Annotated in this window: 57 protein-coding genes (1 of these 57 running past the window's edge); 27 read left to right on the top strand and 30 right to left on the bottom strand. The window is 72.2% G+C overall.

What is annotated here, in order from left to right:
* Window positions 1–362 precede the first annotated feature (362 nt).
* Both JT362_RS00805 and JT362_RS00810 read right to left on the bottom strand, forming a co-directional pair.
* Window positions 363–1,469 (bottom strand): helix-turn-helix domain-containing protein, encoded by a 1,107-nt coding sequence (locus JT362_RS00805; protein WP_260189017.1) that lies wholly within the window; start codon window positions 1,467–1,469, stop codon window positions 363–365.
* A 98-nt stretch (window positions 1,470–1,567) separates the two neighbouring features.
* Entirely contained in the window at window positions 1,568–2,254 is a 687-nt protein-coding gene (locus tag JT362_RS00810) for a hypothetical protein (protein ID WP_260189018.1), read from the bottom strand.
* A 166-nt stretch (window positions 2,255–2,420) separates the two neighbouring features.
* Here JT362_RS00810 and JT362_RS00815 point away from each other — a divergent pair, with 166 nt between their 5' ends.
* The 3 genes from JT362_RS00815 to JT362_RS00825 are packed head-to-tail and all read left to right on the top strand — an operon-like array spanning window position 2,421 to window position 4,716.
* Window positions 2,421–3,155, top strand: coding sequence for a hypothetical protein (locus tag JT362_RS00815; RefSeq protein WP_260189019.1), 735 nt, complete (start codon window positions 2,421–2,423; stop codon window positions 3,153–3,155).
* 2 nt (window positions 3,156–3,157) lie between these two features.
* Window positions 3,158–3,898 carry a DUF6529 family protein gene (locus JT362_RS00820; protein ID WP_260189020.1) on the top strand — a complete coding sequence of 247 codons (741 nt, stop codon included), beginning with the start codon at window positions 3,158–3,160 and terminating at the stop codon, window positions 3,896–3,898.
* Between the two features lie 11 nt (window positions 3,899–3,909).
* Complete coding sequence (locus JT362_RS00825) at window positions 3,910–4,716, top strand: Rieske (2Fe-2S) protein (RefSeq protein WP_260189021.1); 807 nt, start codon at window positions 3,910–3,912, stop codon at window positions 4,714–4,716.
* A gap of 10 nt (window positions 4,717–4,726) precedes the next feature.
* On the opposite strand, the gene JT362_RS00830 is transcribed toward JT362_RS00825, so the two are convergent.
* Window positions 4,727–5,788, bottom strand: coding sequence for a GDSL-type esterase/lipase family protein (locus JT362_RS00830; protein ID WP_260189022.1), 1,062 nt, complete (start codon window positions 5,786–5,788; stop codon window positions 4,727–4,729).
* 62 nt (window positions 5,789–5,850) lie between these two features.
* Here JT362_RS00830 and JT362_RS00835 point away from each other — a divergent pair, with 62 nt between their 5' ends.
* Window positions 5,851–6,282 carry a DUF6463 family protein gene (locus JT362_RS00835; RefSeq protein WP_260189023.1) on the top strand — a complete coding sequence of 144 codons (432 nt, stop codon included), beginning with the start codon at window positions 5,851–5,853 and terminating at the stop codon, window positions 6,280–6,282.
* Between the two features lie 6 nt (window positions 6,283–6,288).
* On the opposite strand, the gene JT362_RS00840 is transcribed toward JT362_RS00835, so the two are convergent.
* On the bottom strand, window positions 6,289–7,692 hold the full coding sequence (locus JT362_RS00840) for a S28 family serine protease (protein ID WP_260189024.1): 1,404 nt from the start codon (window positions 7,690–7,692) through the stop codon (window positions 6,289–6,291).
* 170 nt (window positions 7,693–7,862) lie between these two features.
* On the opposite strand from JT362_RS00840, the gene JT362_RS00845 reads away from it, so the two are divergent.
* The gene (locus JT362_RS00845) at window positions 7,863–8,687 is read left to right on the top strand and encodes an aldo/keto reductase (protein WP_260189025.1); all 825 of its coding nucleotides are present in this window, start codon (window positions 7,863–7,865) and stop codon (window positions 8,685–8,687) included.
* 3 nt (window positions 8,688–8,690) lie between these two features.
* Here the strand turns inward: JT362_RS00845 and JT362_RS00850 are convergent, their stop codons facing one another.
* The gene (locus JT362_RS00850) at window positions 8,691–10,097 is read right to left on the bottom strand and encodes a KamA family radical SAM protein (protein ID WP_260189026.1); all 1,407 of its coding nucleotides are present in this window, start codon (window positions 10,095–10,097) and stop codon (window positions 8,691–8,693) included.
* A gap of 114 nt (window positions 10,098–10,211) precedes the next feature.
* On the opposite strand from JT362_RS00850, the gene kdd reads away from it, so the two are divergent.
* From kdd to JT362_RS00880, 6 genes are all read left to right on the top strand, one after another.
* A complete protein-coding gene (gene kdd, locus JT362_RS00855) occupies window positions 10,212–11,213 on the top strand; it encodes an L-erythro-3,5-diaminohexanoate dehydrogenase (RefSeq protein WP_260189027.1) in 1,002 nt (333 codons plus the stop codon).
* Window positions 11,210–12,646, top strand: a complete 1,437-nt coding sequence (locus JT362_RS00860; RefSeq protein WP_260189028.1) for an amidohydrolase — start codon at window positions 11,210–11,212, stop codon at window positions 12,644–12,646. The genes kdd and JT362_RS00860 overlap by 4 nt, the downstream gene beginning before the upstream one ends.
* Window positions 12,643–14,208 (top strand): lysine 5,6-aminomutase subunit alpha, encoded by a 1,566-nt coding sequence (kamD, locus tag JT362_RS00865; RefSeq protein ID WP_260189029.1) that lies wholly within the window; start codon window positions 12,643–12,645, stop codon window positions 14,206–14,208. Before JT362_RS00860 ends, kamD begins: the two co-directional genes overlap by 4 nt.
* Window positions 14,205–14,951, top strand: coding sequence for a lysine 5,6-aminomutase subunit beta (kamE, locus tag JT362_RS00870; protein ID WP_260189030.1), 747 nt, complete (start codon window positions 14,205–14,207; stop codon window positions 14,949–14,951). Before kamD ends, kamE begins: the two co-directional genes overlap by 4 nt.
* Window positions 14,948–15,343, top strand: a complete 396-nt coding sequence (kal, locus tag JT362_RS00875; RefSeq protein WP_260189031.1) for a 3-aminobutyryl-CoA ammonia lyase — start codon at window positions 14,948–14,950, stop codon at window positions 15,341–15,343. The genes kamE and kal overlap by 4 nt, the downstream gene beginning before the upstream one ends.
* Before the next feature lie 92 nt (window positions 15,344–15,435).
* Window positions 15,436–17,469 (top strand): AMP-binding protein, encoded by a 2,034-nt coding sequence (locus JT362_RS00880; RefSeq protein WP_260189032.1) that lies wholly within the window; start codon window positions 15,436–15,438, stop codon window positions 17,467–17,469.
* On the opposite strand, the gene JT362_RS00885 is transcribed toward JT362_RS00880, so the two are convergent.
* Window positions 17,466–17,801, bottom strand: coding sequence for a VOC family protein (locus JT362_RS00885; RefSeq protein WP_260189033.1), 336 nt, complete (start codon window positions 17,799–17,801; stop codon window positions 17,466–17,468). The genes JT362_RS00880 and JT362_RS00885 overlap by 4 nt on opposite strands.
* 118 nt (window positions 17,802–17,919) lie before the next feature.
* On the opposite strand from JT362_RS00885, the gene JT362_RS00890 reads away from it, so the two are divergent.
* The 4 genes from JT362_RS00890 to JT362_RS00905 all read left to right on the top strand — a co-directional run bounded on the left by JT362_RS00890 (window position 17,920) and on the right by JT362_RS00905 (window position 21,404).
* A complete protein-coding gene (locus tag JT362_RS00890) occupies window positions 17,920–18,243 on the top strand; it encodes a hypothetical protein (protein WP_260189034.1) in 324 nt (107 codons plus the stop codon).
* Complete coding sequence (locus JT362_RS00895; RefSeq protein WP_260189035.1) at window positions 18,240–19,784, top strand: histidine kinase; 1,545 nt, start codon at window positions 18,240–18,242, stop codon at window positions 19,782–19,784. The genes JT362_RS00890 and JT362_RS00895 overlap by 4 nt, the downstream gene beginning before the upstream one ends.
* Entirely contained in the window at window positions 19,781–20,458 is a 678-nt protein-coding gene (locus tag JT362_RS00900; RefSeq protein ID WP_260189036.1) for a response regulator, read from the top strand. The genes JT362_RS00895 and JT362_RS00900 overlap by 4 nt, the downstream gene beginning before the upstream one ends.
* Window positions 20,459–20,936: 478 nt before the next feature.
* Window positions 20,937–21,404, top strand: a complete 468-nt coding sequence (locus tag JT362_RS00905) for a hypothetical protein (RefSeq protein WP_260189037.1) — start codon at window positions 20,937–20,939, stop codon at window positions 21,402–21,404.
* A 111-nt stretch (window positions 21,405–21,515) separates the two neighbouring features.
* Here JT362_RS00905 and JT362_RS00910 read toward each other — a convergent pair whose 3' ends face one another.
* Window positions 21,516–21,983, bottom strand: a complete 468-nt coding sequence (locus JT362_RS00910; RefSeq protein ID WP_260189038.1) for a MarR family winged helix-turn-helix transcriptional regulator — start codon at window positions 21,981–21,983, stop codon at window positions 21,516–21,518.
* Window positions 21,984–22,031: 48 nt separating this feature from the next.
* Between JT362_RS00910 and JT362_RS00915 the strand changes: the two genes are divergently transcribed.
* The 3 genes from JT362_RS00915 to JT362_RS00925 all read left to right on the top strand — a co-directional run bounded on the left by JT362_RS00915 (window position 22,032) and on the right by JT362_RS00925 (window position 24,898).
* Window positions 22,032–22,424 (top strand): DUF5313 family protein, encoded by a 393-nt coding sequence (locus JT362_RS00915; protein WP_260189039.1) that lies wholly within the window; start codon window positions 22,032–22,034, stop codon window positions 22,422–22,424.
* Between the two features lie 82 nt (window positions 22,425–22,506).
* Window positions 22,507–24,093, top strand: a complete 1,587-nt coding sequence (gene lnt / locus JT362_RS00920; RefSeq protein WP_260189040.1) for an apolipoprotein N-acyltransferase — start codon at window positions 22,507–22,509, stop codon at window positions 24,091–24,093.
* 34 nt (window positions 24,094–24,127) lie between these two features.
* Entirely contained in the window at window positions 24,128–24,898 is a 771-nt protein-coding gene (locus tag JT362_RS00925; RefSeq protein WP_260189041.1) for a polyprenol monophosphomannose synthase, read from the top strand.
* Window positions 24,899–24,992: 94 nt separating this feature from the next.
* Here the strand turns inward: JT362_RS00925 and JT362_RS00930 are convergent, their stop codons facing one another.
* The 4 genes from JT362_RS00930 to JT362_RS00945 form a co-directional block, all read right to left on the bottom strand.
* Window positions 24,993–25,337 carry an RNA polymerase-binding protein RbpA gene (locus tag JT362_RS00930; RefSeq protein ID WP_260189042.1) on the bottom strand — a complete coding sequence of 115 codons (345 nt, stop codon included), beginning with the start codon at window positions 25,335–25,337 and terminating at the stop codon, window positions 24,993–24,995.
* 241 nt (window positions 25,338–25,578) lie between these two features.
* Window positions 25,579–26,322: a thymidine kinase gene (locus tag JT362_RS00935; protein WP_260189043.1), complete on the bottom strand. Its 744-nt coding sequence runs from the start codon at window positions 26,320–26,322 to the stop codon at window positions 25,579–25,581.
* A gap of 36 nt (window positions 26,323–26,358) precedes the next feature.
* Window positions 26,359–27,810 (bottom strand): MFS transporter, encoded by a 1,452-nt coding sequence (locus JT362_RS00940; RefSeq protein ID WP_260189044.1) that lies wholly within the window; start codon window positions 27,808–27,810, stop codon window positions 26,359–26,361.
* Between the two features lie 128 nt (window positions 27,811–27,938).
* Window positions 27,939–28,622, bottom strand: a complete 684-nt coding sequence (locus JT362_RS00945) for a hypothetical protein (protein WP_260189045.1) — start codon at window positions 28,620–28,622, stop codon at window positions 27,939–27,941.
* Between the two features lie 120 nt (window positions 28,623–28,742).
* Between JT362_RS00945 and JT362_RS00950 the strand changes: the two genes are divergently transcribed.
* Window positions 28,743–29,276 carry an RNA polymerase sigma factor gene (locus JT362_RS00950; protein ID WP_260189046.1) on the top strand — a complete coding sequence of 178 codons (534 nt, stop codon included), beginning with the start codon at window positions 28,743–28,745 and terminating at the stop codon, window positions 29,274–29,276.
* Window positions 29,269–29,991, top strand: a complete 723-nt coding sequence (locus JT362_RS00955; protein ID WP_260189047.1) for a hypothetical protein — start codon at window positions 29,269–29,271, stop codon at window positions 29,989–29,991. Before JT362_RS00950 ends, JT362_RS00955 begins: the two co-directional genes overlap by 8 nt.
* A 12-nt stretch (window positions 29,992–30,003) precedes the next feature.
* Here the strand turns inward: JT362_RS00955 and JT362_RS00960 are convergent, their stop codons facing one another.
* A complete protein-coding gene (locus JT362_RS00960; RefSeq protein WP_260189048.1) occupies window positions 30,004–30,786 on the bottom strand; it encodes a glycerophosphodiester phosphodiesterase family protein in 783 nt (260 codons plus the stop codon).
* Between the two features lie 79 nt (window positions 30,787–30,865).
* On the opposite strand from JT362_RS00960, the gene JT362_RS00965 reads away from it, so the two are divergent.
* From JT362_RS00965 to JT362_RS00975, 3 genes are all read left to right on the top strand, one after another.
* Entirely contained in the window at window positions 30,866–31,252 is a 387-nt protein-coding gene (locus JT362_RS00965) for a hypothetical protein (RefSeq protein WP_260189049.1), read from the top strand.
* A gap of 62 nt (window positions 31,253–31,314) precedes the next feature.
* On the top strand, window positions 31,315–33,036 hold the full coding sequence (locus tag JT362_RS00970) for a putative bifunctional diguanylate cyclase/phosphodiesterase (RefSeq protein WP_260189050.1): 1,722 nt from the start codon (window positions 31,315–31,317) through the stop codon (window positions 33,034–33,036).
* A gap of 77 nt (window positions 33,037–33,113) precedes the next feature.
* Window positions 33,114–33,311: a hypothetical protein gene (locus JT362_RS00975; protein WP_260189051.1), complete on the top strand. Its 198-nt coding sequence runs from the start codon at window positions 33,114–33,116 to the stop codon at window positions 33,309–33,311.
* 264 nt (window positions 33,312–33,575) lie between these two features.
* On the opposite strand, the gene JT362_RS00980 is transcribed toward JT362_RS00975, so the two are convergent.
* Entirely contained in the window at window positions 33,576–35,315 is a 1,740-nt protein-coding gene (locus JT362_RS00980; protein ID WP_260189052.1) for an ABC transporter ATP-binding protein, read from the bottom strand.
* Window positions 35,312–37,024: an ABC transporter ATP-binding protein gene (locus JT362_RS00985; RefSeq protein ID WP_260189053.1), complete on the bottom strand. Its 1,713-nt coding sequence runs from the start codon at window positions 37,022–37,024 to the stop codon at window positions 35,312–35,314. Before JT362_RS00985 ends, JT362_RS00980 begins: the two co-directional genes overlap by 4 nt.
* A gap of 116 nt (window positions 37,025–37,140) precedes the next feature.
* Between JT362_RS00985 and JT362_RS00990 the strand changes: the two genes are divergently transcribed.
* Window positions 37,141–38,052: a ferredoxin family protein gene (locus JT362_RS00990; RefSeq protein ID WP_260189054.1), complete on the top strand. Its 912-nt coding sequence runs from the start codon at window positions 37,141–37,143 to the stop codon at window positions 38,050–38,052.
* A 63-nt stretch (window positions 38,053–38,115) separates the two neighbouring features.
* On the opposite strand, the gene JT362_RS00995 is transcribed toward JT362_RS00990, so the two are convergent.
* The 6 genes from JT362_RS00995 to JT362_RS01020 form a co-directional block, all read right to left on the bottom strand.
* Window positions 38,116–39,552 (bottom strand): SPFH domain-containing protein, encoded by a 1,437-nt coding sequence (locus JT362_RS00995; protein ID WP_375546426.1) that lies wholly within the window; start codon window positions 39,550–39,552, stop codon window positions 38,116–38,118.
* Between the two features lie 68 nt (window positions 39,553–39,620).
* Window positions 39,621–40,046, bottom strand: coding sequence for an NfeD family protein (locus tag JT362_RS01000; protein WP_260189055.1), 426 nt, complete (start codon window positions 40,044–40,046; stop codon window positions 39,621–39,623).
* 35 nt (window positions 40,047–40,081) lie between these two features.
* On the bottom strand, window positions 40,082–40,891 hold the full coding sequence (locus tag JT362_RS01005; protein WP_260189056.1) for a DUF3097 domain-containing protein: 810 nt from the start codon (window positions 40,889–40,891) through the stop codon (window positions 40,082–40,084).
* 12 nt (window positions 40,892–40,903) lie between these two features.
* Window positions 40,904–41,494 (bottom strand): putative immunity protein, encoded by a 591-nt coding sequence (locus JT362_RS01010; protein WP_260189057.1) that lies wholly within the window; start codon window positions 41,492–41,494, stop codon window positions 40,904–40,906.
* Window positions 41,495–41,581: 87 nt separating this feature from the next.
* Complete coding sequence (locus tag JT362_RS01015; RefSeq protein WP_260189058.1) at window positions 41,582–42,376, bottom strand: Rv2133c family protein; 795 nt, start codon at window positions 42,374–42,376, stop codon at window positions 41,582–41,584.
* A 1-nt stretch (window position 42,377) separates the two neighbouring features.
* The gene (locus tag JT362_RS01020) at window positions 42,378–42,953 is read right to left on the bottom strand and encodes an Rv2134c family protein (RefSeq protein WP_260189059.1); all 576 of its coding nucleotides are present in this window, start codon (window positions 42,951–42,953) and stop codon (window positions 42,378–42,380) included.
* 131 nt (window positions 42,954–43,084) lie between these two features.
* Between JT362_RS01020 and JT362_RS01025 the strand changes: the two genes are divergently transcribed.
* Together JT362_RS01025 and JT362_RS01030 are read left to right on the top strand one after the other, a co-directional pair.
* The gene (locus JT362_RS01025; RefSeq protein WP_260189060.1) at window positions 43,085–45,019 is read left to right on the top strand and encodes a prolyl oligopeptidase family serine peptidase; all 1,935 of its coding nucleotides are present in this window, start codon (window positions 43,085–43,087) and stop codon (window positions 45,017–45,019) included.
* On the top strand, window positions 45,016–45,927 hold the full coding sequence (locus JT362_RS01030; RefSeq protein ID WP_260189061.1) for a S66 peptidase family protein: 912 nt from the start codon (window positions 45,016–45,018) through the stop codon (window positions 45,925–45,927). Before JT362_RS01025 ends, JT362_RS01030 begins: the two co-directional genes overlap by 4 nt.
* Window positions 45,928–45,953: 26 nt before the next feature.
* Here JT362_RS01030 and JT362_RS01035 read toward each other — a convergent pair whose 3' ends face one another.
* Both JT362_RS01035 and JT362_RS01040 read right to left on the bottom strand, forming a co-directional pair.
* On the bottom strand, window positions 45,954–46,751 hold the full coding sequence (locus tag JT362_RS01035; protein WP_260189062.1) for an ArsR/SmtB family transcription factor: 798 nt from the start codon (window positions 46,749–46,751) through the stop codon (window positions 45,954–45,956).
* Between the two features lie 61 nt (window positions 46,752–46,812).
* Window positions 46,813–47,934: a glycosyltransferase family 9 protein gene (locus JT362_RS01040; RefSeq protein ID WP_260189063.1), complete on the bottom strand. Its 1,122-nt coding sequence runs from the start codon at window positions 47,932–47,934 to the stop codon at window positions 46,813–46,815.
* A gap of 65 nt (window positions 47,935–47,999) precedes the next feature.
* On the opposite strand from JT362_RS01040, the gene JT362_RS01045 reads away from it, so the two are divergent.
* The gene (locus tag JT362_RS01045; protein ID WP_260189064.1) at window positions 48,000–48,881 is read left to right on the top strand and encodes a class I SAM-dependent methyltransferase; all 882 of its coding nucleotides are present in this window, start codon (window positions 48,000–48,002) and stop codon (window positions 48,879–48,881) included.
* On the opposite strand, the gene JT362_RS01050 is transcribed toward JT362_RS01045, so the two are convergent.
* The 8 genes from JT362_RS01050 to JT362_RS01080 form a co-directional block, all read right to left on the bottom strand.
* A complete protein-coding gene (locus JT362_RS01050) occupies window positions 48,847–49,479 on the bottom strand; it encodes an N-acetyltransferase (RefSeq protein WP_260189065.1) in 633 nt (210 codons plus the stop codon). The genes JT362_RS01045 and JT362_RS01050 overlap by 35 nt on opposite strands.
* Window positions 49,476–50,945 carry a polyprenol phosphomannose-dependent alpha 1,6 mannosyltransferase MptB gene (mptB, locus tag JT362_RS01055; protein WP_260189066.1) on the bottom strand — a complete coding sequence of 490 codons (1,470 nt, stop codon included), beginning with the start codon at window positions 50,943–50,945 and terminating at the stop codon, window positions 49,476–49,478. The genes JT362_RS01050 and mptB (JT362_RS01055) overlap by 4 nt, the downstream gene beginning before the upstream one ends.
* Complete coding sequence (mptB, locus tag JT362_RS01060; protein ID WP_375546427.1) at window positions 50,932–52,479, bottom strand: polyprenol phosphomannose-dependent alpha 1,6 mannosyltransferase MptB; 1,548 nt, start codon at window positions 52,477–52,479, stop codon at window positions 50,932–50,934. The genes mptB (JT362_RS01055) and mptB (JT362_RS01060) overlap by 14 nt, the downstream gene beginning before the upstream one ends.
* 97 nt (window positions 52,480–52,576) lie before the next feature.
* A complete protein-coding gene (locus JT362_RS01065; RefSeq protein ID WP_260189068.1) occupies window positions 52,577–53,194 on the bottom strand; it encodes a DUF6461 domain-containing protein in 618 nt (205 codons plus the stop codon).
* Window positions 53,195–53,206: 12 nt separating this feature from the next.
* Window positions 53,207–53,647 carry a Scr1 family TA system antitoxin-like transcriptional regulator gene (locus tag JT362_RS35525; protein WP_375546428.1) on the bottom strand — a complete coding sequence of 147 codons (441 nt, stop codon included), beginning with the start codon at window positions 53,645–53,647 and terminating at the stop codon, window positions 53,207–53,209.
* A complete protein-coding gene (locus tag JT362_RS01070) occupies window positions 53,544–55,175 on the bottom strand; it encodes a dipeptide ABC transporter ATP-binding protein (protein ID WP_260189069.1) in 1,632 nt (543 codons plus the stop codon). The genes JT362_RS35525 and JT362_RS01070 overlap by 104 nt, the downstream gene beginning before the upstream one ends.
* Window positions 55,176–55,180: 5 nt before the next feature.
* Window positions 55,181–56,092 carry an ABC transporter permease gene (locus JT362_RS01075; protein WP_260189070.1) on the bottom strand — a complete coding sequence of 304 codons (912 nt, stop codon included), beginning with the start codon at window positions 56,090–56,092 and terminating at the stop codon, window positions 55,181–55,183.
* Window positions 56,089–56,954, bottom strand: the 3' portion of a protein-coding gene (locus tag JT362_RS01080) for an ABC transporter permease (RefSeq protein WP_375546430.1). Its footprint extends 151 nt past the window's final position; only the last 866 of its 1,017 coding nucleotides appear in the window; its start codon lies beyond the right edge, outside the window — the gene reads right to left on this strand; it ends in the stop codon at window positions 56,089–56,091. The genes JT362_RS01075 and JT362_RS01080 overlap by 4 nt, the downstream gene beginning before the upstream one ends.

Here is a 56,954-nt window from a genome sequence, read left to right on the forward strand (position 1 = left end):
GGTAACGCGAGGGCGCCGCCCGGGGTCCCCGGTGTCTTTGGCCGACGGTTACCCCGGTGCCGCGAGTCGCCGAACTCGCGCACGGCGACTCGCGGCACCGGGAGCTCACCCACTCCTACCTCGCGTCGGCGACCCGCGAACTGGTCACCGGCCCAGCTGTTCGGTGGAGTTCCGGCGCTCGCCTTCGCGATGCGCGCAGCGGACCCCCCACGACTACGCAACCTGCCCGCCCGGCTGGAACACGTCCTCACCGAGGTGCACCGTCGAGACCAGAACGCGGAGCCGCCCGCGCCAGGTTCCTCGAAGGGGCCGGCGACCCGTGGGAACGCGCCCTGATGCTCCGGTGACCGCCGGAGGTCGCGCTAGTCCGGCGCGCCCCCGTGCACCAACCGCAACCTCGGCCGATGGTCCGGCACCCCGACCAATGCCCGCAACCGGGGCAGCCCGACATGCAGGTTCGCGGCCAGCCTGGCCATCGGCAGGCCGTGCGCCCCCGCCAGCTCCACCGCACGGGACAGCAACTCCGGTTCCTCCCCGGGATACTCGGACCGCACCGGCTCCCGCGTCCGCCACCCCAACCCGGTGAGCGCCGCCATCACCCGCCGCACCGTCGACTCGCCGTACACCCCCAGGTCCTTGCCCCGATACGCGAGCGCGGCCACCGACACCCCGTAGCCGTCCGCGACCTCCTTGAGCGCGGCCACGTTCACCGGCGTCGGCAACCGGTCCGCGATCTCCGCCGCCGGCATCAACAGCTCCGCGGCGAACGCGTTCGCCGCGCGCTCGTGGTGGCCCGAGCCCGGCGCCGGGTCGGGATGCAGCAGCAGGTGCCCCAGCTCGTGCGCGACCGAGAACCGGCGGCGCATGGGGTTCCCCTTCCGCGACAGCACGATCATCGGACGGCCGTGCAGCGCCGCGGAGAACGCGTCGATCGTCTCGGCGTCCACCGCCGGGATCCGGGCGACCACGATGCCGCGCGCCTCGAGATGACGCACGAGGTGCACCACCGGCCCGGTCGGCTGGTGCCACGCCTTGCGGGTCATCCGCGCCGTCGCGGCCGGGTCGCCGGGCGGGAGGTCCAGCGGCAGGCGGAGGTCCACCGGCGGCAGCTCCACCACCCGCTCCAGCTGGTCGGTCAGCTCCCACAGCAACTCGACGTGCGCGAGCGCCTGCTGCCGCTGCACCACCGTGGTCGCGCGCAGTGACCGGAAGTGCGCGCGCGCGGTGTCCAACCGCAGATGGGGTCGCCCGGTCGTGAAGAACGTGACCGGCACCCCGAGCGCCGACGCGCACCGCCGCAGGGTCTCCCCGCTCGGCCGGGACTGCCCCAGCTCGTACTGCGACACCGCCGCCGCGGTCCGCTCGATCGCGTCGGCCAGCTCGCGTTTACGCAAGCCGGCCAGCTCGCGGGCCTGGGTCAGCCGGGCAGGGTCGAACGCCAGCGCGACGGCGGCGGCATCCGGGGACACGACGGCACTCCTCGAGGTACGGCGAAACGGCTGGACCCATCGTGGTCCAGCACGGAGCGTGGCTCTACGCGGGTGACGGCTCTACGCGGGTGACGACGTCACGACGACGATCGTCGCTCACGGTCGAGCCGCGGCCGGATCGGCACCACCGGCTCCGGCACGTCGAAGATCGTCGGGTCCAGCGGCGCGGACCGGCGCGGTTCGGGCACCGGCCCGGCCCCGACGTCGTCGGCGATCGCGAGCAGGTCGAGCAGCCATTCCCACTCGACCCGGTTCTCGTACAGCTCGCCCTGCCCGACCCAGGCGCCGGTCAACCCGTCGTCCTCGTTGCCCGCCCAGCCGAGGAACAGCAGCTGCCGGTCGGCGAGCCAGACGTCCCGGCGGCTGAGCAACCCCGGGTCGCCGCTGGTGGTGAGCAGGTCCCGCCGCAGGTCGCTGGCGTCGCCGATCGAGCCGCGCGGGCCCGTCGGCAGCTGCATCTGGTACACGCCGAACCGCGCGAACTTGAGCAGCACGGACTGGAACGCCGAGTCCACGACCAGGCCGGGCAGCTCGGTGTCCAGCGAGTTCGCGGTGTTGAGCAGGTACTGGTAGCGGTCGGTGCCGAAGCTGGTGTTGTTGCTCCAGCCGCCGCGGTGGTTGGAGCGCCGCTGCGCCTGCACGTCGGCGGCGGCCTCGTGGGCGTCCCGCAGCCACCGGCACAGCGTGGTCGCGAAGTCGGCGAGCGGCACCGGCCGGACCAGCTCGCCGAGCCGGTCCAGGTGCGCCGGATCGTTCTCCGCCACCACAGCCTCCTTGATCCCCGCGAATCGATCTCGACCGTTCACTTGATTCTCGCACCCGAAACCGTCGCGCCGGTCCATTCGGGCACGGCGTGTCCGAAACCGGGTTGAACCGGACCGCCGGCCGGCTCGTGTACGAGGGCGAGCGAGCAAGAACAGGAAGGGTGTGATGGCAGTGCGCGGACCGGTGGTCTCCGCCGTGGTCGCCGTGGGCGGCCTGGTCGGGATGATGACGGTCAACTCGGTCGGCGGGCTGGTCGTGGACGACAGCGGCCAGCAGGCCACCAGCGAGGTCGCGGCGACCGCGTCGGAAACCCCGACCGAACCACCGACCCAGCCGCCCACCGAGACCCAGCCACCCCCGGAGACCACCGAGGTGCCGCCGACCACCGAGGTCGAGACCACCGAACCGGCCCCACCCGACGAGCCCGCGCCGTTCCCGGCCGAGGCCGTCTACGCCGGCGAGGTCGACGGCGGCCCGATGACGATCGCCGTCGCCGTCAAGGGCGAGCAGGCCGCCGCCTACCTCTGCGACGGCGCGAACGTCGAGTCCTGGCTGCAGGGCACCGCCCGCGACGGGCGGCTGGACGTGCGGTCCAAGGACGGCACCAACCGGGTCGTCGCCACCCTCGACGGCCGGGACCTGACCGGCACGGCCACCGTGGCGGGCCAGGAGCTCCCGTTCACCGCGGGCGAGGCGAAAGCACCCGCCGGGCTGTACCGGGGCGAGGGCGCCGAGGCCACCATCGGCTGGATCGTCCTGCCGGACGGCACCCAGGTCGGCATCGCGACCGGCCCCGGCGGGTCGGAGCCCGCGCCGAGGCTGAACCCCGAACGCGGCGCGGTCACCCTCGACGGGCGGCGCGTCGTGGCCGACGAGGTCGCCGGCGACACGACCTTCTGAGCGTGACCAGCGGGAGACAGGAGACCATCGTGATGAGCGCGCGAACCGGGCCGCCCGACTTCGGGCCGGCCGGACCCGAACCGGACGCCGACAGCACCCAACCGGTGCCAGAACACTGGACCAGACCGGCACTCGGCCCGACCCCGTGGAGCACCGACCAGTGGGGCCTGCCCGACGACGTCCTCGACGACGGCGAAGAACCCCGGCGCGGGAACTTCCGCGCCGTGATCACCGCGCTCGCGGTCGGGTCGCTGGTCGCGGTCGCCATCGGCGTGTACGGCAAGCTGCACGAGCCGACGAACCTGGCGTTCAGCCTCGCCGGGTTCTCCAGCGGCCTGCACGCGAAGGCGTGGCTCGGCACCGCCGCGTTCGCGCTCGCGGTCGTGCAGGTGCTCACCTCGCTGGCCATGTGGGGCAGGCTGCCCGGCGTGCGCGGCGACGGCCGGATCGCCGGGGTGCTGCACCGCTGGTCCGGGCGGCTGGCCGTGCTGGTGTCGCTGCCGGTCGCCGCGCACTGCCTGTACGCGCTGGGGTTCCAGGGTTTCGACACCCGCGTGCTGCTGCACTCGCTGCTCGGCTGCTTCTTCTACGGGATCTTCGTCTGCAAGATGATCGTGCTCACCAAGGACGACAAGCCCGGTTGGGTGCTCCCGGTCATGGGCGGCGTCGTGTTCACCGGGCTGACCGGCCTGTGGCTGACGTCGTCGGTCTGGTTCTTCACCGAGTTCGGTGTGACTTTCTAAGGCAGGGATCGATGAACGACAACAGTCCGGTGCTGCCCAGGCGTACCGCGGTGGCCGGCACCGTCGCGGTCTGCGGCCTGGCCTCCGCGTGCGCCCGCTACGGCGGCCCGAACACCCCGCAACCCGACACCATCGCCGGAGAGGACACGGGCGGTGGCGCGACCGGGGACGTCCTCGGCCTCGCCAGCGACGTCCCGGTCGGCGGCGGCACGGTGTTCCGCGACCGGGAGATCGTGGTGACCCAGCCGTCCGAGGGCGTGTTCCGCGGGTTCTCCGCGCTGTGCACCCACCAGGGCTGCGTGGTCACCGGCGTCGCCGACGGCACCATCAACTGCGACTGCCACAACAGCAAGTTCGGTGTCGGCGACGGCGCCGTCCTCGCCGGCCCGGCCCCCGAACCCCTTGCCGCGCAACAGGTCAGCGTCACCGCGGACGGGAAGCTGGTCACCGGCGGCGCCCCACCGGACACCACCGCGCAGACCACCGAACCTCCCGCCGAGACCACCGAACAGACCACCACCGAACCGGCGCCGCCCCCGTTGGCGTCCACATCGGACATCCCGGTCGGCGGCGGCACCGTGTTCGCCGACCAGGAGATCGTGATCACCCAACCCACCCGGGGCGACATCCGCTGCTTCTCGGCCGTGTGCACCCACCAGGGCTGCCTGGTGTCGACCGTCGCCGGCGGCACCATCAACTGCGACTGCCACGGCAGCAAGTTCGCCATCGCCGACGGCTCGGTCACCGCCGGCCCCGCGCCAGAACCGCTCGGCGAACGGGAGATCCTGGTCGAGGACGGCCGGATCTCGCTGCCCTGACCGGGCCGGGTCAGTCGCCGGCGCTGGTCGCCGCGTGCAGGTCGCCGTCCTCACCGGGCAGGCACGCGGCCGCCCGGTCGTCGGTGCCGAGGAACTCACCCAGACAGTTCCCCAGCTGGGCGTGACCTCGGGCGTTGGGGTGGAACGACTCCTGCAGCGCGTGGCTGGCCCGGCCGTCCTCCTGCAGGTCGTCCCACCGCACCGCCAGCCGCCGGAACCACTCCTGGTCCTGGTCGTCGCCGTGGGTGCAGGCCTCCCGGCCGATCCCCGCGCGGGACAGGTCGAGGAACCGGGCGTCCACCTCCGCCGCGGCCTGCCGCACGCCGGCGGTGAGCACCGGCACCGCGGTGTCCCCGACCCACCGCAGGTCGTCCTCGCGGAACGGGCAGCCGGACAGGTCCTGCAGGTCGGGCGCTATGTCCGGGCCGATCGGCGCGGCGTAGGACTGCACGACGAGCGCGTAGTCGTCGGTGGCGTAGCCGGCGTCGCGCATCACCGTGCGGATGTCGCGCAGCGCGTCGACGAGCTTGGGCACCATCCGGTCCACCCGCTCGCCCCACTCCGGGCCGACGACCTCGCCGCACGGCTCGGTCCGTTCGGTCCACGCCTGCACACAGGCGTTGAGCACGTGCGAGAACCCGGGGTCGTCGTTGGCGCCGGAGGCGACCACGACCGCCACCACCCGCTCGCGTTCGGCGATCTCCCCGAGCCGTTCGGCCTGCGACGGCTCGGTGTACTGCTCCACGTCACCGAGCCCCACCTGCGGGGACGGCGCGCCGGAGCACGCGAGGTTGTGGGTGTCGTCGATCCCGGGCAGGTCGGTCTGGTGGATCGAGGCGTGCGGGGAGCGGTGGCACCAGTTGCCGTCCTGCCCGTCGGTACCCGGCTCGTAGTCGCCGGCGCCCTCCCCGGACATCGTGCTGTCGCCCATCGCCACCAGCACCCGCGGCGCGTCGCGCGGCGGGCCGGGCAGCGGCGCCGGCTCCTGCGGGGAGCCGACCAGCACGAACAGCCCGCACAGCATCACTACCGCCGCGAGCGCGATCCAGGCTCGCCATCCCCGTGGTCGCATCGGCGTCAAGTCTAGAGAGTCCGGCCGCACCATCCCCAGCGCGATGGTGGATCATCGATGCCGTGAGTGCCCACACCCTGACCGGCCGCGCCCGCACGTTGACGCTCTGGGCGGGGCGGCTGATCGTCGTGGTCTCCGCTGCGCACCTGCTGTTCTTCCTCGTCACGTCGCTGGACTTCGTGCCGGACTGGGCGAGCGGCGCACTGTGGGAGGCGACGGCGGTGGGGGAGCCGCCGCCGGCCGAGCAGGGCGCGTTCTTCCGGCTGCTCGGCAGCTTCGCGGTGCCGCTGCTGCTGGTGGGGCTGCTGCTGTGGCGGTCGGCCGCCCGCGAGCAGGCGCTGCCCGGATACGTGACCTGGACGGTCGCCGGCTGGTCGCTGCTGTGCGCGCTGATCCAGCCGGCGTCCGGGTTCCCGCTGCTGGTCGTCGCGTCGGTGCTGCTGGTACTGGCCCGGCGCGCGGCGCCCCACCCCGGGCGGGACGCCGCGCGCTGAGAGCACCTAGAGCGGCCGGCGGATGTCCCGCGGGTCACGCTCGTCGAGCACCCCGACCCGCGCGGACCGCGCGCTGACCGCACCCTCCACGCCGGCCCAGCGGCGCAGGGTCGCGGTCGCGGCGGCCCGGTCGGCCGGGTTCAGCGCGGCGATGTCGGCACCGTGGTTGGCGCCCGGCGCGGTGTAGGTGTGGGAGTCGTTGTCGCTGGGGTGGAACGGTTCGGCGCCCCACGGGTCGTTCGAGCCGTAGACGAACAGCATCTCGCTCGCCTGGCGGCGCACCCAGCGGTCGACGTCGGTCATCGGCCACGGGTCGTGCCGGGACCGCAGCTCCGCCGGCAGGCTGGAGTTCGCCACGTACAGGTTCGGGTAGCGCAGCAGGTCCTTGAGGTACCGGAACTTCGGCTGCGGCCAGCCGAGCTGGGTGGCGGCCTGGTGGTAGTACGGCGCGTACGGGGTGATGCCCTCGTCGGCGTAGAACCCGAACCCGGCGACCGAGTCGATGAAGTCGAAGATCTCCTGGTCGGTGGCCTCCGGGCCGGGGACCGCGCCGCACGCCGACTCGCCGGAGTACTGCCAGAACGCCCACTCGACGTCCAGCACGGTCATCTCGAACGCCTTGTCCGTCGACCCGAACACCCGCTCGAACGTGAGGTCGTTGGCGGCGGCGTAGTCGTCGTACAGGTTCACCAGGTCCGTGCGGCGGCTCAGCGCCTCCCGCTGCAGCGTCTTGAGCGCCGTGCGGCACTCCGGGGTGGCGCCGACGGTGGCGAAGAACCGGTCGTAGGCCGCGTCGGACTTGTTGTGCACGTCGTTGGGGGCGACGTAGGCGACCACCCCGTCCACGTCCCGCGGGTAGTAGCGCCGGTGGTACACCGAGGTCATGCCGCCCTTGCTGGCGCCGGTGGAGATCCAGTTCGCGGTGTACACGTCCGCCAGGGCCTGCACGATCCGGTGGTGGTCGGTGGCGGCCTGCCAGATGTTCAGCGTGTCCCAGTCGGCCGGCTGGGGTCGGGACGGGGTGAAGAACCGCTGCTCGACCGAGATCTGGTTGGCGTCCAGCAGCGCCGTCGGCTCGGAGCGGAACGCGTACTCGGGCATGTCGTAGCCCGTGGTGTGCAGCACCATCGGCCGGTCCTCGGCGCGGTGCAGCAGCTGGAACCGCTGCTCGAACGTCTGCCCGCCGGGGTCGGTGTGGTCGACGGGCTGCCGGTAGGTGAGCAGGAAGAACCGGTAGCCGGGTGCCGGCGCCGGTTGTTCGGAGGTGACGGTCACGTTCGGCAGCGCCTCGAGCCGGTCCCGCAGGTCGGGTTCGGCGGCCTGGGCGGGTACCGCGGCGGTCAGCCCGATCATGCTCATGGCGATCGCGGGCAGGACCGCGGCCGCCACCGTCCTTCTTCGGATGGACACGTCACACTCCTCGTGAACACGGTGGTCGCACTGGGTGGGCGACCGACCTGGTGGAGTGTCCACGAAGCACGCCGTTCGGGGTAGAGCCGAACAAGGCCACTTCACACCGTGTGCATTTGATCACGCGTCGCCAATGTGCGGATCCGGCGAGCAGCGGGTATGACCGGGGCATGACCATCCCGACTGTCACCCTGAACAACGGCGTCCCCATGCCCCAGCTCGGCTTCGGCGTGTTCCAGGTGCCGAACGACGAGACCGAGGCCGCGGTCTCGGAGGCCCTGCGGGCCGGGTACCGCAGCATCGACACCGCCAAGGTCTACGGCAACGAGACCGGGGTGGCCGACGCGATCCGCGCGTCCGGCATCCCCCGCGACGAGCTGTTCGTCACGACCAAACTGTGGAACGACGACCACGGCTACGACGCGGCACTGCGCGCCTACGACACCAGCACCCGCGCGCTCGGCCTGGACCACGTCGACCTGTACCTGATCCACTGGCCGGCGCCGTCGGCCGACCGGTACGTCGAGACCTGGCGGGCGCTGGAGAAGCTGCTGGCCGACGGGCGGGTCCGGGCGGTCGGCGTGTCGAACTTCCAGCCCGCGCACCTGCGGCGGCTGTTCGACGAGACCGGCACCGTGCCGGCGGTCAACCAGATCGAGCTGCACCCGTACCTGCAGCAGGCCGAGCTGCGCGGACTGCACGCCGAGCACGGCATCGTGACCGAGGCGTGGAGCCCGCTGGCCAAGGGCGGTGACCTACTGGCCGAGCCCGTGGTCACCGAGCTCGCCGAGCGGCACGGCCGCACCCCGGCTCAGGTGGTGCTGCGCTGGCACCTGAGCCTGGGGAACGTGGTGATCCCGAAGTCGGTGACGCCGTCGCGGATCCGGGAGAACCTGGACGTGTTCGGGTTCGACCTGGCCGAGGAGGACCTGGCCGCGCTGGGCACCCTGGAACGCGGGCACCGCACCGGCCCGGACCCCGACAACTTCGGCTGACGGTTACTCGGCCTCGTAGTCGCGCCACCACTTCTGCCCGGCCTCCGGGAGCGTGGCGATCGGGTCGTAGTACGGGTAGCGGCGGCTCAGCGCGTCCGGGTCGTCGTGCTCGATGCCGGTGCGGTAGTTCTTCGTCCAGTACGAGACGCCGCGCTCCCGGTCGTAGTCGGCGAGCTGGTGCACCCACCGCTTGCCGACGTACGGGACGTCGCAGATGATCCGCGGCGTGGCGTACCCGGGCAGGTAGCCCATGATCCCGTGCTGGAGCTGCTGGGCCTCCCACACCGCGACCCGCCAGTGCTCGGCGTTGGGGATCATGTCGCACATGTAGAAGTAGTACGGCAGGATGTTCGCCTCGCCCTGCAGCGCGAAGCACAGGTCCAGCAGGTCGTCCGGGGTGGCGTTCACGCCGCGCATCAGCACGCCCTGGTTGCGGACGTCCCGCACGCCGACCTCCAGCGCGGTGCGGGCGGCCTCGGCGACCAGCGGGGTGACCGACTGGGCGTGGTTGACGTGGGTGTGGATGGCCAGGTTGACACCGCGCCGACCGGCCGTGCGGGCGACCCGCTCCAGGCCCTCGACGACCTTGGGCTGCAGCCAGTGCTGCGGCAGCCCGGCGAGCGCCTTGGTGGCGAGCCGGATGTCGCGGACGGTGTCGATGTCCAGCAGCCGCATCAGGAACGCCTCGAGCTGGTGCCACGGCACGTTCGCGACGTCGCCACCGGAGACCACGACGTCCCGCACGCCGGGGGTGCGCCGCAGGTAGTCGATCATCCTGTCCTGGCGGTCGACCGGCTTGAGCGTGAGCTTGTGCTTGTCGACCTGCTCGGTGGAGTTGCCGACCAGGTCCATCCGGGTGCAGTGGCCGCAGTACTGCGGGCAGGTCGACAGGAGCTCGGCCAGCACCTTGGTGGGGTAGCGGTGGGTCAACCCCTCGACGACCCACATCTCCGCCTCGTGCAGCGAGTCCCGCGAGCTGTGCGGGTGGTTCGGCCAGTCCGGGTCCCGGTCGCTGGCGACGGGGAGCATGTACCGGCGGATCGGGTCGGCCAGGAACGCGCTCGTGAACGAGCCCTCCGCCGACGGCACCATCGTGTTGAGCATCTGCGGCGGCAGCAGCATCGACATCGTGGCCAGCCGCCGCTGGTCGTCGAGCAGGTCGTCGTAGAACGACTCGTCGAGCAGGTCACCCATCACCGCGCGGAGCTGCTTGGCGTTCTTCACGCAGTGCACCCGCTGCCACTGCGCGTCGCGCCACTGGGCCTCGGTGACGTCCCGCCAGCCGGGGAAGCGGCGCCAGTCGGGCTCGACCAGCTCCCGCCGGACGTACTCGTACGGTTGCCGCGCGGTCTCGTCGACTGCCTCGGAGACTGTCGTGGCGGCGGTGGCCACGTCATGCAGCGCCGTCATCTGTTCTCCTCGCCGGTAGGGTTGCGTAAAGATATGCTGCCAGATGCTTGTATCGACGTAAATCCTACGGGAGTGGGTGGTTGGGTGTCCTCTTCGGCGTATGGGCTGCACCGCGTGGTGGAACCGGCGGGGGTGCTGCCGCAGCAGGCGTGGCGGCTGTCCACGGACGACCGCCTGTGGCCGGACGAGGTGCTGGTCGACGTCGCCCGGCTCAACCTCGACGCCGCGTCCTACCGGCAGCTGCGCGAGCGGCACGGGTCCCCGGACGCGGTGCGGTCGGCGGTGCTCGGGATCGTCGAGGAGCGCGGGAAGATGCACAACCCGGTCACCGGGTCGGGCGGCATGCTGCTCGGCACGGTCCGCGAGGTCGGCCCCGAGTCCCCGCTGGGCCTGCGGGTGGGGGACCGGATCGCGACCCTGGTGTCGCTGACGTTGACCCCGCTGCGGATCACCGACGGGCTCGCCGGCTGGTCGGGCGAGGGCGAGCAGGTGCCGTGCCGGGGGACCGCGGTGCTGTTCGGCCGGTCGATCGCCGCCCGCCTGCCCGACGACCTGCCGGACGGGCTCGCGCTGTCCGTGCTGGACGTGTGCGGCGCGCCCGCGCTGACCGACCGCGTGGTGCGCGACGCCGGACCGGGGTCCTCGGTGCTGGTCCTCGGCGGTGGCGGCAAGTCCGGAAGCCTGTCGCTGGCGGCCGCGCGCCGCGCCGGCGCCGACCGGCTGGTCGCGCTGGTGCCGACCGACACCGAGGCCGACGCGGTGCGCGCCGCCGGCCTGGCCGACGAGGTGCTGGTCGCCGACGCCCGGGACCCCGTCGCCGTCGCCGACACCGTGGGCGAGCAGGTGGACGTGACCGTGGTGTGCGTGGACGTGCCGGGCTGCGAGCACGGCGCCGTGCTGGCCACCGCGGACGGCGGCACGATCGTGTTCTTCTCGATGGCCACCTCGTTCTCCGCCGCCGCGCTGGGCGCCGAGGGCCTGGCGGCGGACGTGCGGATGCTGGTCGGCAACGGGTACGTGCCCGGCCACGCCGAGTTCGCGCTCGACCTGCTGCGCACGGTCCCAGGGGTTCGCGAGCTGTTCGACCGACGCGAACGGCACACTGCCTCGACATGACCACCCTGTTCACCGGTGCCCGGATCCACGGCTCGTCCGCGACCGCGTTCGCGGTCACCGACGGAGTGCTCTCCTGGATCGGCGCCGACTACCCCGGCACCCCCGGCGACGTGGTGGACCTGGACGGCGCGCTGGTGGCGCCCGCGTTCGTGGACGCCCACGTGCACGCCACCGCCGCCGGTCTGCTGCGCACCGGCCTGGACCTCACCGCCGCCACCCGCGTCAGCGACGTGCTCGACGCCGTCCGCGACCGCGCCGAACCGGGGGCGTTGCTGTGGGGCCACGGCTGGGACGAGACCGCGTGGCCGGAGAACCGGCCCCCGACCCGCGAGGAACTGGACACCGTCGCCGGCGGCGTTCCGGTGTACCTGTCGCGGATCGACGTGCACTCGGCGTTGGTGTCGTCCGCGCTGGTCGACCTCGCGCCCTCGGCGCGCACCGCGGCCGGCTGGTCGGACACCGGCCCACTCGCCCGCGACGCGCACCACCACGTGCGCCGTGCCGCCCGCGCGTCCATCGCGCCCGGGCAGCGGCGGGCGGCGCAGCACGCGTTCCTGCGGCACGCAGCGTCGATGGGCGTGGCGTGCGTGCACGAGTGCGGCGGCCCGGACATCTCCGGCCGCGAGGACTTCGACGACCTGCTCACCCTCGACACCGGTGTCGAAATCGTCGGGTACTGGGGTGAGCGCGGCGTGCGGGTGCCCGGCGCGCGCGGGCTGGCCGGAGACCTGTTCGTCGACGGCGCGTTCGGCTCCCGCACCGCCGCGCTGCACGAGCCCTACACCGACGCACCGGACACCAGCGGCGCCCGCTACCTCGACGCCGAGCAGATCGCCGCCCACCTGGTCGCCTGCACCGAGACCGGCACCCAGGCCGGGTTCCACGTCATCGGCGACGCCGCCGTCGCCGAGGTCGTCGACGGGTTCCGGCGCGCCGAGAAGATCGTGGGGGAGCGGGCACTGGTCACCGCGCGGCACCGGCTCGAGCACCTGGAGATGGTCACCGCCGAGCAGGCCGACGAGCTGGCCCGGTTCGGGGTGGTCGCGTCGGTGCAGCCGCTGTTCGACGCCGCCTGGGGCGGCCAGGACGGCATGTACGCCCGCCGGCTCGGTGCCCGCGCCGCCGCCCTGAACCCGTTCGCGACGCTCGCGGCCGCCGGGGTGACGCTGGCGTTCGGGTCCGACACCCCGGTCACCCCGGTCGACCCGTGGGCCACGATCCGCGCCGCCGTGCACCACCGCACCCCCGGCTCCGGCATCGACGAGACGGCCGCGTTCGCCGCGCACACCTCGGGCGGCCGCGCCGCCGCCCGCGACCCCTGGACCGGCGAACTCACCGTCGGCGCGCCCGCCACGTTCGCGGTGTGGCGCGACCAGACCTGCCTGCGGACCGTACGCAACGGACAGACGATCCACGAGGTGCCCCTGACATGACGCTGCTTGGCCTGGACCCCGAGGTGGTCGCGACCGCCCGCCGGCTCGCCGCCCGCGCCGCCGAACCGGTCGTGTCGATCGCGAAGGCCCACACCACCGTCGCCGTCGAGCGCGCGACGCTGCGGCTCGCCGGCATCACCGGCGCCGACACCGGCCACCGCGCCGGCGACGTGCCGTGGGTGAACCGCGTCGTCGACACCGTCCGCGACCACTGCGGCCTCGACCACGGCGTCGTCCTGCCCGCGTTCCACGCGCTGCGCGAACACGACCTCGGCTCGCTGACCGAACTCGCCGAGGCCACCGCCGCCGGCCAGATCCAGTACCGGATCCCCACCGGCCGCGCCGCCGACCGCGCCGCCAGGACCGGGCACACCGCCATCGCGAAGGGCCTGCGCACCGTCGACCGCAACCGCGCCCAACGCGACAAGCTCGTCACCCGCTTCGGCAACCCCCCGCGCCGCCCGTGGATCTACCTGATCGTCGCCACCGGCGACATCGACGAGGACGTCGTGCAGGCCGCCAACGCCGCCCGCGCCGGCGCCGACATCATCGCCGTCATCCGCTCCACCGGGCAGTCCCTGCTGGACTACGTGCCAGAAGGCGCCACCCACCACGGGTTCGCCGGCACCTACGCCACCCAGGAGAACTTCCGGATCATGCGCGCGGCGATGGACGACGTGTCCAAGGAGGTCGGCCGCTACATCCGCGTCACCAACTACGCGTCCGGGCTGTGCATGCCCGAGATCGCCGTGCTCGCCGGCCTGCAACGCCTGGACATGATGCTCAACGACTCCATGTACGGCATCCTGTTCCGCGACATCAACCCGATCCGCACGTTCGTCGACCAGCGGTTCTCCCGCCAGGTCCACGCCCGCGCCGGCATCGTCATCAACACCGGCGAGGACAACTACCTCACCACCGCCGACGCCGTCGACGCCGCGCACACCGTCACCGTGTCCCAGCTGCTCAACGAGCACTTCGCGCACGAGGCGGGCCTGCCGGACGAACTGCTCGGCCTCGGGCACGCGTTCGAGATCAACCCGGCGGTGCCCGAGTCGTTCCGGCTCGAACTCGCGCACGCCCTGTTGGCCCGCGAACTGTTCCCCGACGCGCCGCTGAAGTGGATGCCGCCGACCAAGCACATGACCGGCGACGTGTTCGCCGGCTACCAGCTCGACGGGTTCTTCAACCTCGCCGGTGTCCTCACCGGACAGTCGATCCTGCTGGTCGGCATGATGACCGAGGCCGTGGTGACCCCGTTCCTGTCCGACCGAGACCTCGCGCTGCGCAACGTCCGCTACGTGCTGGACGCCGCGTCCGGGCTGGCCGAGGACTTCCGGCCCGCCCCGGACGGGTTCATCGTCAAACGCGCCCACCAGGTCCTCGGCGAGGCCGTCGACCTGCTGGACCGGATCGTGCGCGACGGCCTGCTCGACGCGATCGCCGACGGCACCTTCGGCCTGATGAAACGCCCACCGGACGCCGGGAAGGGCGCCGACGGCGTGATCGCCAAGGCCGACGGCTACCGCAACCCGGCCGCGGACCTGCTGGAGGGCAAGTGAAACGACACGTCCGCCCGTACGGCGACACCACCGGCGACGGCATGGTGCAGGTGTCGTTCACGCTGCCCGTGCCACCCGGCCCCAAGGCCGAGGGCGCCGCGCTGCAACTGGCCGCCAAGATGGGGCTCGACCCGGCGATGGTCGTGCACTCGCACGGCATCGGCGGCGACTTCACGTTCTTCGTCGTCTACGGCTCCGCCACACACATCGTCGACCTGGACGCCGTCGAGGTCGTCGAGCGCGAATACCCGCTGCTGTCCCCGGCCGAGGTCAACGGCGTGCTGCGCAAGCTGTTGCGGCGCAAGCTGGTCGTGGTCGGCGGCTGCATCGGCACCGACGCGCACACCGTCGGCATCGACGCGATCCTCAACATCAAGGGCTTCGCCGGCGAGAAGGGCCTCGAGTACTACCGGGAGCTGCGCGTGGTCAACCTCGGCGCCCAGGTCACCGTGCCCGAGCTGGTGAAACGCGCCCGCGCCGAGAAGGCCGACGCCGTGCTGGTGTCCCAGGTCGTCACCCAGCGCGACGCGCACATCCTCAACACCCAGGAGATGTCCGCGGCGTTCCGGGAGGCGATGGGCGACCGCCGCCCCGTGCTCGTCGCCGGCGGGCCGCGGTTCGACCCGCTGATGGCCGGTGAACTCGGCGTGGACCGGGTGTTCGGCCGGGGCACCACCCCCGGCGAGGTCGCCTCCTACCTCGTGCACGCACTGCGGACCGCCCAACCAGAAGGAGCAACATGAGCCTGACCGTCGGGTTCTCCGTCACCCACCGCCGGTACGTGCCGTACGCGCACGCCCACTACGGCGGGAACCTGGTGGACGGCGCGTACGGGCTGGCGCTGTTCGGGGACGTGGCGACGGACCTGTCGATCCACACCGACCGCGACGAGTCGCTGCTGGCCGGCTACTCCGACGTCGAGTTCCTCGCCCCGATCCAGGCCGGTGACGTGGTCGAGGTGACCGCCACCCTCACCAGGGTCGGCACCCGCTCCCGCGACATCGCGTTCGAGGCGCGGGTGCTGTGCCGCGCCGCACCGGAACGCGGCCCGTCCGCCGCCGACGTGCTCGACCCGCCGGTCGTCGCCACCCGCGCCAACGCGACCGTCGTGGTACCCACCGCCGCCAAGGACTGACTTCCACATTCCGGGACGAGGTCTTGCTCCGAATGGAGCACGCTGCTAGTAAAGCTAGCTCTGGGCGTTCGCCCCCGCGGACGGAGGAGCTCGTGTCGGCAGACCTGGTCGAAGTGGCCGCGACGCTCGACCACCCGCGCGACCGGCTGTGGGCCGCGGTCAACGACATCGAGTCCTACCCCAGGTTCGTCCGCGAAATCTCCTGGTCCCAGCGCTCAGGTGGGGAACGAACCGGCGCGGGCACGCACTACGACGTGCGGTTCACCGTCGACCAGGGCCCGGTCGCCCGCCACGACGTGGAGATCCTGGTGCACCGCCCGCCCGACCACCTGGTCGCGGTCAGCCGGCACTGGCCACGCGGACACGTCGCCGTCCGGCTGACCGCGCTCGCGCCCGAGCGGACCGAGCTGGAGCTGACGATCTCGCTGCCCCGCACCCGCCACCCGACCGCGGTCACCGCCGGCTGGCTGCGCAAACGCGCCCGGCACGCCATCGCGCTGCTCGACGCCCGCCTGTCCGGCACCGTCACCGACCGCCTGGACCAGGCCTCGACCCCGCAGTCCCAGCTGGCGGTCGCGAAGATCCTCACCCGCGCCGGGGTGCTCGCGGCGGGCCGCCCGGACCGGCTGGTGCGGCAGCTCAACGCGCTCACCCGGTGGGGCGCCACGGTCGCCGGCGGCTACCAGGCCGCGTTCGCCCGCACCCCGCACGAACGGGCCATCACCGACGACCTCGGCGAGCTGACCTTCGCCGACGTCGACACCCGCACCACCCGGCTGGCGAACGGGCTGACCGACTACGGGGTGCGGCAGGGCAGGCGGGTGGCGCTGATGTGCCGCAACCACGGAGCCCTGGTGGAGTCGCTGATCGCGTGCGGCAAGCTCGGCGCGCACACGCTGCTGCTGAACACCGGTCTGTCCGCCGCGCAGGTCACCGACGTGGTGCACGGCCACCGCCCGGCCGCGCTGCTGCTCGACGAGGAGTTCCTGCCGCTGACCGCCGGGCTGCCGCGCGGGCTCCCGAGGATCAGCACCTGGGGCGGCGACGAACCGTCCGTCGACGGCCTGATCGAGCAGGCGCCGGCCGACCGGGTGCGGCCACCCACCGCCCCCGGCAAGATCATCGTGTTGACGTCGGGCACCACCAGCAACCCGAAAGGCGCCCGCCGCCGCAACCCGCACGGCCTGCGCACCGCCGCGGCGGTGCTGTCCAGGATCCCGCTGCGCGCCGGCGAACGCATGCTGGTCGCCGCGCCCCTGTTCCACACCTGGGGCCTCGCGGCACTGCAACTGGGGATGCCCCTGCACGCGCAACTGGTCCTGGCCCGCCGGTTCGACGCCGAGTCGACGCTGCGGCTGATCGAGGAACACCGCGCCACGTCCCTGTTCGTGGTGCCGATCATGCTGCAGCGCATCATGGACCTGCCGCCACAGGTGATCCGCAACTACGACACCTCGTCGCTGCGGGTCGTCGCCAGCAGCGGCTCACCGCTGTCCGGGCGACTGGTCACCTCCGTCCTCGACCAGTTCGGCGACGTCCTCTACAACCTCTACGGATCCACCGAGGTGTCCTGGGCCAGCATCGCCGACCCCGCCGACCTGCGCGCGGCGCCCACCACCGCCGGCCGCTGCCCGATCGGCACCCGCGTCGGCATCCTCGACGCCGACGGCGACCCCGTGCCGCCCGGCGAGGTCGGCCGCATCTGCGTCGGCAACGACATGCTGTTCGAGGGCTACACCGGCGGTGGCACGAACCCCGTCTACGGCGACCTGATGGTGACCGGCGACCGCGGCTACCTCGACGCCGACGGCCGGCTGTTCGTCTCCGGCCGCGACGACGACATGATCATCTCCGGTGGGGAGAACGTGTTCCCGCGCCCGGTCGAGGAGCTCCTGGCGACCCTGCCGCAGGTCGCCGACGCCGCCGTCGTCGGCGTGCCGGACCGCGAGTTCGGCCAGCGGTTCGCCGCCTACGTGGCGCTGCGTCCCGGCGCGACCCTCACCGAGGCGGCGGTACGCGAGTACGTCCACGACCACCTACCCCGGTTCGCCGTTCCCCGCGACGTGGTGTTCGTGGACTCCTTGCCGCGCAACGCGACCGGCAAGGTACTGCGCCGCCTGCTCTAGGGTGCGCCGCCGGTGTCGATCACACAGAACCGGTTGCCCTCCGGGTCGGCGAGGACGGTGAAGTCCGCGCCCGGCGGGTAATCGTCCCAGTCGACTCGCGTGGCCCCGAGCCCGAGAAGCCGCTCGATCTCGGCCGCCGGGGTGCGGGTGTAGAGGTCGAGATGGACCCGGGGCTTGTCCTGGACCGGGGTCCGGCTGGTGCCGAGCGAGATGTTCGGCCCGGAGACGCCGTCGGCCGGACGGAGCACGACCCAGTCCGGCTCCGGATCGTCCCGGGGAACGTAACCGAGCGCCCCACCCCAGAACCGCATCGCCCGGGCAACGTCGGACACACCGAGAACAACCGAACCCACCGCCAACATCCCCCCATCGTGTAGCACCCCGGTATGACACGCGAGTTGGCTCCGTAGACCGACGACGTCCCAGCCTGCGAAAACTAGCGTTACCGACATGAACACAACGATCACCCAAGTCCTCCACGCCGCCACCCGCCCCCTCACCGGCCGCCACCTCGCGACCCGCCCTGGCATCCTCCGCGCCGCCGCCGCGTTCACCGCCGCCCTCGTAGCCCTGTTCCTGGTGTGGAGCGGATGGCTGTACCCACTGCGGCCGGACGTCATCGACGCACTCAGCCGACCGCTCGACCCACTGTTACCCGGCGCGTGGGGCGGTCCGACCCTGCTCGGCGCGTGGGCGGTACACGCACTGATCGCACTCGCGATCCAGGCCGTCTGCGTAGCCGTCATCCACGCCACCCAGGGCCGGCCGACATGACCTGGCTCCAGTCCTGGCGGCGCTCAGGCTTGCGCCACCGCACCGCCGTCACCGCCGGCGTCACCGCCATGCTCGTCCTCGGCACGCTGGACCTGGTGCAGCACTACGACACCGCGCCACCGGCGGCGTGGGCGTTGAGCGCCGTGCGCGCGCTGCCGCTGCTGCTGTACCGCCGCTGGCCGACCGAGTCTTGGTGGCTCGCCGTCACCGCCGCCGTCGGCACCGCCCTGGCCACCACCCCGGTGTCACCCGCCGAGCCGTGGCCCTGGGCGGTCGGCACCGTCGGCCTACTGGTGGCGATGACCACGATCCTCTCCGCGTACACCAACCGACGCCAGACCGTGATCGCGCTCGCCGTACTCACCGCCCTCGGCACGCTCCTCGCCCTGACCCGTGGCCTCCCGGACAGTTGGTGGGTGTCGGTGCTGACCACGACCGCCCTCTGCGCGGTCGGTGCGCTGCTGGGCGACCTGGCCCGCGGCCAACTGCGCGTCGCGGCCGCCCTGGCCCAGGAACAGCGGATCAGCGCCGCCGAACGAGCCCGGCGTGCCGTGGTCGAGGAACGCACCCGCATCGCGCGCGAACTGCACGATGTGGTCGCCCACCACATGTCGATGATCACCGTCCAGGCGGAGACCGCCCGGTACCGGCTGCCCGACCTGCCCGAACCCGCCGTCCAGGAGTTCGCCGGCATAGCCCGCCTGGCCCGCGGCTCCCTGGCCGAACTACGCGGCCTCCTGTCCGCGCTACGGGACACCGCGGACGGGCCAGCGTTCGCGCCCCAGCCCACACTCGCCGACCTGCCCGCCCTCGCCGAAAGAATCACCGCCGCCGGCACCCCCGTCCGCCTGCATCTCCCCACCCACACCCGCGACCTGCCAAACGTGGTGCAACTCGCGGCGTACCGAGTCGTGCAGGAGGCCCTGAGCAACGTGGTCCGCCACGCCCCCGGCGCCACCACCACCGCCACCGTGACGATCACCGCCACAACCAGCACCGCCAACGCCACTGGCACCACCACCGATGCCGACACCGCTAACGATGCCGACACCGCTAACGATGCCGACACCGCTAACGCCACCGGCGCGGCCGCCGGGACCAGCACAACTGACACCGTCAACTCCACTGGCACCGCCGATACCGCCGGCACCGCCAACCTCCCCGCTAGTGCCGACACCGCTGAACCCGCCAGCACCGCCGCTACCGCTGATACCGCCAGGAGGACCGGCACGACCGGCACCGACTCCGCCGACACGACCAGCACTGTCGGCACCGCCGGGACCGCCGACTTCGCTGACACCGCCGCTACCGCCCACTCCGCTGGTACCACCGGCACGACCAGCACCGCTCGTACCGCCGGGACCGTCGTGGTGGAGGTTCTCAACACCCGCCCTACGCGTACCCCCGAAGGCCCGTCCGGCGGGTACGGACTGGTCGGCCTGCGGGAACGGGTGACCCTGCTGGGCGGCACGCTCGAGATCGACCAACCGAACGGCGGCTGGCGGGTCCGCGCCACCCTGCCGGTGCAGGAGGTGTCGTGATCCGCGTCGTGGTGGTCGACGACCAGGAGATGGTCCGCGCCGGTTTCGCCGCGCTGCTCGACGCTCAGGACGGCATCGAGGTCGTCGGGCACGCGTCGAACGGAGCGATCGCACTGGAAGTGTGCGCATCCGCCAACCCGGACGTGGTGCTGATGGACGTACGAATGCCGGTCCTCGACGGTGTGGCCGCGACCGAACGTCTGCTCGCCACTCCCACCCACGCCCGGGTCCTGGTACTGACCACGTTCGACGTCGACGACTACGTCTACGCCGCGCTGCGCGCCGGAGCCAGCGGTTTCCTCCTCAAGGACGCCACCCCAGAGGAACTGGTGTCGGCCGTACGGGTGGTCGCGGCAGGGGAGGCCCTGCTCGCCCCGACGGTCACCCGCCGCCTGATCGAGCACTTCGCCCGCGCACCGGCCGCCGTCGGCCCCCCACCGTCGTTGCGGGCACTCACCCCACGGGAACGGGAGGTACTGGTCCTGATCGCCCGCGGCCTGTCGAACCGCGAGATCGCCGAACACCTGGTGGTCGCCGAACAGACCGTGAAGACCCATGTCGGCCGCGTCCTGGCCAAGCTGGGTCTGCGGGACCGGGCGCAGGCCGTGATGGCCGCCTATGAGTCGGGGCTGGTGACCCCCGGGGTACTCCGGGCTCACCACGAACGGGCGTGAGCGGCCCGGCCACGTCGTTACCTGCCGTTCGGCGGTCCAGACCTTCCGCGCGCCGTGGACGCCGTCGTCGTCCGCGTGCGCCTGGCTTCCCGCCCCGGACCGGACACACGACAGACCGTCACCCGAGAAAGGGCCTATCACCTTTCTGCGGGACACAATCTCGGACAATACCCGCCGATGGTTGACGCCGACAACTGACGGTGACTCGAACAAAATCGTGTGCGACCACGACAGGATGGACTGGCGAAGACAACGTTTGAAGTAATTACATGACCGTGTGTGGCAACCCCCTTCACTCAGCCGAGTGTTTTCGGTTCCGTCCACCGTGGACTCGACGAAGCCGCCGGGGGCGTGAGAATATTTGAAATGCATTGTTCGCGTGGAGAAAACATCACGCGGGAACAGTGAAACATCAATACACGCCTTTTCGAGCGGTCGATCGAATGATCGACCTCGCTACCCGACACTTGGAGTTTCCATGAGTAAGACCACTCGGTTCGTCCCCGCCCTGGTCGCCGCAGTGCTCGTGCTGTCCTCGCTTTCGAGCACCGCCCAAGCGTCCACGATCACCGGCACGGATACCGCCGCGGTCGCCGCGGTCGCGCAGTCACAGCCGAACATCCAGGCGACGGTCGACCGTGCGCCAAGAACACAGGAGCAGGCCTGTGACATCGCCGAATGGCCCTTCGAAGTCACCTGCGACATTTACAACAGCGACGATCCACGGCTGGTGGTGGCGGTATACATTTGGACGCCGTTCGGTTACGAGAAGGCCGAGGAGTGGACGTTCCGCGCGGACGGCAGGGAGTGCGTCTCGGGGTTCGGGCACGAGTTCTGCGCCATCGTCGATTTCGACTGGGAGCAGGGCTGTGTCACGGGCACCTTGACGTTCGACGGTGAGCCGATCTGGGGTCCGGAGACCTGGTGCTGGAGTGAGAAACGCTGACGTCAGGGGCGTGGCATGCCGGTCACCGGTCATGCCACGCCTCATCTGCTGTGCGTGCCGAGTCCCAGACTCGTCGGCTCGGACTCGTTGCGCAGCGAAGATCAGCGAGGATCAGCGAGTGGCGGCGATGACGCGGGAGAGCGCCGCGTGCAACGCCTCCAACTCGGTCAGTTCCATGCCGAGTTCCTCCACCACCCGGTAGGGGATCTTCTCGGCCTCCGCGCGGAGTGCCTGACCGGCGTCGGTGAGTTCGACGGCGAGCTGCCGTTCGTTGGCGCTGTCGCGGCGGCGGGTGACGTAGCCGAGGGCCTCGAGGCGTTTGAGCATGGGGGAGAGGGTCGCCGGCTCGTGCCGCAGCGTGTCGGCGATGTCCCGGACGGTGCGCGGCGACTTCTCCCACAGTGCGAGCAACACGAGGTACTGCGGATGAGTCAAACCGTGGGGTTCGAGCAGCGGCCGGTAGATCGCGATGACACTGCGCGAGGCGACCGACAGCGCGAAGCAGACCTGCCGGTCCAGTGCCAACGGGTCCTCGCCGAGGTCGATACCGGTTCCGGCGCCGAGTTCGGTCCGTTCCATGACTCGTATCACCCTAATAGTTAGTGTACTAAGTGTTAGTGTAGCAGTATGGCCGCACGCCCGAACCCGCTCCAATGGCTCTGGTACGCCGTCGGCGGACGGCTGCCCGAACACCTGCACCCCTGGGTACTCGCCGACGTCACCTCCCGCGCCTGGGTATGGCGGCACACCGCCCGCATGGGCGTCCTCGTACTACCACTGGCCTCGGTGTGCCTGCTGGTCCCCGGCCCGATCGGGCTGCGGCTCGCGATGGCACTGCTCCTGCTGATCGTCGGCACCTACTTCTCCCTGTCCTACGTCGAGGAAAGCTGCGACATGCGCGCGGTCCGCCACGGCCACGCCCCCGGCACCGCGAAGGCGATCCGCGACGCCCGCAAGGAACACACCGAAGCCGCCATCCGCGCCCGCTACGACGCGCACTACCGGTCCCAGGACCGCTAGAACACAGCCGACACACCGAGTACACCCTCCGCGGCCCCGTGGCGCGACGAGGAGCGAACACGGCACGCCGTACCCTGGCCGGGTGGTCACACCTGCGGTCAAGCCGGACGAACCGGCCGTGTCCGACGAACCGGTAGCACCCGCCCCGCGTCGGCAGGCGCTGGTCGCGGTGCTCGTCCGGGTCGTCGCCGCCCTCGGCGCGGGCGTGCTGCTCTTCCTGTCCGGGCCGCCCCGCACGCTGTGGTGGCTCGCCCCGATCGCGTTCGCCGTCCTCGGCTGGGTGCTCGTCGGCCGCCGGGCCCGCGCCGGGTTCGGTTACGCGCTGTGCTTCGGCCTCGGCTACATGGTGCCGCTGCTCGCCTGGACCGGGGAGTTCGTCGGCGCCGTGGCGTGGCTGCCGCTCAGCGCGGCCGAGGCGCTGCTGGTCGCGTTGCCCGGTGCCGCGATCGCGGTGGTCACCCGGCTCCCGGCCTGGCCGGTGTGGGCCGCGTTGCTGTGGGTGGCGGGGGAGACGCTGCGCTCGCTGTTCCCGTTCGGCGGGTTCCCCTGGGGCAACGTCGCGTTCACCCAACCGGAGGGCGTCTACCTGCCGCTGGCCACCGTCGCCGGCACCCCGCTGATCGCGTTCGCCGTCGCCCTGACCGGGTTCGGTGCCGCCGCGCTGGCCCGCCGGCTGCTGGACCGGGACCGCACGGTCCGCCGGCTCCTCGCCCCGGCGCTGGCCACCGTCCTGCCGGTCGCCGCCGCGTTCGGCGCCATCCCGCTGGTCGGCACGGACGCGAACGACGGGACCGCGGTGGTCGCGATCGTGCAGGGCAACGTGCCGCGCGCCGGCCTGGACTTCAACGCCCAGCGCCGCGCCGTGCTCGACAACCACGCCGCCCGCACCCAGGAACTCGCCGACGACGTCGCCGCCGGCCGCGCCGAGCAGCCCGACCTGGTGATCTGGCCGGAGAACTCCTCGGACATCGACCCGTTCCGCAACCCCGACGCGTGGGGGCGCATCGAGAGCGCCGCGCAGGCCATCGACGCGCCGATCGCGGTCGGCTCGGTGCTGGTCGGCGACGACGGCCGCGGCCGCAACACCGTCCTGCTGTGGGACCCCGAGCAGGGCCCGGTCGACCAGTACACCAAGCGCAAGCTGCAGCCGTTCGGCGAGACCATGCCGTGGCGGGAGTTCTTCGGGCTGTTCACCTCGTTCGCCGACCGCGCCGGGGACTTCGTGCCGGGGACCGAGCCGGTCGTGTTCGGGATGGGCAACGCCAGGGTCGGCCTGGCGACCTGCTACGAGGTGGCGTTCAACGGCGTGGTGCGGGAGTCGGTCGAGGGCTCGAACCTGCTCGCCGTGCCCACCAACAACGCCACGTTCGGCTACTCCGAGATGACCTACCAGCAGCTGGCGATGGACCGGGTTCGGGCCGTCGAACACGGCCGCAGCGTCGTGGTGTCGGCCACCAGCGGGGTCAGCGCGTTCGTCCGCCCCGACGGCTCGGTCAGCCAGCAGAGCGGCATGTTCACCGACGCGGCCCTGGTCGAACGGGTGGCGCTGCGGTCGACGACTACGCTGTCCGATCGACTCGGTTCGAGCCCCGAGTGGGTCCTCTCACTCGCCGGGCTCGCCGCGCTGGCCGCCGCGATCGTCATCCGCCGACGCGCCCGCGCCAGCTAGACCAGAGACCAACCCCGAGGAGGAGAAGGAACGCATGGCTGTGGCAGACCAGCTCGAGCCGGTGCTGGTGGTGATCCCGACCTACAACGAGCGGGACAACATCGAACCCATCGTCACCCGGCTGCACGCGGCGCTGCCGAAGGTGCACGTCCTGGTGGTCGACGACGGCAGCCCGGACGGCACCGGCGACATCGCCGACGAGCTGGCGAAGGCGGACGCCGAGTCCGGCGGGGGCCGGGTGCACGTCATGCACCGGACCGAGAAGAACGGCCTGGGCGCCGCCTACGTCGCCGGGTTCCAGTGGGGCCTGGAGCGCGACTACGCGGTGCTGGTCGAGATGGACGCCGACGGCTCGCACGCCCCGGAGGACCTGCCGCGGCTGCTGGACGCGCTCACCGACGCCGACCTGGTCATCGGGTCCCGCTGGGTGCCCGGCGGCCGGATCGTCAACTGGCCGGTGTCCCGGCAGCTGATCTCCCGCGCCGGGAACCTGTACTCGCGGATGGCGCTTGGCGCGAAGGTGAAGGACATCACCGCCGGGTTCCGCGCGTACCGGCGGGAGGCCCTGGAGAAGATCCGGATCGACAACGTCGCCTCGCAGGGCTACTGCTTCCAGATCGACCTGGGCTGGCGCACCATCGAGGCCGGGTTCACCGTGGTCGAGGTGCCGATCACGTTCACCGAGCGGGAACGCGGCCAGTCGAAGATGAGCGGCGACATCATCCGCGAAGCCCTCATCCGGGTGACCAAGTGGGGCCTGCGTCGCCGAGGCAACCAGGTCCGGTCCCTGCTCGGCAAGCGGTAACACGGAGCTGTAGGCGGAGCGCAACAGGCGAATGCCACGCCCGGGGGAGTCCGGGGCGTGGCATTCGCCTGTCCGTGCTTTTCGCTACGGCGTGTTACGCGCTGCGGCTGCGCCGCACCTTCAGCTCCTGCAGGCGCTCGGCCAGCAGGTCCTCCAGCTCCGGAATGCTCCGGCGCTCGAGCAGCATGTCCCAGTGCGTGCGCGGCGGCTTCACCTTCTTCGCCTCCGGCTCGGTGCCGTCGATCAGCTTGGAAGCGGTGCCGTGCAGGCGACACTCCCAGACCGCCGGGACCTCCGCGTCGTCGGAGAAGGGCACCTCGAACTCGTGGTCCTTCGGGCACGCGTAACGGATGGTGCGACGTGGCGCGAGGTCGTGATTGCGGTCGGTCTCGTAGCTGACCGCGCCAAGTCGGCTTCCACGGAGTACACGGTCGGCCATCGCGACGTCCTTTCGTTCGGCTCCCGCTCCAGCTGGAGCCAGGGTGGTGCTCACCAAGAGCAACGCCTGGGTGCGCCAATTCGTTCCCGCTTGCCACAGTCAGTTGCTCAGGGTGACTCGCGGGATCCCCTCGCCTACAGCTTCCACCGAAGAGACACCGCTCAAACCTGTTCGTGACGCAGACCCCTCGGGATTGCTCTGTGGCATCGCCCACTTGGGGTACTGGGTTGCGCGTTATGGCTCAGGTCAGTTGGAGCTGCCCGTGAGACGCCACGTTCGGGCCGAGATCACCCAGCCGGAAGTGCCGACGACACAAAACTTGGTAACGCACGGTAGTCATTTCGGATGAAGACGGAAGATCACGTTCCGTGTCCGTGTCCGTGTCGGCGACGAGCACCGTGTCACCGGCCCGCACCACCTCGCCGTCGCGCACCCTGGCGTTGAACCGCGCCGGCAGCCCGCACCAGCACAGCACGTCGACCTGAACCGGCTCCAGCTCGTCGGCCACCTCGAACAACCGCTGCGACCCCGGGAACAACCGGCTGCGGAAGTCCGTCGCGATCCCGAAGCAGTACACGTCGACCTGCACGTCGTCGGCCAGCTCGGCGAGCTGGTCCACCTGCTCGGGGGTGAGGAACTGCGCCTCGTCGACGATCACGTAGTCCACCCGCGTCCCGCACGCCCACCGCGCCCGCACCAGGTCGCGCAGATCCACCCCGGTGTGCACCTCGATCGCCGTGCGGGTGATCCCGATCCGGCTGGTGATCTGCGGCTTCCCGGACCGGTCCAGATGCACCAGCAGCAGCCCCTTGCGGCCCTGCCGGCCCTGGTTGTGGTCCACCTGCAACGCCAGCGTCGACTTCCCGCAGTCCATCGGCCCGTAGTAGAAACGCAGGTGCCCCACCACGGGCACCGCCCGCCGCGACCCGGCGGCGGGCACCGAGGACAACGCGTCGGTCGGGTCGTCGGTCAGAAACGGCGGCATCGGCTCCACGAGCCGAAACCCTATCTACAGCACCACCTACAGCACCGCCGGCTCCGGGTTGCCCACCGCGCGGATCGCCCTGCGCACCGGCACGAAGAACATCAGCACCAACCCCACCGCGAAGAAGATCACCAGCGAGATGATCGCCGGCCGGTACGACCCGGTCGCCCCGGCCACCGCGGCGAACAGCAGCGGCCCCATCCACGACGTCGCCCGCTCACCGATCTCGTAGATCGAGAAGTACTGCGCCTCCTTGCCCGGCGGCACCAGCTGGCTGAACAGCGACCGCGACAGCGCGTTCGTCCCACCCAGCACCAGCCCGATCCCGGCCGCGAGCAGGTAGAACTGCATCGCCTGACCGCGCTGCACGAAGTACGCCGCGCCGATCACCACCAGCCACACCGCCAGGCTCATCATGATCGTGCGCTTCGCGCCGAACCGGCGCGCCACCAGCCCGTGCAGCACCCCACCGATGAACGCCACGAACTGCACGATCAGGATCGTCGCGATCAGCACGGTCTGCTCGAACCCCAGCTCCTCGCTGCCGTACTGCGCCGACACGTTCGCCACCGTCGCGATGCCGTCGGTGTAGATCAGATACGTGCCGAGGAACGCCAGCGTCAACGGGTAGGCCTTCGCCAGCCGCAGCGTGTTCCGCAGCTCCCGGAACCCGCCGAGGACCACACCGACGCCGTGCTCGTCACCCTTGTCGTCGCCCTTTTCGGCACCGTGCGGGCGCTGGTGGTCCTTGAGCCGGCGCAGCGGGATCAGCGTGAACGCCGCCCACCACAGACCCGACATCAGGAACGCGATCTGCGCCGCGTTGCCCTCGGTCAACCCCAGCGACTCGTGCGCCAGATACACGACCAGCTGCAACCCCAGCGCGACCCCGCCACCCAGGTACCCGAACGCCCACCCGCGCGTGGACAACCCGTCCCGCTCGTCGGCCGTCGCGATCTCCGGGATGAACGAGTAGTACACCACCACCGACGTGCCGTAGCCGATGTTGCCGAGGATGAACAGCACCACCCCCAGCTCCCAGTTGGTGCCGCTGACCAGCGCCATCAACGCCGTCGCCAGCGCACCGCCGAACGCCGAGAACGCCAGCATCCGCCGCTTGTTCCGGGTGCGGTCGGCGATCGCACCCAGCACGGGCACCACCAGCACCTGGAGGATCGTCGCCGCGGCCAGCAGGTACCCCCACAGCGAGCCGGCCTGGAAGTGCCACCCGAACACGTCGATCTGGCAGTCGACGAGCTTGTCGGTGCTGCCGTCCGCGCGCGCCGGACACGGGTTCGGCCCGTTGGTGGCGGTGTCGGCGAGCGCGGCCTCCCCGGCCACCGCCGTCAGGTACAGCGCCCCGAACACGGTGATGACCGACGTCGGGAACACCGAGTTGGCCCAGTCGTAGAAGACCCAGCCACGCTGCTCGCGACGGCGGTCGGGCGCGTTCCCGACGGTCTCGGCGCCCTCGTCCACGACACTCATCGATCCTCCAACCGGGGGTGGCACGGCGGACCCTATCGCTCGGGTGCCGGACGGTGATCAGCACACACCAGCCGATACCGAACGGTGTCGTGCTGGCCGTACCCCGTTCGGCGGATCGCTACCTGGCGCTACCCGCGGTTCGCGCGGACGTTCCGGCGGCCCAACCACACCGCGAACCCCCCGGTCAACCCCACGGCCCCCAGCCCCAGCGCGACCATCGGCCACACCGGCGGCTCCACGACCTCGTCCACGGCCGCGGCGGATGGCACGGTGCGCTCCTCGGTGGCGGGTTCGGTCGTGATCGGTGGCACGTAGCCGTCGGGCGCGGACAACCCGGCGTCCGGCGCCGACGGCGGGAAGCTCGGCCGCACCGCCCCCCAGTCGTGCGGTGCGCGCGTGGACATGTCGCTGGGGGAGACCTCGACCCGGCCCGGCACGGTCACCCGCGCGACGTCCACGTCGTTGGCCAGGACCCCGTGCTCGGCGCCGATCGTCCACCGCCCGGCGTGCGGGAACACCACCTCCGCCGCGTAGTGCCCCGGCGTCACGGCCGACGTCGCCGGGAACCGCACCACCGCACCGTCCTCGTCGGTGGCGGTCAACGCGACCAGCCCGAGGCCACCGCCCTGGTACGGGTACGAGCCGTGCTGGAGCACCCAGAACCCGAACGTGTACGTCACCGCCGGCTCCACCCGCTCCGGCGGCGGGTCCAGCACGGTCTCCGCCCAGGCACCCGCGTGCGCGGTGGCGGGGGAGAGCACCCCGACAGCGAGCACGGTCGACAGCAGTACGAGAAGTCGTCGCGTTCCCATAACTTCCGATACACCGCGACAGCCGACACGGTTCCCGGAACCCGAGCCGCCCCGGCGGTGTACGACAGGTAGCCGAGGAGGGACAACCTGACCGACGACCCGACCGACGACCGGGAACTGGTGGCCCGCGCCCGCGCCGGCGACCGGGACGCCTACGCGCGCCTGGTCGCCCGCCACGGCGCGCTCGCCCACCGCACCGCCTACCTCCTCGGCGCGGGCGACGACGCCGAGGACGTGGTGCAGGAGGCGTTCGTGAAGGCGTACCGCGCGCTCGGCTCGTTCCGCGACGGCGCCCCGTTCCGGCCGTGGCTGCTGCGGATCGTCGCCAACGAGACCAGCAACCTGCACCGCTCCGCGCGCCGCCGCCGAACCCTGGAGCTGCGCCTGGCCGAACGCGACGTCGACCCGGTCGAACCCGAGCACGAGGCCGTCGCCGCCGACGCCCGCGCCGCCCTGGTCGCCGCGGTCAACGCCATGCCCTACCGCGACCGGCAGGTCCTGGCCTGCCGCTACTTCCTTGACCTGTCCGAGGCCGAGACCGCCCAGGTGCTGGCCTGGCCCCGCGGTTCGGTCAAGTCCCGCCTGTCTCGCGCCCTGGATCGGCTGCGCCGCGCCCTGCCCACCGGTCTCGCCCGGGAGGTGACCCGTGACTGACCGCCCCGACACCGAGGCGCTGCTGCGTGACCTCGCCCCCCACCTCGACGTGCCACCACCCCCGTCCGGCGACGCCCTCACCACCGCCGTCCTCACCCGACTCGACGAGCACACCCGCCGCCCTCGGGTCCTGCTGGCGCGCCTCGCCGCCGCGGTGATCGCCCTGCTCCTCGCCCTCGGCGCCGCCATGGCCGTCTCCCCGCAGGTCCGCGCGGCCGTCCTGGACCTCCTCCGGGTCGGCGCCGTCCAGCTCACCCACCAACCCCCACCCGAGGCGTCCAGGACCGTGCCGCTCCCCGGTGAACGCACCGTCACCCTCGACCAGGCCCGCGACCTCGCCGACTTCCCCCTCAAGACCCCGGCCATCCTCGGCGACCCCCACCAGGTCCGCGTCGCCGGCGGCACCCCACCCCGCGTGGTGACCCTGCACCACGAGGGGGTGCGCGTCGACCAGATCGACGGCACCCTCGACCCGCTGTTCCTCAAGTTCTCGCACACCGCCGACGCCGTTCCCACCCGCGTCGGCGACGCCTACGCCCTGTGGCTTCCCCGACCCCACGCCGTGCGCTACCTCGACCCCGACGGCCACCCCCACGAGGAACCCGCCCGCCTCGCCGCCACCACCCTCATCTGGCAGGCCGACGGCATCACCTACCGCGTCGAGGGCGACCTCACCCGCGCCGACGCCGTCCGGCTGGCCGAATCCCTGCGCTAGGCGTCCGCACGGCTAGGCCGCCGCCGCCCACAACCCCCGGTCACGCAGCACGTCCCGCAACACCCCGGGCCGGTCGGTCATCAACCCGTCCACCCCGAGGTCGATCAGCTCGTTCATCTGCGCCGGATCGTCGATCGTCCACACGTGCACCTCGATCCCACGCCGCCGCGCCGCCGCCACCAGCCGCCTGTCCACCACCGTCAGCCGCCCGTGCCGCACCGGCACCTGCGCGATCCGCTGGTAGCCGCCCCGCCGCAGCACCCACCGCGGCAGCCGCCCCGACGCCCACAGCCGCGCGATCGCCTTCGTCCCCATCGACGTCAACAGCCCGTCACCGGCCACCCGCCGCACCCGCATCAGCCGCGCCTCCGAGAACGACGCCACACACACCCGGTGCAGGCTCCTCGTCCGCCGCAACGTCCGCACCAGCGGCTCGATCGCCGACTCCGCCTTCACGTCGATGTTCAGCAACGCGTCCGGCAGCTCCTCCAGCAGGTCCTCCAACCGGGACACCGGCTCCCGGCCGGCGATTTTCGCCCGCCGCACCGCCGACCACGGCAACCGGGACACCACCCCACGGGTGTCGGTCGTGCGGTCCAGCACCGGGTCGTGGTGCACCACCACCACACCGTCACTGGTCGCGTGCACGTCGGTCTCCAGGTAGTGGTAGCCCTCCTGGGAGGCGCGCCGGAACGCCGACAACGAGTTCTCCATCCCGGCCAGGTCGTCGTAGTGCCAGCCCCGGTGGACGAACGCCCTCGGGTACGGGCCGGCGAAGAAGGCATGGTCACGCACGCTGTCCTGCACACCGCCGAGTGTGCCCCACCGGCGTGCCGAACGGGTGCACGAACAGTGGCGAGATAGCGTCGCACACATGGCGCTCCCCACCATCCCCTCCCGCGCGCCCTCCCGCGGTGCGGCCCGGCACTGCGGCTGGTGCGGCGTCCGCCTGCCCGAACCCGACCGCACCGCCGGAACGAACGGGAACACCAACCGGGGCCGGCCCCGCCGCTACTGCGGCCAGTCCTGCCGCCAACGCGCCTACGAACGCCGCTCGGCCGTGCAACGCGGCGGCCTGCCCGAGGACGCCGTCGTACTGTCCGCCGCCGAGCTCGCCGACCTGCAGGACCGGCTGTTCCAGCTGCGCTGCGCCGCCGAGGACGTCGCCACCGCCGCCGGCGACGGCGCCACCCCCGACGAACTCACCAACCTCGCTGAGCGTGTCGCCAACCACGCGATCGGGGTCGAGCGGCTGCGCTGAACTGGGCTATCAACTACCCTTCGTGCGCAATTGCCGTACCGAGCAACGACGAGGCGACCCGGATGAGCACCGAAGGCAGCTCCGACGCGGGGATGCTCGACGCCGTCCTGGACGCCGCCGACGCCGGCTTCGCCATCACCGACCGCCGAGGCCACCTGCGCTGGGTCACCCGGCTGATGGCCGACCTGCTCGACCTCACCGTCGACCAGTGCACCGGCCGCTCCCTGCCCGCCCTGCTCACCGGCGCCCCCGACACCCCGCACGACGGCCTGGTCATCTCCCAGTCCACCCGCGACGGCACCGACCAGCGCTGGCTCGAGGTCCGCTGCACCGAGTTCCGCGACGACCAACTGCTCTACCGCGTCGCCGACATCAGCCGCTGGCGCGCCACCGGCATCGACCGCCGGCAACGCACCGCCTGGCAGGCCGAACTCGTGCGCCTCGCCGACCAGGACCCGCTGACCGGCCTGCTGAACCGCCGCGCCCTCACCCGCGAACTGGAACGCCGGCTCGCCCACGGCGGCACCGGCGCACTGCTACTGCTCGACCTGGACAACTTCAAGGACATCAACGACCTGCGCGGCCACCCCACCGGCGACCGTGTGATGCGCGCCATCGCCGCCGCCCTCCGCGAACACCTCGACGACCGGCTGGGGGAGCGGCACGCACTCGGCCGCCTCGACGGCGACGAGTTCGCCGCCGTCCTCGCCGACACCGACGAACCCACCGCCCTGGACCTGGCCGACCAACTACGCGCCGCCGTCGCCGTACTCCCACTCACCGAAAACGGGGGAGCGGACACCACCCGGGTCACCATCAGCGCCGGCGTCGCCGGCTTCCACCCCGGCGAGAGCTGGCAGGCCGTACTCGCCAACGCCGACCTCGCCCTGCACGCCGCGAAATCCGCCGGACGCAACCGGGTGACCGTCTACGAACAGGGCCACTACGCCGACACCGCGCTCCGCGTCACCGTGCACGACCGGATCCGCGACGCCATCGCCCACGGCGGATTCGCCCTGCACGCCATGCCGATCATCAAACTCGGCAGCAAACGGGTCGTCGGCCACGAACTGCTGCTCCGCCTGGAGGACGGCCGCGAACCGCGACTCAGCCCGGGGGAGTTCCTGCCCGCCGCCGAACGCAGCGACCTCGTGTTGGACATCGACCGCTGGGTCATCGGCACCGCCATCGACACGCTCGTCGCGCACCCGTACCCCGGCCTGCGGTTCAACGTGAACGTCTCCGGCCGCACCCTCGAGGACGAGGACTTCGGCGACTTCGTGGTCCGCCGCCTCGCCGCCGCCGGCGTCGCACCCGGCCGGCTCGGCTTCGAGATCACCGAGACCGCCGCGGTGACCAACCTGTCCGCCGCCCGCAGCCTCGCCCAACGGCTCCGCGCGAGCGGCTGCCGGATCTCCCTGGACGACTTCGGCGCCGGCTTCGGCTCGTTCGTCCACCTGAAACAGCTACCGATCACCGGCGTCAAGATCGACGGCGAGTTCGTCCGGGGGATCGACTACGGCAGCCGCGACACCGTGCTGGTGCAGGGCATCGTCGACATCGCCCGCGGCCTGGGGATCTCCGTGGTCGCCGAATGGGTCGAGCGGGCCTCCCAGGTGGACGCGCTGGCCAGGCTCGGGGTGCGGGTCGCGCAGGGATTCCACCTGGGCAAGCCAGAGCCGCTGACGACGCTGCTCGCGCGCCCGCACGTGGCGTGGAAGCGCCGCAACCCGCGATCCCTCGACGAACCGGGCCCGGTCGCCGAGGGCAGTACGGCCCAGTGACGTTCAAGCGCCGCTTGAGTACCGGGCGCGACGATGGACCGAGGCATATCACCTCGAGCCCGTTGGCGGTGGTCTCGATGAGCGGAACGACATCCAGGTCCGACAGCAGCGCGGAGATCAGCGGCCTGCAGGTCTGCATCCTGAACACGGCGGTCCAGATCGACGCGGCGCTGGACAACAACGACCGGCGCGCGTTCCGGGTCTGGTGCCTGCGCCGGGCGTCGTTGATCGCGCGGGTCGAACGGGTTCTGGTGGAGGCGGCCACCGCGGCCTGAATCGCGGCCTGAACCGGCTGTTCGCGAAGATCCGGCACGGTCCGGCACCGCTCCCCGCCACGATCATCCCGTTGTTCGATAATCTACATTATGTCAAGTAGCGGGTTCAGGGCTCGATGTTCTCCAGGTCCGCCAGCAGGCCCGGTCGCGTCGGCCGGTCCCCGGCTCAAGGCGGACGACGCGAGCGGGCTCGCGCACCACGCCCTCGCGGCGCTGGACGACCTGCGCGCGGCGAACACGACCCCAAGTTGAGTCACGTGGTGGTCAGCGGCCGTGCCAGGAGCGCCACAGGGCGGCGTACTCGCCGCCGGCGGCGACCAGGTCGTCGTGGGTGCCGAGTTCGGTGACGCGGCCGGCGGCCATGACGGCGACGCGGTCGGCGTAGTGGGCGGTGTGCAGGCGGTGCGCGATCGCGATGACGGTGCGGCCGGCCAGCACGGCGGCCATGGCGCGTTCGGCGTGCCGGGCGGTGGTGGGGTCGAGCAGGGCGGTGGCCTCGTCGAGGATCACGGTGTGCGGGTCGGCGAGCAGGACCCTGGCCAGCGCCAGTTGTTGGGCCTGGGCGGGGTCGAGGGTGGTGTCGCCCGCGCCGAGTGGGGTGTCGAGGCCGGCGGGCAGGGTGTGTACCCAGTCGGCTTCGACGGCGGCGAGGGCGTCGAGGACGCGGGTGTCGTCGGCGGTGGGTGCGGCGATGGCGAGGTTGTCGCGGACGGTGCCGATGAACACGTGGTGTTCCTGGGTGACCAGCACGATCCGGCGGCGTAGTTCTTCGGGCGGCAGGTCGGCGACGGGGACCCCGCCGACGGTGATGGTGCCGGCGCGGGGGGTGTCGACGCCGGCGAGCAGCCGGCCGAGGGTGGACTTGCCGGCGCCGGACGGTCCGACGATCGCGAGCCGCTCCCCCGGCCGCACGGCGAGGTCGACGCCCCGCAGGACGTCGCGGTCGGTGTAGGCGTAGCGGACGTCGGTGACCTCGATGCGGTCGTCCCGGGGTGTGCCGCCGGTCGGTGCCGCTCCCCCGGCGGCGTGTTGGACGCCCTTGAGCCTGGCGAGGGAGGCGCTGGCGCGCTGCATGCTCTCCAGGTACATGAGCACGCGGTTGAGCGGGTCGGCGAGCCGGGTGGTGTAGAGGGCGGCGGACACCGCGGCGCCGAGGCTGGTGAGCTCGTTGACGTAGAGCAGGCCGCCCGCGACGAGGACGAGCGCGGTGGCGAGCACGAACGCGACGTCGACCTGCCCGAACAGCACGCTGCGCAGGTACAGGGTGCGGACGCGGGTGCGGTGGGCGTCGCGGACGCGCTGGTCGCCGGTGTGGACGCGGCGGTGGCGCAGCCCGAACGCCTCGACGGTGCGGGCGCCGGCGGCGGTGGCGGCGAGGGTTTCGGACATGTCGGAGTTGGCGGTGCCCTCGGCGAGGTAGGCGGGGCGGGCGTGGCGGAGGTACCAGCGGCCTGGCCACCACAGCCAGACGACGCCGACGACCGCGCACAGGCCGAGGATCGGGTCGACGAGCACGGTGGCGCCGATGATGAACAGGGTCTGCAGTGCGCCGACGAACACCTCGGGGGCGGCGTCGCGCAGGGAGGTGCCGACGGTGGCGATGTCGGCGGTGGTGCGGGCCATCAGGTCGCCGGTGCCGGCGCGTTCGACGACGTTGGTTGGCAGGGCGAGGGTGTTGTCGACGAACTCCTCGCGGAGGCGGGCGAGGGCGCGTTCGGCGAAGCGGTGGGCGAGGTAGCGGGCGAAGCGGGTGAGGACGACGGTGGCGGCGGCGGAGCCGAGGATGCCGAGCGCGAGGAGGTCGATGGTGCCGGTGTCGGGGTTTCCGGTTTCGACGTGGTCGACGATGCGGCCGATGAGCCAGGGCGCGGCGAGGCCGGTGGCGGCGGCGAGGCAGGTGGTGAGCAGGACGAGGGCGGTGCCGGTGCGGTCGGCGCGGACGAGGTCGCGGTGGGCGCGGCGGACCTCGGCGCGGCCGGCGACGGGCAGTTGGTAGGCGGTCACGGCACGAGTTCCTCGCCTCGGTGGGCGAGTTCGCGGTAGCCGCGTTCGCGTTCGAGCAGGTCGGTGTGGGTGCCGGTGGCGGCGACGCGGCCGTCGAGGAGGTAGGCGACGCGGTCGGCGCGGTCGAGCAGCAGCGGTGAGGTGCTGACGACGACGGTGGTCTGGTCGCGGCGGTGTTCGCGGAGGCGGGTGGCGATGGCGGCTTCGGTGTGCGCGTCGACGGCGGAGGTGGGTTCGACGAGGATCAGCACCTCGGGGTCGGCGAGCAGGGCGCGGGTCAGGCGGACGCGTTGGCGTTGGCCGCCGGACAGGTCGCGGCCCTGGGCGTCGACGGGTGAGTCGAGTCCGTCGGGCAGGCCGGTGCGGACGTCCCCGGCGGCGGCGGTGTGGATGGCGTGCTCGATCGCCTCGTCGGTGACGGCGTGGCCGGGGGTGACGGTGTCGCGGAGTGTTCCGGCGAACAGGTGGGCGTCGTTGTCGGCGACGAGGACGCGGCGGCGGACCTCGGCGACGGGCATGGCGGTCAGCGGTTCGTTCCCCCAGGTGGCGTCGGAGTCGGTGTAGCGGCCGAGCCGGTCGGCGACGGCGAGCGCGTCGGCGGGGTGGGCGGCGGCGATCGCGAGCAGCTCGCCGGGGTGGACGGTGAGCCCGGAGGTGGGGTCGTGCAGGGCCGCGGGTTCGGGTGGGCAGGGGGTGGTGGCGTGGTCGGTGGTGGCGGGCCTGAGGGTGAGGACGCGGGTGACGCGGCGGGCGGCGACCAGGCCGCGGTTGATGTCCTGGGCGCCTTCGATGAGGAAGAAGATGGGGGTGGCGAGCATGGCGACGTAGCCGTAGACGGCGACGAGTTCGCCGACGGTGATGTCGCCGGCGGCGGTCATCCTGGCGCCGAGCCAGGTGACGGCGGCGAGGAACAGGCTGGGCAGGCCGACGGCGATGGCCTCGATCCAGCTGGAGAAGGCGCCGACGCGGTAGCCGCTCGCGCGCAGGGCCGAGGAGTCGCGGTGGTAGCGGCCGGCGAAGCGGTCCTTGCCGCCGATCCCGCACAGCACGCGCAGCCCGGCCACGATGTCGCCGGCGCGGGCGGCGAGCGCGCCCTGCTGTTCGCGGTAGGCGGTCTCGGTGTCCCGCATCCGGTTGAGCAGCGGGCCGAGGGCGAGCATCAGGGCGGGCAGGCCGAGCAGGACGACGAGCGCGAGCGGCGGGGAGATGCCGGTGAGGACGACGGCGACCACGGCGTAGCTGACGACGGCGGCGACGCCGGGGCCGGTGACGGTCATGGTGCGCATGACGCGGTCGAGGTCGGCGGCGCCGATGCTGACGACCTCGCCGGTGCTGACCCGGCGTGGGAGTTCGGCGCCGACGGCGGCGGCGTGCCGGATGACGACCTGGACGGTGCGGAACCCGGCGTCGAGGCGGATGAAGGTCATGGTGCGGTGCCGCAGGACGCCGATGGCGGCGTTCGCGGCGCCGGCGGCGAGCAGCGCGAGGGTCCAGGTGCCGAGGGCGGTGAGGTTCTCGGGGCGCAGGCCGTCGTCGATGGCGCGGGCGAGCAGGTAGGGCTGCACGACGAGGCCGAGCATCCAGGTGCTGGCGAGCAGGACGCCGAGGCTCACCCGTCCTGGTTGTTTCCGCACCAGCCACCACAGGTAGCGCCCCGGCCCCCGGGTGTCCGGTACGCCCGGATCGGCGTACGGGACCTTCAGACGCATGATCTCCACCCTATTCGCAGGGTGAATTGATTTACCTCCGAACGAGCTGGGGTATCACTCGAGCAGAGGATGAGGGTCGCGTTCGTTGTTCGACGGGTCGTGAGAGTCTGGTGTGGATGGACGGTCTGCGTTGCTCGGCGGTGGCCGAGACGATCGGGGAACCGCTCGCCGGCACGGCGGCGGTGGCCCGGTCCTGGCTGTGCGTGGAGCAGCCCGGCCCGTGGGGGCGGGACGCGTTGTCGGCGAGCCACCTCGACGAGGGGGTGGCGCGTGAGCTGACCAGGCTCTCCGCCGGCACCGGGGTGCGGGTCGTGCTGATCCGCCGGCCGGGTAGTCACCCGGACCGGCACCGCCCGGTCCCCCGGCAGGTGTACCTGGCGCACACGACGCCGGGCGGCACGTGGCTGGAGCGGGCCACGGTGAACGACCCGAAGGAGCTGCTCGACCTGGACTTCGCGCAGGCCGGCGCGGGGGTGCCCGGCCTGTTGGGTGCGGCGGTCCCGGATCGGTTGCTGCTGGTGTGCACGAACGGCCGCCGGGACGTGTGCTGCGCGTTGCTCGGCCGGCCGATCGCGGCGGCGTTGGCGGCCAGCCGCGGGGACGCGGTGTGGGAGTGCACGCACATCGGCGGGCACCGGTTCTCCCCCACCGCGGTGCTGCTGCCGACCGGGTACGCCTACGGCCGGTTGGATGTGGCGGCGGCGGAACGGCTGCTCGACGGCGGCTCGGCGGTGGTGGTCGACGGGTGTCGTGGCCGGTCGACGTGGCCGGGTCCGGGGCAGGTGGCGGAGCTGGCGGTGCGCGCGGCGAGCGGGTTGGCTGGCCCGGACGTGTTGTCGGTGGACACGGTGGATCCGGTCGCCGAGGGCTGGCGGGTGGTGGTGCGTGCCGTCTCGGGTCGTGCGTGGTCGGTGACGGTGGTCGAGCGGGAGGTGGCGGCGCCGAGGAAGGCGAGCTGCACGGCGGCGGTCACGCCCGCGGTCGGCTTGGTGGCGATGTCGGTGCGCGAGACGGTGTTCTCCGGCTGAGCCCGGCCCCGGCATGGGTCGGCGCCGTCCACCAGTGGTGCACGGCGCCGACGGGGTGACGGGTCAGTAGCGGGGTGGTTCGTCGGACAGTTCGGTGGACTCCGGTGGCCGGCCCGGCTGGCTCGGTGGGGTGGCCGGCCGGGGGTTCGGGGACGGTGCCGGCGGCTGGGTCGGAGTCTGGGTCGGGGCCGGCGGAACCGGACTCCGCGGCGGGCTCTGTGGCGAACTCTGTGGCGGGGTCTGGGTTGGGGTCTGGGGCGGGTAGGCCACGGTCGGCGGGTCCGGTTCGACCCGCTGGACGGGCTGCTGCACCGGCGCCGGCGGCGCGGGCGGTGGCGGGGCGGCCGGGGTGGCGGGGCGGGACGCGCTGAGGGCCGGTGGGCCGGTCGGGCGGGTGCTCAGCGGGCCGGGCACCTCCTGGCGGGCGACGGCCTCGGCCTCGCGGACGGCTTCGGCGACCTTCGGGTCGGTGGTCATGTCGAACCACGATTCGATCTCGTCGTCGTCCTGGTCGGAGCGTGCGGACGGCTCGTAGGCGGGGGGTTCGTAGCGGAACACGCCGTCGTCGCCGGGGGCGCCGAGGGCCTTGGCGAACCCTTCGAGGGCCTTGCCGAAGTCGTTCGGCAGCATCCACACCTTGTTCGCGTCGCCCTGCGCCATCTGCGGCAGGGTCTGCAGGTACTGGTAGGCCAGCACCTCGGGGGTCGGCTTGCCGGCCTTGATCGCGTCGAACACCTTCTCGATGGCCTTGGCCTGGCCCTGGGCCTGCAGGTAGCGGGCGGCGCGTTCACCCTGGGCGCGCAGGATCCGGGACTGCCGCTCACCCTCGGAGGCGAGGATCGCGGCCTGCTTGGAGCCCTCGGCGGACAGGATCTGGCTCTGCTTCTGCCCTTCCGCGGTCTTGATCGCGGCCTCGCGGGTGCCTTCCGCGGTGAGGATCATGGCGCGCTTCTCCCGGTCGGCGCGCATCTGCTTCTCCATCGAGTCCTGGATGGACGGGGGCGGGTCGACCGCCTTCAGTTCGACGCGGGCGACCCGGATGCCCCAGCGGCCGGTGGCCTCGTCGAGGACGCCGCGCAGCTGCCCGTTGATGGAGTCGCGGGAGGTCAGGGTCTCTTCCAGGCTCATGCCACCGACCACGTTGCGCAGCGTGGTGGTGGTGAGCTGCTCGACGGCGACGATGTAGTCGGAGATCTCGTACACCGCGTCCCGGGGGCTGGTGACCTGGAAGTACACGACGGTGTCGATCGACACGGTCAGGTTGTCCTGGGTGATCACCGGCTGCGGGGGGAACGACACGACCTGTTCGCGGCGGTCGATCCGCGCGCGCACCCGGTCCAGGAACGGCACCAGGAAGTTCAGGCCCGGTTCGGCGACCGACCGGAATCGGCCGAGCCGCTCGATCACCGCGGACTGGGCCTGCGGGATCACCAGGATCGACTTCACCACGACCGTGAGTACGAACAGGACCACGACCACGACGATGATGAGGATGGTCAACGTGCCTCCACTGCGGCTGGGAACGGCGTCGCCCGGTCGACGCCCGAAAAGTAGATCACAAGATCGTGTCAGTCGCCGTCCGCCAGCACCACGGCGGTGGCACCGGAGATCTCGACGACGGTCACCGGTTCGCCGGCGGCGATCGCCTTGCCGTTGAACGCGCGCGCGGTCCACACGTCACCGTCGAGCCGCACCTGGCCGCCGTGCTCGTTGACCGGCGACACCGCGACGGCCTTGCGGCCGATCAGCGCGTCGACGTTGGTGGCGACCAGGTCCCCGTGCATGCGGCGCTTGAGCCATGGTCTGGCGAAGGTGACCAGGCCGATCGACACGGTCGCGAAGACCGCGGCCGCGACGAGGGTGTTGCCGGTGATCCACTCGGCGCCGGCGCCGAGCAGCGCGCCGACGCCGACCATGAGGAGGAAGAAGTCCCCGGACAGGACTTCGGCGGCGATCAGGGCTATGCCCCCGATGAGCCAGAAGACTGCTGCCATGTGGGCATGATCTCAGAGTCGTGGCCGTTCGGTCACTACTCTTCACCGAAGGTAACGAAGTCGATAAGGCGTTCCACGGCGCCGATCAGCGGGGTCTCGAGGTCCTTGTAGCTGCGCACGCCGGCGAGCACGCGCCGCCAGCCGTCGGCGGGTTCGCCCCAGCCGAGCGCGTCGCACACGCCGGTCTTCCAGTCGACGCCGCGCGGCACGGCCGGCCAGGCGCGGATGCCGACCGACGCGGGCCGCACCGCCTGCCACACGTCGACGTAGGGGTGGCCGGTGACCAGCACGTTCGGGTCGCGCAGGCGGTCGACGATCCGGGACTCCTTGCTGCCGGCGACGAGGTGGTCGACCAGCACGCCGAGCCGGCGGCTCTCGGCGGTGCCGAACTCGGCGACCAACCCGGGCAGGTCGTCGATGCCGTGCAGGGGTTCGACGACGACGCCTTCGACGCGCAGGTCGTGGCCCCAGACGCGTTCGACGAGCTCGGCGTCGTGGATGCCCTCGACCCACAGGCGGCTGTCGCGGGCGGTGCGGGCGGTGTGGCCCTCGACCCGGACCGACCCGGACGCGGACACGGTCTTCCCCGTGGCCTTGGCGGGTGCCGGGCGGACGAGGGTGACCGGTTTGCCGTCGAGGAGGAACCCGGCCTTGGTCAACGGGAACAGCCGGTGCCGGCCGTGCCGGTCCTCGAGCACCACGTTCCCGTGTTCGAAGCGGGTGACCGCGCCGCAGAACCCGCTGGCCGGGTCCTCGACCACCAGGCCCGGTTCGGCGACCACTTCGGGCACCTCGCGTCGGGGTTTGCGGGCCAGGACATCGCCGCCGTACCGGTCGTCACGCACGGTCTGGAGACTTTATCGAACGTCCGGGTGAAAATCGTCGAACTCGGGGCGCCGGAGTGTCGGCGTCCCGGACGAGGCTCGCAAGGACGTGTCCAGTGCCCGCATCAGCTCCCCCACGCGGCCGCGGCCGCCCGGCGCGGTCGGGTAGCGCCGCAGCACGCTGACCACGGTCGCGCCGGCGAGGTCCCGGGCCCGCTCGATGTGGTGGGCGCCGACGGTGTGGTCGTCGCCGGCGTCGAGTTCGAACGCGCGTGCCGCGTGGGCGGCCGACCCGAGGATGTGCGGGACCTGCGTCGCGTTCGCCAGTGGGTGCAGGAACGCCGCGCTGGCCGCGGCGACGGCGGCGCGGGCGGCGTCGCTCGCGGCGGCCTGGCCCGCGTCCCGGGTGTCCTGGTAGGCGCGCTGCGCCGCCCACGCGCCGTCCCGGATCGCCTTGGTCCGCCTGGCGCCGCCGGCGAACGCCCGCGCGGCGTCGACCGCGGTTCGTGGGCGTGGATCGCCGGGCCGGGCGTGTTCGAAGATCGGCAGGGCGGGCGCCGCGCAGGCCACGGCGTAGCGGGTGACTTCGCGCAGGTCGGCCGTGCTGAGTTCGACGTCGGTCATGTCCTTGAACGGTATCGTTGAACCGCCGTGGGGAACTTGACGACGGTCCCGGCAGGTCGGCGCGGCGGAACCTTCAAAGGTCGGGTGCTAGAACGCCGGCCAGGGGATCGCCCGGTAGTCCGCGCCCGGCGCGGGGAACTCGGCGACCCGCGCGAACTCCTCCAGCCGTCGCCGCAACGCGCGGACCTCCGCGCGGGTGACGTGCTCGGCCAGCCGTTCCCCCACACCGTCGTCCAGCGCGCTCCGCAGGGTCGCGAGCATCTCGACCACGTCCTCGGGCAGCGGCTCCCCCACCCACCCCCACAGCACCGTCCGCAGCTTGTGCTCGCTGTGCAGGCAGATGCCGTGGTCGACGCCGTAGACGTTGCCGTCGGTGCCGTGCAGCACGTGCCCGCCCTTGCGGTCGGCGTTGTTGAGCACCACGTCCAGCGCCGCCATCAGCCGCACGCTCGGGTGGTCGGCGTGCACCAGCACGGCCGGGTCACCGAACCGGTCGTGCGCGCGCAGGATCCGTTTCCAGCCGACCGGCACCTCGTCCGGGGGCAGCACGTCGACCAGGTCGCCGCCCTCCTTGGTGTCGATCCACAGCTGCACCATGCCCGGCCCGAACGGGCCCTGCCGCAGCACGGTCGGCGGCACCAGCGACAGCCCGGCCGCCTCCGACACCAGGAACGCGCCGACCTCCCGGCCGGCGAGTGTGCCGTCCGGGAAGTCCCACAGCGCCCGCTCACCACTCACCGGCTTGTACACGCAGTGCGCGGTCGCGTCACCGCCGGAGATCTCGCAGAACAGGGTGGCGTTCGACGCGTCGACCAACCGGCCCTCGACCTCGATGCGGCCGCGGGCGAGTAACTCGGCGACGGCCGGGTCGGACGGCTCCACCTCAGTCCGTCTCGTCCTCGTCGGTGCGCCGGTAGCCGTTCTGCCGAGGGCACACGTGCCCGTTCGGGTCGAGCGGCTCCCCGCACAGCGGGCACGGTTTGCGGCCGGCGTTGATCACCCGGTCGGCGCGTTCGGCGAACGCCCGCGCCTCGGCGGGGGTGAGGAACACCCGCACCGCGTCCGGGCCCTCCTCGGTGTCGTCGAGCACGACCGACTCGTCGACCTCGCCCTCGGTGACCGCGAGCAGTTCGATCACCACCGCGCGGGTCTCGGAGTCCCAGCCCAGGCCCATCGTGCCGACCCGGAACTCCTCCTCGACCGGGACCCGCAGCGGGTCGGCGTCGACCCGATCCTCCGGGGTCTCGTCGGGCAGGTCCGCGCCGAACCGGCGGTGGACCTCCTCCAGCAGTGAACCGATTCGTTCGGCGAGCACCGCCATCTGCTGCTTCTCGAGCGTGACGCTGATCGTCCTGGCGCTCTCCGAGGCCTGCAGGTAGAACGTGCGGTCGCCGGGTTGGCCAACCGTGCCGGCGACGAACCGATCAGGTTGGCGGAAGACATGAATGACACGAGCCATGGCACCTCCGACCCTACGGCAAACGACCACGTCGGGCAGGCCTGTTCCCGGCACGACGTTCTCCTGCGTTTCTCCCCCGCGCACGTTATCGACTGGCGCGTCGGCCGCACGCACCGGTTAGGGTTTCGCCCGTGGTGAAGATCGCACAGTTCGGAAGCTGGGAGTCACCGTTGCGGGCCGCCGTGGTGGCCGCGTCGGGCGGGGAACCCAAATGGGTCGACACGCACAACGGCCGGGTGTGGTGGGCGGAGAGCCGGCCAGCCGAGGGCGGGCGGGTCGCGTTGCTCCACGAAGGACCGGACGGCCACCCGGTCGAGCTGCTGCCGGCGCCGTGGAACGTGCGGAACCGGGTGCACGAGTACGGCGGCCGCCCGTGGACGGTCGTCGACGGCCCGCACGGCGAGCTGCTGGTGTTCACCAACTGGTCCGACCAGCGGCTCTACGTGATGCCCGTCGGCGCGCCCGGCACCCCCACCCCGGTCACCCCCGAACCGGGCCGGCACCACGGGCTCCGGTACGCGGACCTGTCCCCCGGCCCGGACGGCACCGTCCTGTGTGTCCGGGAGACCATCACCGGCGACGGACCGACCGATGTGCGCCGCGACCTCGTTCAGGTCGCCCCGGAGGCGGACGGTGCGATCCGGGTGCTCGGCGCGAGCCACCACTTCATGACCGGCCCCCGGCTGTCCCCGGACGGGACCAGGGTGGCGTGGATCGGGTGGGACCACCCGCGGATGCCGTGGGACGGCGCGGAGCTGTGCGTCGCCCCGCTCGGCGATCTCGGTGACCGCGCCGTGTTGGCGGGTGGGCCGAGGGAGGCGGTGTGCCAGGTCGAGTGGGAGACCGACGAGCAGCTGCTGGCCCTCACCGACCCGGACGGCTGGTGGAACCTGTTCCGCATCGGCCTCGACGGGGCCGCCACGAACCTCGCTCCGCTCGCCGACGAGCTCGGCGGGCCGCTGTGGCAGCTCGGCGCCCGCTGGTTCACCCGGCTGGGTGGTGGACGGTTCGCGGTCCTGCGCGGTGACCGGCTCGCCGTCCTCGACGAACACGCCGGCACCGTCACCGACGTCGACACCGACCTCACCTGGTTCTCCAGCGACCTCACCGTGGCCGGCTCGCACGTGGTGTGCGCGGCGGGGTCACCGCTGCGGGACGTCGCCGTCGTCCGCGTCGACCCCGGCACCGGCGCCACCACCCAGCTCACCGGCACCCGCGGCGACCTGCCCGACCCCGCGTACCTGCCGGTTCCGGTCGAGCGGCGGTTCACCGGCCCGGACGGGCGTGTCGTGCCCGCCCTGGTGTACCCGCCGCGCAACCCCGACTTCACCGGTCCCGCCGACGAGGCACCGCCGTTCGTGGTGAACGTGCACGGCGGCCCGACCGGGCACGTCGGGAACCGCCTCAGCCCGGACTTCGCCTACCTGACCAGCCGAGGCATCGGCGTGGTCGCGGTGAACTACGGCGGCTCCACCGGCCACGGCCGCGCGTTCCGGGAGGCCCTCAACGGCCAGTGGGGCGTGGTCGACGTGCAGGACTGCGCCGCGGTCGCCGCCGCGCTCGCCGACGAGGGCACCGCCGACCCCGCGCGGCTCGCGATCCGCGGCGGCTCGGCCGGCGGCTGGACGTCGGCGGCGTCCATGACCGGCGTGGACACCTACCGGTGCGGCACGATCATGTACCCGGTGCTGGACATGCTGGCGTTCGTCGGCGAGACCCACGACTTCGAGTCCCGCTACCTGGACACGCTGGTCGGCACGCTGCCCGAGCACGAGTCCCGCTACGTCGAACGGTCCCCGATCAACCGCATCGACTCGCTGGCCGGGCCGGTGCTGCTGCTGCAGGGCCTGGAGGACGAGGTGTGCCCGCCGGCGCAGGCGGACCGGTTCGTGGCGTCGCTGGACGGGTCCGGCACCCCGCACGCCTACCTGACGTTCGAGGGCGAGCAGCACGGGTTCCGCAAGGCCGAGACGGTGCGGGCCGCGTTGGAGGCCGAGCTGTCGTTCTACGGGCAGGTGTTCGGGTTCACCCCGCCCGGCGTGCCCGTCCTGGAGCTGCGTTCGTGACCCGCACCAGACCGGCGCGGCTGCGGCCAGGTGCCCGGGTGGCGGTCGTCGCGCCGGCCGGTCCGGTACCCGCGGAGGCCCTGGACAACGGCGTCACGGTGCTACGCGACTGGGGCCTGGAGGTGACCGTCGGCAAGCACGTCCTGGACCGCCACCCCGACCTGCCGCACCTCGCCGGCCGCGACGCCGACCGCGCTGCCGACCTCCAGCACGCCTGGTGCGACCCGGCTGTCGACGCGGTGATCTGCGCCCGCGGCGGCTACGGCAGCATGCGGATGGTCGACCTGCTCGACTGGCCGGCCATGGCGACCGCCGGACCGAAAGTGTTCACCGGATCGAGTGACATCACGGCGTTGCACGCCGCGATCGGTGACCAGCTGGACGTGGTGACCCTGTTCGCGCCGATCATCGCCGGCGCGTCCTTCGACGCGAGCGCGCAGCAGTACCTGCACGCCACCCTGTTCGAACCGGAGACCGTGCGGTCCCTGACCGGCCCGACGGTCGCCACGATGAACCACGGCACCGCCACCGGCGTGGTCGTGGGCGGGAACCTGAGCCTGCTGTCCTCGACCGTCGGCGCCGCGCCGGCACCCCCGGACGGGGCGATCGTGCTCCTCGAGGACGTCAACGAGGAGCCGTACCAGGTGGACCGGATGGTCACCCAGCTGCTGCGCGCGGGCTGGTTCACCGGGGTCGCCGGGATCGCGCTCGGCTCGTGGACCGGCTGCGGCGAACCGTCCCAGGTGTACGACGTGCTGATGGATCTACTGGGCGGGCTCGGCATCCCGATGGTGTGGGAGCTGGGGTTCGGGCACGTGCCGGCGCAGCTGACGGTCCCGCTCGGCGCGGAGGCCACCCTGGACGCCGACGCCGGCACCCTCACCTTCACCGAACCCGCCCTGCGGTAGCGGGTCAGCGCGGCCGGTTTCGGCTGTCAGCCGACCGGCACGGCCTCCAGCAGCGACTTGAGGTCCGCGACCAGCTCCGGCCACCCGCCGCTGTCGTCCAGGGCGCCGCTGACCGCCCGGTACATCTCGGTCTCGCCGGCGAACCCGTCATGGGTGACGGTCAACCGGACCCGCCCGTCGCCGAGGTCGGCGAGGTCGAACGCGACCCGCGTGCGCGGCTCCTGCCGCAGCTCGGCGAGCCGTTCGGCCGACCAGCCGAACAGTTCCGCGTGCTCGGGCTGGTAGTTGTGCCAGCTGTAGGCGAGCCGCCGGTAGGGGTCGGCCTCGAGCACGACCTGGCCCTGGTCCTTGGCCTCCTGCCCCGGCTCGTCGCGCAGCAGCACCGGCGACCCGACCCGCCAGTCCGACACCAGCTCCAGCCCACCCCAGTAGCGGCGGGTGAACTCGGGCTCGGTGAGGCCGCGCCACAGCCGCTCGGGGGTGGTGCGGATGTAGGTGGTGTACACGAAACTGGTCACGGGTTCCTCCAGGGCTGACTTGAGGTCGGCGAGCGCGGTGACCCGGTCCCGGTCGTACCGGTGGATCCAGCGCCGCGCGATCGCGTTGATCGGCTCCGCGTTGAGGTGGTGCAACTTCTCCCGGCCGCGACGCACGGTCGTGACCAGGTTGGCGTCGACGAGCACGGCAAGGTGCTTGCTTACCGACTGGCGTGCCATGTCCAGGCCGGCGCACAGCTCGCGCAGGCTCTGCCCGTTGCGTTCGTTGAGCCGGTCGAGCAGCCGGCGCCGGCTCGGATCGGCCAACGCGCGAAACACCTCGTCCACACCCACCCCTTTACGCAGCCGTTTGGCTGCCCTTCACGATAGGCAGCCAAACGGCTGCATGTCAACGGGAGGTCAGCGCCTTGGTCAGCACCTGGTCGATCGACCACAGATGCGCCGGGTCACCGCCGACCACCGGCAGCATCCGCTTCGCGTAGTCGTACAGCGCGGTGTCGTAGTCCCAGCGGCGTTCCACCAACCGGGCCGTGCCGTCGACGATCTCGTCCAGATCCGCGCGGATCCGCTCGAGGCTCATCGACGGCGACCGCTCCCCGTCGTCGTCCACCGTCGGCGGGTCGCCGGCCATCATCGTGTAGGCCGGGAACCGCTCCAGATCCGGGACGACCGTGTAGAACGGGACCCCGTTGAAGAAGAACTGCGGCCACCGGTTCCCGCCGATCGTCATCCACGGCGTGCCCACCGCCAGCGCGAGCATCCCGAACCCGGTGTGCGGCGACACCAGCACGTCACACGCGGCGACCGCGGCGAGCTGGTCGACCAGCGGCTCGTCCACCACGTCGACCGCGCGGGGCATGGCGTCCCGGATCCGCGTCATCTCCTCCCGGGTGAACGTGGTCGACGTACGGGCGTCCGCGCGCAGCTTCCCGACCAGGCAGAACGTCGCGTCCGGGAACCGTTCGGCGAGTGCGGTGACGATCAGCTCCCAGGACCGCGTCGACGGATACAGCGGCCGCGGCGAGCTACCGCCCGGCAGGACCGCGATCCGCGGGCCCTCGGCGGGGAACCGGGACGGGTCGGCCGGCAGGTTCAGCTGCCAGTGCTCACCCGGCGAGTACGGGATCGGCTTCCGGAACCCGGCCAGGCCCTTGGTGCCGGAGAAGTGCGCGGTGCTCGCGTCGAACCAGGACGCGAGCCCGGGGAACATCTCCCGCTGCGCCGGGTCGGTGCCCCGGTGGTCCGACACCACCGCGTCCCACGTGGCCGGCACGGTCGCCAACGCCGCCGAGTGGTCGGCGTCGGTGGCGAAGATGTCCACCGGGATCGGGTAGGTGGCCTCGACGAAGTCGGCGTAGCGGGGCAGTTCGGTGGCGGTGTTCTCGATCAGCGTGAGCGAGATCCGCCGCTCCGGGTCGGCCCGGTGGTAGCCGTTGGCGTAGTGCAGGGCCTCGATCGCGTGACCGACCTGCTGGCAGTAGACGAAGTTGACGAGCAGCGAGGAACTCACCCGCCCGACCCTATCGCCGCCGATCAACCCGAATTTCGGTTGCCCGCCCCGTTAGCGTCCCGAACGTGATCCACGAGCACCCGCTGGCCTATGTACTCGGCCTCGAAGGCATCGCGCTGCTGCGCTCGTTCACCGGCGAGCACGACCGCGCGTTCGTCGAGGCCCGGCTCACCGAGATCCGCCGCCTGCTCGACGACCCGGCCCTCACCGGCGCCGCCGTCGACGTCCACCGCCTCGACACCGTCGACGGCTACCGGCTGTGGGCCCGCACCTACGACGACCCCGGCAACGCCGCCTTCCTCGACGAGGCGCCGCTCACCCGGCTCATCGACCCGCTGCCCGCCGGCGTGGCGCTGGACGCGGCGTGCGGCACCGGCCGGATCGCGGCGCTGCTCGCCGACCGAGGCCACCGGGTGATCGGTGTCGACAGCTCCCCCGACATGCTCGCCCACGCCCGCGCACGCCTGTCCGACACCGATTTCCGCCTCGGTGACCTGCACCGCCTCCCGGTCGCCGACGCCGAGGTCGACCTGGTCGTCTGCACGCTCGCGCTCACGCACGTGCCCGACCTGGCCCCGGTGTTCGCCGAGTTCGCGCGGGTCCTGCGCCCCGGCGGTCACCTGGTGCTCTCCGACGTCCACCCCGAGGGCATCCTGCGCGGCTCGGTGCCCAGCGTGCGCACCCCGACCGGTGAGCCGGCGCGGCTGCCCGCGCACCGGCACCTGGTCGGCGACTACCTGCGCGCGGCGTTGCCGGCCGGGTTCGCGGTCCGCGGCTGCGAGGAACCGACCAGCGACCGGCCCGTCGGCGCTCGGGTGGCGGAGCTGGGGCCATGGGAGCTGTGGCCGTGGTGCCTGGCCGACCTCGTGCCCGAGGCCGCGCGGGCCGCCGGCGCGGACGTCCCGGCGTTGCTCATCTGGCACTTCCAGCGGCGGTCCGCAGAATGACCTCCGCGCCGACCGGCTGGAACCCGACGGCCAGGAACGCCCGCAGGGATCGCGCGTTCCCCGGGGCGACCGCAGCGAACACCGGCTCGCCGGCCGGCACCAGACCCAACGCGTCCGTGATCAGGCCGCGACCCACGCCCCGCTCCCCCTGCCCGGAGAGTTCCAGCGACAGCTCACGGCGCCCCGCCAACCCGGCGGCGAGGGTGACCAGGCCACGCTCGTCCCCGTACACCCGCACGTCGCGGCGGATCGCCCGCGCGTGCCGGACCCGCGGATGCCCGTCCAGATCCGTGCGCGCCGGCAGCCCCCCGCCGCCCACACCGCCGCCCAGGCCGTGGGCGACGAGTGTGACGTCGAGGGTGCCCACCTCACCACCCGGGCCGGCCAGCCGCAGCAGCACCTCCGGGCGGAACGTTCCACCGAACGCGTCCAGCCCGTCCGGCGGCTCGTCGGCGGCGACGTAGGCGCGGCCGGTCAGCGACACCACCGCCGCCAGCCCGCCGGGCAGCGGCGGCAGGGCCACCACCGCGCCGTCCGCCGGCGGGAACTCCCCGGACGCGGCGGCGAGCAGCACGGGCAACAGCGGATGGACGGTCACCGCACCGGCCGCTCCGACAACCGCAACGGGTCCGGGCGGACCAGGGACACCGCGGCCAGCACCGACAACGCGACCGCCGCGATCATCAGGCCCCACACGTACAGCAGTTGCTCGCCGTCCGGGGTGTACGGGGCGACCATGAACGCGCTGATCCCGACCGCCACCGCCAACTGTCGCGGTTTCCACGCCCACGCCGCGGCCAGGCACAGACCCCACGTCAGGTACCAGGGCAGCATCGTCGGGGACAGCACCGCGACCGCGAACAGCGCGACCGCCGCCCGCCGGACCGCGTCGACGCCGCCGTCGCGGGCGAGCCACCACTGGCGGACCAGCACCCACACCAACAGCACCGTGCCCACCGCTCGGGTGACGGTCACGAACGGGTCCCGGGACAGTCCGAACCAGCCGCCGACGACGCCGTGCAGCAGTTCCCCGGCCGCGGTGGGCACGGACAGCCAGTTCACCAGCCGCGACGACGCGTTCACCATCGTCACCCAGCCCAGGTCGACGCCGGCCGCGACGGTGACCGCGGCGAACACGGCCACGAACACCGCGACCGCGCCGGCGCAGGCCCGGAGGAACGCCCGCCAGCCGGTCGACGCCAGCCGTCCGGCCCATACCCACACCAGGAACGGCAGGGCGACGGCCGCGCTGGCCTTGACCGCCACGCCGGCGGTGACCACGGCGATCCCGGCGACGGGCCGGCGGTCGAGCACGAGCGCGGTCCCGGCGGCCAGGAACCCGATCATGATCAGGTCGTTGTGCGGGCCGCCGACCAGGTGCACCACGGTCAGCGGGCCGGCGATCAACAGCCACGTCGCCACCGGCAGGTTCCCGCCGAGGTGCCGCACCAGCCTGGGCAGCGCCCACAGCAGCAGCGCCAGCCCCACCAGGTTCGTGACCTTGCTGGCCAGCACCCCCAGCGTGATGCTCGTGCCGGTCACCGCCACGATCCCCTTGGCCAGCAGGATGAACAGCGGCCCGTACGGCGCCGGCGTGCCCTGCCAGAACGGGTGCACGTTCTCGATGAACTCCGTGTCCGTCAGCACGGTCGGGCCGACGGTGAACGGGTCGTAGCCGTCGAGCGCGATCGCGCCCTGCGCCAGGTACGAGTACACGTCGCGGGTGAACAACGCGGGCGCGAACAGCAGCGGCACCGTCCAGCACGCCGCCGCCAGCAGCACCGGCCGGGTCCCGACCCGCCCGGCGAGGACCAGCCGGCCCAGCCGCACCCAGCCGAGCACCAGCAGCACGTACCCGCCGTACACGACCAGCGTCGACAGCATCTTGCCGTGTCCGTACCGCCACCACGACACGGGCCCGTCGGACATCAGCGGGTCCCCGACCGCGCCGGCGGCGCCGCCGAGCCCGCCGATCAGCAGCAGCAGCGAACCGACCGAGCCGAGGACGAGCGGGCCGCGCCAGGAGGTCACCGTGTCGGCGGCGGGTACTTCAGTGCGCGGCACGGGGACCGACCGTCACCAGGTGTTCCCGGTCGGCGCCGAACAGGTTCAGCGGGTCGTGTCGCAGTAGGGACACCCCGGCCAGCACCGACACCCCGGCGGCGCAGAACATGAACGTCCAGTTGTAGAGCAGGTCGTCACCGGACGGCGTGTAGGTCAGCACGAGGAACACCGCGAGGCTCACCTGCACCGCGAGCTGCCGCCGCTTCCACGGCAACGCCGCCGCGAGCATGAACCCCCACGTGAGGTACCACGGAAGAGTGGCCGGCGACAGGATCGCGACCACCAGCAACGCGATCGCGGCGCGTTTCACCGCGTCCGGGCCGCCGTCCCGGGCCCGCCACCACTGCCTGACCAGGATCACGAGCATCAGCACGCCGCCGGCCACGCGCATCGCGTTGACGAAGTACACCTTGGGCAGGTCGATCACGAGTCCCACGATCGAGTGGATGATCTCGCCGGCCCCGGTCGGTAGCGACAGCCAGTTCACGATCGCGGTGGGCGCGTCCAACGCCGAGAGCCACCCGAGGTTCACCCCGGACGCGAACGTCGCCGCGGCGAACGTCACCAGGAAGATCCCGATCGAGAACGCGCACGCCCGCGCGAAGTTCCGCCACAGCGTCGAGTTCAGGTGCCCGGCCCACACCCACACCAGGAACGGCAACGCCACCGCCCCGGTCGCCTTCACCGCCACCCCGACCGTGACCAGCGCGATCCCCAGCACGTGCCGGCGGTCCAGCACCAACGCGGTCCCGGCGGCCAGGAACCCGACCATCAGGACGTCGTTGTGCGGGCCGCCGACCAGGTGCACCACGGTCATCGGCCCGGCGATCGCCAGCCACATCGCCACCGGCAGCCGCCCGCCGAGGTGCCGCACCAGCGTCGGCAGCGCCCACATCACCAGCAGCACACCCACGAGCAGCCCGAGCCGCATCAGCAGCACACCGGCGATCATGTTCGTGCCGGTCACCGCGATGACGCTCTTGGCCAGCAGGATGAACAGCGGCCCGTACGGCGCGGGCGTGCTCTGCCAGAACGAGTCGACGTTGTCCACCACCGGGTCGACGTCGAGACTCCCCGGTCCCACCGTGAACGGGTCGAACCCGTGCAGCGGCAACGTGCCGTAGGCGACGTAGAGGTAGGCGTCCCGGCTGAACACCGGCGGCGACAACAGCATCGGCGCGATCCAGCAGGCGGCCGCGACCAGCACCGGCCGGGTGCCGACCCGGCCGGCGAGCACGTGCCGCCCCAGCCGCACCCACGCCCACACCACCAGCAGGAACCCGACGTAGAGGACGATCGTGGCGAGCATCCGCCCGTGCCCGTACCGGATCCAGGAGAACGCGCCCTGGCCGATCAACGGGTCCTGCGCGAGGATCGCCCCGGCGCCGAGCGCGCTGATCAGGATCAGCACGCTGCCGATCGTGCCCAGCGCGATCGTGCGCACCGGCAGCGGATGAGTGCGCCGCACATCGCGTTCCGCGTTGGTCGCGTCGTCGACGGTGGTCACAGGTGGCGCCCCGGTGGTGGTAGACATGGCGGCTTGAGATTACACAGGACCGTTGGTCTGTTTGTCGCAGTGGCCCGGTTTTCCGCTCCACGGGCTGTGCGGGCAGACGCACCAGCGGTAGCGATCACACCCGGTCGGCGCCCGGGAGGTCGCGGTACAGCCAGTAGGGCTCCGGAACACGGTAGGTGGGCAGCGGCTCGGAGAGCCACCCGGGGTCGATCTCCACACCGGTCTGCTGTTCGAGCATCGCCAGGCAGGTCTGCCGGACGAGTTCGACGTCGGTCTCCGGTCCGACCGCCCAGCTCGGCCGGCGCTCCCACTCGTCGGCCGGGCCGGGAAGGGTCGGCTCGTTCATCTCGAAGCCGGCCGTGACCTCGCCGTCGATGGCCTGGGTGACCATCCCGAACCCGTTGGCGTTCCAGTAGACGCTGAAGAACCGGTGTCCACTCGCCGAGCATCGTCGTGCGATCTCCGGGAGGCTGCCGCTCCACCCGTTGTTCTCGATCGCCACCACGTGGCCGGCGCCGGATTTGACCTGCACGTAGAGGTCGAGCTGATCGACCTGCGGCCCCCGGAGCTCGTCCACCCCTGCGAAGGTGAGTCCGCCGACCGGTGCCGCCGGGTCGGCGCCGTAGACCAGCAGCACGTCCTCGACGGAACGCCCCTGGACGACCGCCACGGTCCACGCTTCGAGCGCGACGTCCGCGGCCCAGGCGTACTTGTCGACGAGCTCGGCCGGCACCACGCGCTCCTCCTAACGGCAGCCCTTGTCCCGGGCGATGTCGGTCCCGGTGAACGGCCCCGGCGCGATCAGCTTTGGGTTGCTGATGACCACCAGGAACCGCCTACCGTCCGGAGGGTACTGGGATCGGTTCATTCCACCCTGACACGTGTTCTCGCGCCCCGGCACCTCCTCGGTCCGTGCGCCCGCACCACCCTGCTCGGTGCTCGCCATCGGGTACTCGTCGCACTGCCCGCGATACACCCGCCGAAAGCCGGACTTGCATGCCAGGTGCCGCAACTGCTCGTGCATCACGTCCCGGCCGCCGATCGGCAGCCGCAGCGCGGTCTCGGGGACGGCGCGCTGACCCCTACTGCTCCCCCGTCGTCGGCAGCGCGGCCAGCAGGGACTTCGTGTAGTCGTGGCGCGGGTCGCTGAGCACCTCGTCGACCGGGCCGACCTCGACCAGCTCACCCTGGTACATCACCGCGACCCGGTCGGCGATGTTCCACGCCAACCCCAGATCGTGGGTGATCACCAGCGCCGCCAACCCCAGCTTCGCCCGCAACCGCAGCAACAGCGCCAGGATCTCCCCGCGCACCGACGCGTCCAGCGACGCCACCGGCTCGTCGGCCACCAACACCCTCGGCTCCAACGCCAACGCCCCGGCGATCACCACCCGCTGCCGCTGCCCACCGGAGAGCTGCTGCGGCAGCAACGGCATGAACTCCTCCGCCGGCCGCAGCTCCGCCGCCTCCAACGCCGCCGCCACGTGCGCGCGCTCGTCCCCGCCGACCTTGTGGATCCGCAACCCCTCGGCGACCGACTCGTACACGCTGTGCCGGGGGTTCAACGCGCTCGTCGGGTCCTGCAACACCAGTTGCACCTGCCGCCGGTACGCGCGCAGCCCCTTCGCCGACGCCGGCACCGGCTCGCCCTCGAACAACACCCGCCCACCGGTCGCCTGCTGCAACCCGAGGATCGTGCGCGCCAACGTCGTCTTCCCCGACCCGGACTGCCCGACCAGCGCGACGATCTCACCGCGCCGCACGTCCAGGTCCACCCCGGCCACCGCGTGCGTGACCTCCCGGCGACCCCGCCCGGTGAACGTGACCCGCACGTCCTCGGCCCGCAGCAACGGCTCATCGTCGGGCACCGCCGACGGCGGGTCCGGCAGGCCCAGCTCGTTGCTGGTCGCCGGCGCGTACCGGAACACCGGGTCGCCGACCGTCGGGAACGCCGCCGCCAGCGACCGCGTGTGCTCGTGCCGCGGGTCGGCGATCACCTGCTTCGCGTCGCCCTCCTCGACCAACCGCCCCTCGTACATCACCGCGAGCCGCCGGCACGTCGACGCCAACACGGCGAGGTCGTGGCTGATCATCACCAGCCCGATGTCCTGCTCGGCGACCAGCCTGCTCAGCAGCGACAGCACCTGCGCCTGCACGATCACGTCCAGCGCGGTCGTCGGCTCGTCGGCGATCACCAGCCGCGGGTCGCACGCCAACGCCATCGCGATCATCACCCGCTGCTTCTGCCCACCGGACAGTTCGTGCGGATACGCCTCGCCCTTCGCCGCCGGCAGCTCCACCTGCGCGAGCAGCGCGTCCACCCGCTTGCGTACCGCGGCCGCGGACGGCGGGGTGTCGGCGTGCAGCACGATCGGCTCGGCGATCTGGTCCCGCACCCGCCGCACCGGGTTCAGCGCGTGCATCGCGCCCTGGAACACGATCGCCGCGGTCGTCCACCGCACCGCCCGCAGCCGCCCCCACTTCATCGTGGTGACGTCCTCGCCGTCGAGCAGGATCTGCCCGTCGATGGTCGCCGACGACGGCAGCAGCCGCAGCACCGACATCGCCAGCGTCGACTTCCCGCACCCGGACTCCCCGGCCAGCCCGAGGGTCTCGCCGGCGTCGAGGGTCAGCGACACCCCGCGCACCGCCTCGACCGCCCGCGCGCGGCCGCCGTAGCGCACGGTCAGGTCCCTGAGCTCCAGAAGTGCCACCCGCCTCAGCCCTCCCGCAGCCGTGGGTTGAGGACGGACTCCAACGCCCGCCCGCACATGGTGAACGCGAGCACCACGATGGCGATCGCGATGCCGGGCGGCAGCAGATACCACCAGGCGCCGGCGATGACCGCGCTGTCCAGCCACGCCGACCGCAACATCGACCCCCACGACGGCCGCATCGGATCCGGGTCGCCGAGACCGAGGAACGACAGCGTGGACTCCGCCACGATCGCCGACCCGACCGCCAGCGTCGTGTTCACGAACACCAGCGGCAGCACCGCCGGCAACACGTGCTTGGTGATCACGTGCAGGTGCCCGCCGCCGAGCGCTCTGGACCGTTCGATGTAGGGGCGGGCCTCGATGGTGAGGGTCTGCGCGCGCACCAGCCTGGCCGACGGCGGCCACGACGTGATCCCGATCGCCAGGATGACCGTCCCGATCCCCGGGTTGAGCACCGTCGACAGCGCGATCGCCAGCACCAGCGACGGCAGCACCAGGAAGAAGTCGGTGATCCGCATCAGCCCGGCCGACACCCACCGCCCGTAGTGCGCGGCGAGGATCCCGATGATCGTGCCGATGCCGATGGACAGCAACGCGGCCACGAACCCGACCGTGAGCGACATCCGCGCGCCCCACAGGGTCAGCAGCAGCACCGACCGCCCCTGCCGGTCGGTGCCCAGCGGGAACTCCCCACTGGGCGCCTCCAACGGCCCGCCGGTGGCGTTGATGACGTTGAGGCCCTCCCGGTCGGTCAGCACCGGCGCCAGCACCGCCAACGCCACGATGACCAGCAGCAACCCCAGCCCGAACAGGCCGCTGCGCTGCCGGGCGAACTGCCGCCAGCCCGCGGCGAACGCGTCACCGCGACGACGCCAGGCCAGCGCTCGAGGACTGGCCGCTCGGGGACTGGTCATGAGGCACGCACCCGGGGGTCGAGGACACGGTAGAGCATGTCGGCGAGCACGTTCATCACGATCACCGCGCCCGCCAGCACGATGAACGTGCCGGTCAGCAGCGGAAGGTCACGTTTCTCCAACGCGTCGTAGGTGAGCAGCCCGAGCCCGGGCCAGGAGAACACCGTCTCGGTGGTGATCGCGCCCGCCACCACGAACCCCATGTGCAGGAACACCAGCGTCACCGTCGGCAACAACGCGTTCGGCACCGCGTGCCGGCGCCGCACCATCGCGTCCCGCAGCCCCTTCGCCCGCGCGGTCGTCAGGTAGTCCGCACCCATCTCCTCCAACAGCGACGACCGCATCACCAGTTGGTACTGCGCGTACACCACCGCGACCAGCGTGATCGTCGGCAACACCATGTGGTGGGCGACGTCCACCGCCTGGGAGAAGAAGTCCGGTGGGGTGTCCGAGTTGACCATCCCCGCCGTCGGGAACCAGCCGCTGGTCGCGGCCATCAGCAGCAGCCCGAGGAAGAACGTGGGCGTCGACCACAACGCCAACGCCACACTCGTGGAGACCTTGTCGAACCGGCTGTCCCGCCGCCACGCCGACCGGGTGCCCAACCACAGGCCGAGCGCCACCGCGATCAGCGTGGCCGTGCCGACCAGCAGCAGCGTCGGACCGAGCCGCTCCATGATCTTCTGCGTGACCGGCACCCGGAACACGTAGGACTCGCCGAGATCACCCTGCAGCAGCCGCCACAGGTAGTCGAAGAACTGCGCGATCAGCGGCTTGTCCAGACCGAGCTGCGCCTCCAGCTCGGCGATCTGCTCCTTGCTCGCCGGCCGCCCCCGGGTCATCGTCAACACGGGGTCGCCGG

This window comes from Actinophytocola gossypii (assembly GCF_025165815.1).
In the GTDB taxonomy this organism is placed as follows: Bacteria; Actinomycetota; Actinomycetes; order Mycobacteriales; family Pseudonocardiaceae; genus Actinophytocola; species Actinophytocola gossypii.

Coding starts and splice junctions, on each gene's coding strand:
- JT362_RS00990 (WP_260189054.1), top strand. CDS start 37,141: ATGGACGGTCTGCGTTGCTCGGCGGTGGCCGAGACGATCGGGGAACCG.
- JT362_RS01010 (WP_260189057.1), bottom strand. CDS start 41,494: ATGACCGACGTCGAACTCAGCACGGCCGACCTGCGCGAAGTCACCCGC.
- JT362_RS00825 (WP_260189021.1), top strand. CDS start 3,910: ATGAACGACAACAGTCCGGTGCTGCCCAGGCGTACCGCGGTGGCCGGC.
- JT362_RS00815 (WP_260189019.1), top strand. CDS start 2,421: ATGGCAGTGCGCGGACCGGTGGTCTCCGCCGTGGTCGCCGTGGGCGGC.
- mptB (WP_375546427.1), bottom strand. CDS start 52,479: ATGTCTACCACCACCGGGGCGCCACCTGTGACCACCGTCGACGACGCG.
- kamD (WP_260189029.1), top strand. CDS start 12,643: ATGACGCTGCTTGGCCTGGACCCCGAGGTGGTCGCGACCGCCCGCCGG.
- JT362_RS01000 (WP_260189055.1), bottom strand. CDS start 40,046: ATGGCAGCAGTCTTCTGGCTCATCGGGGGCATAGCCCTGATCGCCGCC.
- JT362_RS01020 (WP_260189059.1), bottom strand. CDS start 42,953: ATGGCTCGTGTCATTCATGTCTTCCGCCAACCTGATCGGTTCGTCGCC.
- JT362_RS00925 (WP_260189041.1), top strand. CDS start 24,128: ATGGCTGTGGCAGACCAGCTCGAGCCGGTGCTGGTGGTGATCCCGACC.
- JT362_RS00935 (WP_260189043.1), bottom strand. CDS start 26,322: ATGCCGCCGTTTCTGACCGACGACCCGACCGACGCGTTGTCCTCGGTG.
- kal (WP_260189031.1), top strand. CDS start 14,948: ATGAGCCTGACCGTCGGGTTCTCCGTCACCCACCGCCGGTACGTGCCG.
- JT362_RS00895 (WP_260189035.1), top strand. CDS start 18,240: ATGACCTGGCTCCAGTCCTGGCGGCGCTCAGGCTTGCGCCACCGCACC.
- JT362_RS00905 (WP_260189037.1), top strand. CDS start 20,937: ATGAGTAAGACCACTCGGTTCGTCCCCGCCCTGGTCGCCGCAGTGCTC.
- JT362_RS00860 (WP_260189028.1), top strand. CDS start 11,210: ATGACCACCCTGTTCACCGGTGCCCGGATCCACGGCTCGTCCGCGACC.
- JT362_RS00845 (WP_260189025.1), top strand. CDS start 7,863: ATGACCATCCCGACTGTCACCCTGAACAACGGCGTCCCCATGCCCCAG.
- JT362_RS00940 (WP_260189044.1), bottom strand. CDS start 27,810: ATGAGTGTCGTGGACGAGGGCGCCGAGACCGTCGGGAACGCGCCCGAC.
- JT362_RS01075 (WP_260189070.1), bottom strand. CDS start 56,092: ATGACCAGTCCCCGAGCGGCCAGTCCTCGAGCGCTGGCCTGGCGTCGT.
- JT362_RS00830 (WP_260189022.1), bottom strand. CDS start 5,788: ATGCGACCACGGGGATGGCGAGCCTGGATCGCGCTCGCGGCGGTAGTG.
- JT362_RS00965 (WP_260189049.1), top strand. CDS start 30,866: ATGGCGCTCCCCACCATCCCCTCCCGCGCGCCCTCCCGCGGTGCGGCC.
- JT362_RS00915 (WP_260189039.1), top strand. CDS start 22,032: ATGGCCGCACGCCCGAACCCGCTCCAATGGCTCTGGTACGCCGTCGGC.
- JT362_RS00945 (WP_260189045.1), bottom strand. CDS start 28,622: ATGGGAACGCGACGACTTCTCGTACTGCTGTCGACCGTGCTCGCTGTC.
- JT362_RS00930 (WP_260189042.1), bottom strand. CDS start 25,337: ATGGCCGACCGTGTACTCCGTGGAAGCCGACTTGGCGCGGTCAGCTAC.
- JT362_RS00890 (WP_260189034.1), top strand. CDS start 17,920: ATGAACACAACGATCACCCAAGTCCTCCACGCCGCCACCCGCCCCCTC.
- JT362_RS00975 (WP_260189051.1), top strand. CDS start 33,114: ATGAGCGGAACGACATCCAGGTCCGACAGCAGCGCGGAGATCAGCGGC.
- JT362_RS00970 (WP_260189050.1), top strand. CDS start 31,315: ATGAGCACCGAAGGCAGCTCCGACGCGGGGATGCTCGACGCCGTCCTG.
- JT362_RS00850 (WP_260189026.1), bottom strand. CDS start 10,097: ATGACGGCGCTGCATGACGTGGCCACCGCCGCCACGACAGTCTCCGAG.
- JT362_RS00985 (WP_260189053.1), bottom strand. CDS start 37,024: ATGCGTCTGAAGGTCCCGTACGCCGATCCGGGCGTACCGGACACCCGG.
- JT362_RS00910 (WP_260189038.1), bottom strand. CDS start 21,983: ATGGAACGGACCGAACTCGGCGCCGGAACCGGTATCGACCTCGGCGAG.